Origin of the sequence: Nocardioides szechwanensis (assembly GCF_900103935.1) — a bacterium.
GTDB classification, from domain to species: domain Bacteria; phylum Actinomycetota; class Actinomycetes; order Propionibacteriales; family Nocardioidaceae; genus Nocardioides; species Nocardioides szechwanensis.
The window spans coordinates 227,510-282,289 of record NZ_FNIC01000006.1 but is presented as its reverse complement, the minus strand read 5'-3'; the positions used below and the strand labels follow the sequence as shown (position 1 = coordinate 282,289).

At 71.3% G+C, this 54,780-nt stretch carries 59 protein-coding genes and 1 other RNA gene (1 of these 60 running past the window's edge); 36 read left to right on the top strand and 24 right to left on the bottom strand.

The window, feature by feature from the left end:
• Window positions 1-212, top strand: partial view of an AMP-binding protein gene (locus tag BLR90_RS15580; RefSeq protein ID WP_091026138.1) — the final stretch only. 1,357 nt of this gene lie to the left of the window's left edge; only the last 212 of its 1,569 coding nucleotides appear in the window; the start codon falls outside the window, past its left edge; the stop codon is at window positions 210-212.
• A gap of 1 nt (window position 213) precedes the next feature.
• Here the strand turns inward: BLR90_RS15580 and BLR90_RS15575 are convergent, their stop codons facing one another.
• Complete coding sequence (locus BLR90_RS15575) at window positions 214-531, bottom strand: antibiotic biosynthesis monooxygenase family protein (RefSeq protein ID WP_091026137.1); 318 nt, start codon at window positions 529-531, stop codon at window positions 214-216.
• A 154-nt stretch (window positions 532-685) separates the two neighbouring features.
• Here BLR90_RS15575 and BLR90_RS15570 point away from each other — a divergent pair, with 154 nt between their 5' ends.
• From BLR90_RS15570 to BLR90_RS15560, 3 genes are read left to right on the top strand one after another with little or no spacing between them, the layout of a single operon-like run.
• Window positions 686-1,804 (top strand): Nif3-like dinuclear metal center hexameric protein, encoded by a 1,119-nt coding sequence (locus BLR90_RS15570; protein ID WP_091026136.1) that lies wholly within the window; start codon window positions 686-688, stop codon window positions 1,802-1,804.
• 10 nt (window positions 1,805-1,814) lie between these two features.
• Complete coding sequence (locus BLR90_RS15565; protein WP_170254300.1) at window positions 1,815-2,558, top strand: zinc ribbon domain-containing protein; 744 nt, start codon at window positions 1,815-1,817, stop codon at window positions 2,556-2,558.
• Window positions 2,559-2,568: 10 nt separating this feature from the next.
• Window positions 2,569-3,771: a bifunctional RNase H/acid phosphatase gene (locus BLR90_RS15560; RefSeq protein WP_091026134.1), complete on the top strand. Its 1,203-nt coding sequence runs from the start codon at window positions 2,569-2,571 to the stop codon at window positions 3,769-3,771.
• A 2-nt stretch (window positions 3,772-3,773) separates the two neighbouring features.
• On the opposite strand, the gene yaaA is transcribed toward BLR90_RS15560, so the two are convergent.
• Window positions 3,774-4,562, bottom strand: coding sequence for a peroxide stress protein YaaA (yaaA, locus tag BLR90_RS15555; protein ID WP_091026133.1), 789 nt, complete (start codon window positions 4,560-4,562; stop codon window positions 3,774-3,776).
• Between the two features lie 50 nt (window positions 4,563-4,612).
• Between yaaA and BLR90_RS15550 the strand changes: the two genes are divergently transcribed.
• Entirely contained in the window at window positions 4,613-6,061 is a 1,449-nt protein-coding gene (locus tag BLR90_RS15550; RefSeq protein ID WP_091026132.1) for an RNB domain-containing ribonuclease, read from the top strand.
• Window positions 6,062-6,074: 13 nt separating this feature from the next.
• Here the strand turns inward: BLR90_RS15550 and BLR90_RS15545 are convergent, their stop codons facing one another.
• The 6 genes from BLR90_RS15545 to BLR90_RS15525 are packed head-to-tail and all read right to left on the bottom strand — an operon-like array spanning window position 6,075 to window position 9,676.
• Entirely contained in the window at window positions 6,075-6,518 is a 444-nt protein-coding gene (locus BLR90_RS15545; RefSeq protein WP_091026131.1) for an NUDIX domain-containing protein, read from the bottom strand.
• On the bottom strand, window positions 6,515-7,849 hold the full coding sequence (locus BLR90_RS15540; RefSeq protein WP_143016233.1) for a sensor histidine kinase: 1,335 nt from the start codon (window positions 7,847-7,849) through the stop codon (window positions 6,515-6,517). The genes BLR90_RS15545 and BLR90_RS15540 overlap by 4 nt, the downstream gene beginning before the upstream one ends.
• A 1-nt stretch (window position 7,850) precedes the next feature.
• A complete protein-coding gene (locus BLR90_RS15535; RefSeq protein WP_091026129.1) occupies window positions 7,851-8,528 on the bottom strand; it encodes a response regulator transcription factor in 678 nt (225 codons plus the stop codon).
• A gap of 36 nt (window positions 8,529-8,564) precedes the next feature.
• Complete coding sequence (locus BLR90_RS15530) at window positions 8,565-8,909, bottom strand: PepSY domain-containing protein (RefSeq protein ID WP_091026128.1); 345 nt, start codon at window positions 8,907-8,909, stop codon at window positions 8,565-8,567.
• A gap of 40 nt (window positions 8,910-8,949) precedes the next feature.
• Window positions 8,950-9,075, bottom strand: coding sequence for a hypothetical protein (locus tag BLR90_RS21665; protein ID WP_281245410.1), 126 nt, complete (start codon window positions 9,073-9,075; stop codon window positions 8,950-8,952).
• Between the two features lie 16 nt (window positions 9,076-9,091).
• Window positions 9,092-9,676, bottom strand: coding sequence for a sugar O-acetyltransferase (locus tag BLR90_RS15525; RefSeq protein WP_091026127.1), 585 nt, complete (start codon window positions 9,674-9,676; stop codon window positions 9,092-9,094).
• 109 nt (window positions 9,677-9,785) lie between these two features.
• Here BLR90_RS15525 and BLR90_RS15520 point away from each other — a divergent pair, with 109 nt between their 5' ends.
• From BLR90_RS15520 to BLR90_RS15485, 9 genes are all read left to right on the top strand, one after another.
• The gene (locus BLR90_RS15520; protein WP_245715341.1) at window positions 9,786-10,292 is read left to right on the top strand and encodes a SigE family RNA polymerase sigma factor; all 507 of its coding nucleotides are present in this window, start codon (window positions 9,786-9,788) and stop codon (window positions 10,290-10,292) included.
• Window positions 10,285-11,505 carry a hypothetical protein gene (locus BLR90_RS15515; RefSeq protein WP_091026125.1) on the top strand — a complete coding sequence of 407 codons (1,221 nt, stop codon included), beginning with the start codon at window positions 10,285-10,287 and terminating at the stop codon, window positions 11,503-11,505. The genes BLR90_RS15520 and BLR90_RS15515 overlap by 8 nt, the downstream gene beginning before the upstream one ends.
• Window positions 11,506-11,563: 58 nt before the next feature.
• Window positions 11,564-11,737: a SigE family RNA polymerase sigma factor gene (locus BLR90_RS21085; protein ID WP_170254298.1), complete on the top strand. Its 174-nt coding sequence runs from the start codon at window positions 11,564-11,566 to the stop codon at window positions 11,735-11,737.
• A complete protein-coding gene (locus BLR90_RS15510) occupies window positions 11,734-12,090 on the top strand; it encodes a sigma-70 family RNA polymerase sigma factor (RefSeq protein WP_091026124.1) in 357 nt (118 codons plus the stop codon). The genes BLR90_RS21085 and BLR90_RS15510 overlap by 4 nt, the downstream gene beginning before the upstream one ends.
• A 1-nt stretch (window position 12,091) precedes the next feature.
• Entirely contained in the window at window positions 12,092-13,255 is a 1,164-nt protein-coding gene (locus BLR90_RS15505; protein ID WP_091026123.1) for a hypothetical protein, read from the top strand.
• A gap of 162 nt (window positions 13,256-13,417) precedes the next feature.
• Window positions 13,418-14,659 (top strand): ABC transporter substrate-binding protein, encoded by a 1,242-nt coding sequence (locus tag BLR90_RS15500; protein ID WP_091026122.1) that lies wholly within the window; start codon window positions 13,418-13,420, stop codon window positions 14,657-14,659.
• A 6-nt stretch (window positions 14,660-14,665) separates the two neighbouring features.
• Window positions 14,666-15,400: an ABC transporter ATP-binding protein gene (locus tag BLR90_RS15495; RefSeq protein WP_091026121.1), complete on the top strand. Its 735-nt coding sequence runs from the start codon at window positions 14,666-14,668 to the stop codon at window positions 15,398-15,400.
• 71 nt (window positions 15,401-15,471) lie between these two features.
• The gene (locus tag BLR90_RS15490; RefSeq protein ID WP_091026120.1) at window positions 15,472-18,213 is read left to right on the top strand and encodes a branched-chain amino acid ABC transporter permease/ATP-binding protein; all 2,742 of its coding nucleotides are present in this window, start codon (window positions 15,472-15,474) and stop codon (window positions 18,211-18,213) included.
• Window positions 18,214-18,285: 72 nt separating this feature from the next.
• Window positions 18,286-18,672: a VOC family protein gene (locus tag BLR90_RS15485; protein ID WP_091026119.1), complete on the top strand. Its 387-nt coding sequence runs from the start codon at window positions 18,286-18,288 to the stop codon at window positions 18,670-18,672.
• A 29-nt stretch (window positions 18,673-18,701) separates the two neighbouring features.
• Here the strand turns inward: BLR90_RS15485 and rnpB are convergent.
• Window positions 18,702-19,082: RNase P RNA component class A (rnpB, locus tag BLR90_RS15480), an RNA gene on the bottom strand.
• A 54-nt stretch (window positions 19,083-19,136) separates the two neighbouring features.
• Between rnpB and BLR90_RS15475 the strand changes: the two genes are divergently transcribed.
• From BLR90_RS15475 to BLR90_RS15465, 3 genes are all read left to right on the top strand, one after another.
• A complete protein-coding gene (locus tag BLR90_RS15475; RefSeq protein ID WP_091026118.1) occupies window positions 19,137-19,562 on the top strand; it encodes a tetratricopeptide repeat protein in 426 nt (141 codons plus the stop codon).
• 139 nt (window positions 19,563-19,701) lie between these two features.
• Window positions 19,702-19,890, top strand: a complete 189-nt coding sequence (locus BLR90_RS15470; protein ID WP_091026117.1) for a hypothetical protein — start codon at window positions 19,702-19,704, stop codon at window positions 19,888-19,890.
• Between the two features lie 6 nt (window positions 19,891-19,896).
• The gene (locus tag BLR90_RS15465; RefSeq protein WP_091026116.1) at window positions 19,897-20,184 is read left to right on the top strand and encodes a hypothetical protein; all 288 of its coding nucleotides are present in this window, start codon (window positions 19,897-19,899) and stop codon (window positions 20,182-20,184) included.
• 1 nt (window position 20,185) lies between these two features.
• On the opposite strand, the gene BLR90_RS15460 is transcribed toward BLR90_RS15465, so the two are convergent.
• A complete protein-coding gene (locus BLR90_RS15460) occupies window positions 20,186-21,361 on the bottom strand; it encodes a PQQ-dependent sugar dehydrogenase (RefSeq protein ID WP_091026115.1) in 1,176 nt (391 codons plus the stop codon).
• A gap of 80 nt (window positions 21,362-21,441) precedes the next feature.
• On the opposite strand from BLR90_RS15460, the gene BLR90_RS15455 reads away from it, so the two are divergent.
• A complete protein-coding gene (locus BLR90_RS15455) occupies window positions 21,442-22,935 on the top strand; it encodes an LVIVD repeat-containing protein (RefSeq protein ID WP_143016232.1) in 1,494 nt (497 codons plus the stop codon).
• Here BLR90_RS15455 and panB read toward each other — a convergent pair.
• Window positions 22,932-23,801: a 3-methyl-2-oxobutanoate hydroxymethyltransferase gene (gene panB, locus BLR90_RS15450; protein WP_091026113.1), complete on the bottom strand. Its 870-nt coding sequence runs from the start codon at window positions 23,799-23,801 to the stop codon at window positions 22,932-22,934. The two genes, BLR90_RS15455 and panB, sit on opposite strands and share 4 nt — an antisense overlap.
• 102 nt (window positions 23,802-23,903) lie before the next feature.
• Window positions 23,904-24,365, bottom strand: a complete 462-nt coding sequence (locus BLR90_RS15445) for a VOC family protein (RefSeq protein ID WP_091026112.1) — start codon at window positions 24,363-24,365, stop codon at window positions 23,904-23,906.
• A 105-nt stretch (window positions 24,366-24,470) separates the two neighbouring features.
• Between BLR90_RS15445 and BLR90_RS15440 the strand changes: the two genes are divergently transcribed.
• The 9 genes from BLR90_RS15440 (at window position 24,471) to BLR90_RS15400 (ending at window position 35,308) form a co-directional block, all read left to right on the top strand.
• The gene (locus tag BLR90_RS15440) at window positions 24,471-26,507 is read left to right on the top strand and encodes an NAD(+) synthase (protein WP_091026111.1); all 2,037 of its coding nucleotides are present in this window, start codon (window positions 24,471-24,473) and stop codon (window positions 26,505-26,507) included.
• 72 nt (window positions 26,508-26,579) lie between these two features.
• Window positions 26,580-26,861, top strand: coding sequence for a hypothetical protein (locus BLR90_RS15435; RefSeq protein WP_091026110.1), 282 nt, complete (start codon window positions 26,580-26,582; stop codon window positions 26,859-26,861).
• The gene (locus BLR90_RS15430; protein ID WP_091026109.1) at window positions 26,861-27,970 is read left to right on the top strand and encodes a hypothetical protein; all 1,110 of its coding nucleotides are present in this window, start codon (window positions 26,861-26,863) and stop codon (window positions 27,968-27,970) included. The genes BLR90_RS15435 and BLR90_RS15430 overlap by 1 nt, the downstream gene beginning before the upstream one ends.
• The gene (locus tag BLR90_RS15425) at window positions 27,970-28,629 is read left to right on the top strand and encodes a hypothetical protein (RefSeq protein ID WP_091026108.1); all 660 of its coding nucleotides are present in this window, start codon (window positions 27,970-27,972) and stop codon (window positions 28,627-28,629) included. The genes BLR90_RS15430 and BLR90_RS15425 overlap by 1 nt, the downstream gene beginning before the upstream one ends.
• 77 nt (window positions 28,630-28,706) lie before the next feature.
• Window positions 28,707-30,044 carry a glutamine synthetase family protein gene (locus BLR90_RS15420; protein ID WP_091026107.1) on the top strand — a complete coding sequence of 446 codons (1,338 nt, stop codon included), beginning with the start codon at window positions 28,707-28,709 and terminating at the stop codon, window positions 30,042-30,044.
• Window positions 30,045-30,062: 18 nt separating this feature from the next.
• A complete protein-coding gene (locus tag BLR90_RS15415; RefSeq protein ID WP_091026106.1) occupies window positions 30,063-30,773 on the top strand; it encodes a type 1 glutamine amidotransferase in 711 nt (236 codons plus the stop codon).
• Window positions 30,770-33,757 carry a bifunctional [glutamine synthetase] adenylyltransferase/[glutamine synthetase]-adenylyl-L-tyrosine phosphorylase gene (locus BLR90_RS15410; protein ID WP_091026105.1) on the top strand — a complete coding sequence of 996 codons (2,988 nt, stop codon included), beginning with the start codon at window positions 30,770-30,772 and terminating at the stop codon, window positions 33,755-33,757. The genes BLR90_RS15415 and BLR90_RS15410 overlap by 4 nt, the downstream gene beginning before the upstream one ends.
• Before the next feature lie 301 nt (window positions 33,758-34,058).
• Entirely contained in the window at window positions 34,059-34,811 is a 753-nt protein-coding gene (locus tag BLR90_RS15405) for an SGNH/GDSL hydrolase family protein (protein ID WP_091026104.1), read from the top strand.
• Between the two features lie 131 nt (window positions 34,812-34,942).
• Complete coding sequence (locus BLR90_RS15400; RefSeq protein WP_091026103.1) at window positions 34,943-35,308, top strand: hypothetical protein; 366 nt, start codon at window positions 34,943-34,945, stop codon at window positions 35,306-35,308.
• Here the strand turns inward: BLR90_RS15400 and BLR90_RS15395 are convergent.
• Complete coding sequence (locus tag BLR90_RS15395) at window positions 35,305-36,033, bottom strand: response regulator transcription factor (protein WP_174812365.1); 729 nt, start codon at window positions 36,031-36,033, stop codon at window positions 35,305-35,307. The genes BLR90_RS15400 and BLR90_RS15395 overlap by 4 nt on opposite strands.
• A gap of 242 nt (window positions 36,034-36,275) precedes the next feature.
• Here BLR90_RS15395 and BLR90_RS15390 point away from each other — a divergent pair, with 242 nt between their 5' ends.
• Window positions 36,276-37,154, top strand: a complete 879-nt coding sequence (locus BLR90_RS15390) for a DUF2510 domain-containing protein (RefSeq protein WP_170254297.1) — start codon at window positions 36,276-36,278, stop codon at window positions 37,152-37,154.
• 28 nt (window positions 37,155-37,182) lie between these two features.
• Window positions 37,183-37,464: an acylphosphatase gene (locus tag BLR90_RS15385; protein ID WP_091026100.1), complete on the top strand. Its 282-nt coding sequence runs from the start codon at window positions 37,183-37,185 to the stop codon at window positions 37,462-37,464.
• A 7-nt stretch (window positions 37,465-37,471) separates the two neighbouring features.
• Here the strand turns inward: BLR90_RS15385 and BLR90_RS15380 are convergent, their stop codons facing one another.
• Window positions 37,472-38,068, bottom strand: a complete 597-nt coding sequence (locus BLR90_RS15380; RefSeq protein WP_091026099.1) for a helix-turn-helix domain-containing protein — start codon at window positions 38,066-38,068, stop codon at window positions 37,472-37,474.
• 107 nt (window positions 38,069-38,175) lie between these two features.
• Here BLR90_RS15380 and BLR90_RS15375 point away from each other — a divergent pair, with 107 nt between their 5' ends.
• Together BLR90_RS15375 and BLR90_RS15370 are read left to right on the top strand one after the other, a co-directional pair.
• Window positions 38,176-38,832, top strand: a complete 657-nt coding sequence (locus tag BLR90_RS15375; protein WP_091026098.1) for a class I SAM-dependent methyltransferase — start codon at window positions 38,176-38,178, stop codon at window positions 38,830-38,832.
• A gap of 39 nt (window positions 38,833-38,871) precedes the next feature.
• Window positions 38,872-40,002: a nitronate monooxygenase gene (locus BLR90_RS15370; protein ID WP_091026097.1), complete on the top strand. Its 1,131-nt coding sequence runs from the start codon at window positions 38,872-38,874 to the stop codon at window positions 40,000-40,002.
• 18 nt (window positions 40,003-40,020) lie between these two features.
• Here the strand turns inward: BLR90_RS15370 and BLR90_RS15365 are convergent, their stop codons facing one another.
• From BLR90_RS15365 to BLR90_RS15320, 9 genes are all read right to left on the bottom strand, one after another.
• Window positions 40,021-40,416 (bottom strand): response regulator transcription factor, encoded by a 396-nt coding sequence (locus BLR90_RS15365; protein ID WP_170254296.1) that lies wholly within the window; start codon window positions 40,414-40,416, stop codon window positions 40,021-40,023.
• Between the two features lie 10 nt (window positions 40,417-40,426).
• On the bottom strand, window positions 40,427-42,049 hold the full coding sequence (locus BLR90_RS15360) for a sensor histidine kinase (RefSeq protein WP_143016231.1): 1,623 nt from the start codon (window positions 42,047-42,049) through the stop codon (window positions 40,427-40,429).
• On the bottom strand, window positions 42,036-43,898 hold the full coding sequence (locus tag BLR90_RS15355) for a sensor histidine kinase (protein ID WP_170254295.1): 1,863 nt from the start codon (window positions 43,896-43,898) through the stop codon (window positions 42,036-42,038). The genes BLR90_RS15360 and BLR90_RS15355 overlap by 14 nt, the downstream gene beginning before the upstream one ends.
• Window positions 43,895-44,242 (bottom strand): response regulator, encoded by a 348-nt coding sequence (locus BLR90_RS15345; RefSeq protein ID WP_170254294.1) that lies wholly within the window; start codon window positions 44,240-44,242, stop codon window positions 43,895-43,897. Before BLR90_RS15345 ends, BLR90_RS15355 begins: the two co-directional genes overlap by 4 nt.
• 111 nt (window positions 44,243-44,353) lie before the next feature.
• Window positions 44,354-44,764, bottom strand: coding sequence for a PT domain-containing protein (locus BLR90_RS15340; RefSeq protein WP_170254293.1), 411 nt, complete (start codon window positions 44,762-44,764; stop codon window positions 44,354-44,356).
• Window positions 44,765-44,790: 26 nt separating this feature from the next.
• Window positions 44,791-45,294 (bottom strand): hypothetical protein, encoded by a 504-nt coding sequence (locus tag BLR90_RS15335; RefSeq protein ID WP_091026090.1) that lies wholly within the window; start codon window positions 45,292-45,294, stop codon window positions 44,791-44,793.
• Window positions 45,295-45,304: 10 nt separating this feature from the next.
• On the bottom strand, window positions 45,305-46,609 hold the full coding sequence (locus BLR90_RS15330; protein ID WP_091026089.1) for an ABC transporter permease: 1,305 nt from the start codon (window positions 46,607-46,609) through the stop codon (window positions 45,305-45,307).
• A complete protein-coding gene (locus tag BLR90_RS15325) occupies window positions 46,606-47,355 on the bottom strand; it encodes an ABC transporter ATP-binding protein (RefSeq protein ID WP_091026088.1) in 750 nt (249 codons plus the stop codon). Before BLR90_RS15325 ends, BLR90_RS15330 begins: the two co-directional genes overlap by 4 nt.
• Window positions 47,352-48,923: an HlyD family efflux transporter periplasmic adaptor subunit gene (locus BLR90_RS15320; RefSeq protein WP_091026087.1), complete on the bottom strand. Its 1,572-nt coding sequence runs from the start codon at window positions 48,921-48,923 to the stop codon at window positions 47,352-47,354. Before BLR90_RS15320 ends, BLR90_RS15325 begins: the two co-directional genes overlap by 4 nt.
• Before the next feature lie 133 nt (window positions 48,924-49,056).
• Here BLR90_RS15320 and BLR90_RS15315 point away from each other — a divergent pair, with 133 nt between their 5' ends.
• The 4 genes from BLR90_RS15315 (at window position 49,057) to BLR90_RS15300 (ending at window position 52,647) form a co-directional block, all read left to right on the top strand.
• The gene (locus BLR90_RS15315; protein ID WP_091026086.1) at window positions 49,057-49,776 is read left to right on the top strand and encodes a response regulator transcription factor; all 720 of its coding nucleotides are present in this window, start codon (window positions 49,057-49,059) and stop codon (window positions 49,774-49,776) included.
• Window positions 49,776-51,191 (top strand): sensor histidine kinase, encoded by a 1,416-nt coding sequence (locus tag BLR90_RS15310; RefSeq protein ID WP_091026085.1) that lies wholly within the window; start codon window positions 49,776-49,778, stop codon window positions 51,189-51,191. Before BLR90_RS15315 ends, BLR90_RS15310 begins: the two co-directional genes overlap by 1 nt.
• Window positions 51,192-51,414: 223 nt before the next feature.
• Window positions 51,415-51,882, top strand: a complete 468-nt coding sequence (locus BLR90_RS15305) for a TetR/AcrR family transcriptional regulator (protein WP_091026084.1) — start codon at window positions 51,415-51,417, stop codon at window positions 51,880-51,882.
• A 180-nt stretch (window positions 51,883-52,062) separates the two neighbouring features.
• Entirely contained in the window at window positions 52,063-52,647 is a 585-nt protein-coding gene (locus tag BLR90_RS15300) for a GNAT family N-acetyltransferase (RefSeq protein ID WP_091026083.1), read from the top strand.
• 83 nt (window positions 52,648-52,730) lie between these two features.
• Here the strand turns inward: BLR90_RS15300 and glnA are convergent, their stop codons facing one another.
• Window positions 52,731-54,155, bottom strand: a complete 1,425-nt coding sequence (glnA, locus tag BLR90_RS15295) for a type I glutamate--ammonia ligase (protein ID WP_091026082.1) — start codon at window positions 54,153-54,155, stop codon at window positions 52,731-52,733.
• A 214-nt stretch (window positions 54,156-54,369) separates the two neighbouring features.
• On the opposite strand from glnA, the gene BLR90_RS15290 reads away from it, so the two are divergent.
• A complete protein-coding gene (locus BLR90_RS15290; protein WP_245715340.1) occupies window positions 54,370-54,777 on the top strand; it encodes an RDD family protein in 408 nt (135 codons plus the stop codon).
• Window positions 54,778-54,780 lie beyond the last annotated feature (3 nt).

The window sequence follows — 54,780 nt, the reverse complement described above, 5'->3', positions numbered from 1 at the left end:
GGGAGACGATCAAGGCACTCGTCGTGCTCGCCGAGGGCTCCGAGGTCACCGAGGCCGAGCTCATCGCCTGGTGCAAGGACAAGGCGGCCGGCTACAAGGCGCCGACCTCGATCGAGTTCCGCGAGGTGCTGGCGCGGACGGCGACCGGCAAGCTCCAGAAGTTCAAGCTGCGTGCGGAGTACTGGAAGGACCGCGACCGTCAGGTCAACTAGCTCAGGACGGCTTGACGTCCAGCACGACCTCGAACTCCAGCAGGTCGGCGCCGCTGGAGACGGGCTTGGGGCGCTCGGCCCCCTCCGGAGCGGCGTGCGCGGCTACGGCGTCGCCGTCACGCCAGGCGGCGAACGAGTCCTCGTCCTCCCACTGGGTCACGACGAAGTAGCGGTCCTCGCCCTTGACCGGGCGCAGCAGCTGGAAGCCGAGGAAGCCGGGCGTCCCGTCGACGGTGTGGGCCCGGTTGGCGAAGCGCTTCTCGAGCTCCTCGTGGGCCTGCGGCGGGACGGAGATGGCGTTGATCTTCACGACGGGCATGCTCCGATCGTAGGGCGCGGTGGTGACGCGTCGGATTTCACCATCTGCTGAGATCGCCGTCGTTCCGGGGAGTCGCAACCTCCCGGAAGAACGGCAAAGGGCCCGGAACCTCCCGCGTGGTGGAGCGTTGGCAGCCACCACTAGCCTGCTGGGCATGCCGACCCTCCAGGACGTCGTCGACCTGCTGCACGGCTGGTACCCGCCCGACACCGCCGACGACTGGGACGCCGTCGGTCTCGTGTACGGCGACCCCGCGTCGTCGGTGTCGAAGGTGATGTTCGCCGTCGACCCCACCCTCGAGGTGGCCCGCGAGGCGGCCGCGTGGAAGGCCGACCTGCTGGTCGTGCACCACCCGCTGTTCCTCAAGCCCGTGCACGGCTTCGCCGCGACCACGCCCAAGGGTCGCACCCTGGCGACGCTGGCCGGCGCCGGCTGCGCGCTGCTGACCGCCCACACCAACGCAGACCGGGCGGAGGCCGGAGTCTCCGACGCGCTCGCCGGTGCCCTCGGGCTCACGGACGTCCGGCCGCTGACCCACGCGGCCGGGCCGCCGCGCGACAAGCTGACCACCTTCGTGCCCGCCGACGCGGCGGCGCCGGTGCGCGCCGCGATCGCCGAGGCCGGGGCGGGACGGATCGGCGACTACGACTTCGCGTCGTTCAGCTCCCCGGGGCAGGGCAGGTTCCGCCCGCTCGTGGGGGCCCAGCCCACGATCGGCACGGTGGGCTCGATCGAGACCGTCGACGAGGTCCGGGTCGAGGTCGTGCTCGAGCGCGCCCTGCGCCCGGCCGTGGTCGCAGCGCTGCTCGCGTCACACCCCTACGAGGAGCCGGCGTACGACGTCGTCGAGCTCGCCGATCCCGGCCTCTCGTCCGCCGGCACCGCGCGGATCGGCTCGGTGCCGGCCACGACGCTGCGCGAGCTCGCCGAGCGGATCGGTGAGGCACTGCCCGACACCGCCCAGGGCGTGCGCGTCTCGGGTGACCCCGAGCGCGCCGTACGCCGGGTCGCGGTGTGTGGCGGCGCGGGCGACTTCCTGCTGGGCGAGGTGCTGCGCAGCGGGGCCGACGTCTACGTCACGAGCGACCTGCGGCACCACCCGGCGAGCGAGTTCGTGGAGCACGCGGGCCCGGCTCTGGTCGACGTCTCGCACTGGGCGGCGGAGTGGACCTGGCTGCCGGTGGTGGAGGCGCGGCTGCGTGAGTCGCTGGGCGATACGGTGGAGACGCGCGTGAGCACGACCGTCACCGATCCCTGGCACTTCCGCATCTGAGGAGCACCCGCTGAAAGCCGACCCGTTCGCCCAACTGAAGCTGCTCGACGTCCAGGCGCTGGACGCCCAGGCCGACCAGCTCCGGCACCAGCGCGCCCACCTGCCCGAGATCGCCGAGATCGCCACGCTCACCGCGCGCCGCGCCGAGCTGGTCGACCAGGTCCGGGACGCGCAGATCGTGGTCGACGACCTGGCCTCCGCGCAGGCCAAGGCCGACGCCGACGTCGAGCAGGTCAAGGCTCGGCGCACCCGCGACCGCAACCGGATGGACGCGGGGCAGATCACCAACCCCAAGGACCTCGAGCGGATGCAGCACGAGCTGACGTCGCTCGACCGCCGGATCTCGACCCTCGAGGACGAGGAGCTCGAGGTGATGGAGCAGCTCGAGGAGGCCCAGGCGTCGCTTGCCGAGCTGTCGGGCCAGGTGGCCGAGGGCGACGAGCGGCTGTCCGGGCTGGTCACCGGCCGCGACCTCAAGGCCGCCGAGATCGACGCCGAGCTCGACCGGCTCACCGGCGAGCGGGCGACCGCGGTCGACGGGATGCCCGACGACCTGCTGGCGCTCTACGAGAAGCTCCGGGCCAACAAGGACGGCGTCGGCGCGGCCGAGCTGCGGCAGCGCCGCTGCAACGGCTGCCAGCTGACCATCGACAACGCCGAGCTGGCGGTCATCCGCGCCCTGCCCAGCAACGAGGTCGTCCGGTGTGAGGAGTGCCAGCGGATCCTGGTGCGCACGGGCGAGTCCGGCCTGTGAGCTCGTCACTGTGACCAAGCGGGTCCTGATCGAGGTCGACGGCGGGTCGCGCGGCAACCCCGGCCCCGCGGCCTACGGCGCGGTGCTCAAGGACGCCGAGACGGGTGCGGTGATCGCCGAGGACGGCACCCGGATCGGGGTGGCCACCAACAACGTGGCGGAGTACTCCGGGCTGATCGCGGGGCTGCGGCTGGCGGAGGCGCACGCGCCGGGCGCCGAGATCGAGGTGCGGCTGGACTCCAAGCTCGTCGTCGAGCAGATGTCGGGCCGCTGGAAGATCAAGCACCCCGAGATGCGGTCGCTCGCGGCCGAGGCCACCCGGCTGGCGCCGGACGGCACGACGTACACATGGGTGCCGCGGGAGCGCAACCTGCACGCCGACCGGCTGGTCAACGAGGCCCTCGACGGCAAGCGCGACGGCGTGAGCGTGCCCGGCGACGAGGACTCGCTGATCGAGGAGATCGAGAGCCCGGCGGCGGCTGCCGAGGGCGACGCTCCGGCCTCGATCCAGAGCCAGGCACGGGGGTGGTCGGCCGGCAGCAGCACGCCGACGACGTTGGTCCTGGTCCGTCACGGCGTCACGGCGCACACGGTCGACAAGCGCTTCTCCGGCGGGCTCGCGAGCTCCAACCCGGGGTTGAGCGACGACGGCCGCGCCCAGGTGCGGGCGACCGCCGAGTGGCTGGCGCCGATCGCCGAGCGGGTCGAGGCCGTGATCGCGTCTCCCGTACGACGGACCCGCGAGTCGGCGGAGATCGTCGCGGAGGTCCTGGGTCGCCCGCTCACCGAGGAACCGGGCTTCGCGGAGATGGAGTTCGGGGTCTGGGACGGGATGACCTTCGGGGAGGTCGCGAAAGCGCACCCCGAGGGCCTCGACGCCTGGCTCGGGTCGCTGGACGTCGCGCCCGAGGGGGGCGAGTCGTTCCGGGTCGTGGAGGAGCGCGTGCTCGAGGGGCTGCAACGGGTGCTGGACGCCCACGCGGGCCGCACGGTCGTCGTGGTCAGCCACGTGACGCCGATCAAGACCCTCGTGGCCCACGCCGTCAACGCGCCGCTCGACTCGGTGTTCCGGATGGAGCTGTCGCCGGCGTCGGTCACCGTCGTGTCGTTCTTCAACGGTGGTGCCGACGGCTTGGAGCCGCGCACGTCGATGCGCCTCTACAACGCGCTGCCGCCCGCGCGTGACGCGTTCTCCGACCCCACGGCCTGGTAGCGCTAGATCTCGCTGACGACCACGTCGAGCTGGGTGCCCTTCGGGGTCGGCTCGCCGACCTCGACGACCCAGCCGAGGTCGCGCATCGTCTCGGCGAGGCGGGCGGGGGAGCGCGGGTCACGGCCGTCCTCGAGCAGCGCGCGGACGATGCGGCCCTTCGTGGCCTTGTTGAAGTGGCTGACGACCTGCCGCTTCCCGTCGGACTCGTGCAGCACCCGCACCGTGGCCACCCGCCGCGCGAGCTCGGCCGGCGGCCGCCAGAACGCGGCGTACGTGCCCGACCGGAGGTCGACCAGCAGCCCGCCGCCGAGCGCGTCGCTCACGGCCGGACCCAGGTGCTCGCGCCAGTGCGCCGCCACCCCGCCGACACCCGGGAGCCCTGGCAGCCTCGCGTCACCGGAGAGCCGGTACGCCGGGATCCGGTCGGTCGGCCGGACCATCCCGAAGACGCTGCTCATGACCGCGACCCGTGAGGTCGCACGGCGTCGAGCGGCCGACGACGCCTCGGCGAGGTCGAGGGCCTCGTAGAGGACGCCGCTGTAGACGCGGTCGGCGCGCGCTGTGGGCGCCTCACGCAGGGCGGCGTTGAGCTGCACGAGGTCGAGCTGGGTCTTGGGCACTCCCAGCGTCTTGGCGGCGACCATGGGGTCGCCCTCGCACAGCTCGACCAGGGCCGCGATCACCTGCTCGCGCGCCGGGGTCAGGACCGGGCTGGTGAGGGTGGCGAGGTCGAGTGGCTTGCCACGGCGCGGAGCGGTCTTGCCCTCGCTGGGCGGCAGCAGGATCAGCACCCGCCGAGCCTAGGGCTGCCGCATCAGGACGGGTCGTTAGGGTTCCTGACATGCCGAGCAGCCGTGTCGTCCACATCAAGACCGCCGACGACGACGCCGTCGTGGCCGTGCTCCGCGAGGGGATCTCGCGGATCCAGGCGGAGCTGGACGTGACCCCCGAGTTCCCGCCCGAGGTCGAGGCTGCGGCGGCGGCCGCAGCGGCGGCGCCCCGCCTGCCGGACCTCGACCGCACCGACATCCCGTTCGTCACGATCGACCCCGAGACGGCGATGGACCTCGACCAGGCGCTGCACATCGAACGCGCCGGCGACGGCTACGTCGTCCACTACGCGATCGCCGACCTGGCCGCGTTCGTCACGGCGGGCGACCCGATCGACCTCGAGTCGCACCGGCGGGGCGAGACCCTCTACGGCGCCGACTCGAAGGTGCCGCTGCACCCCAAGGTGATCTCCGAGGACGCCGGTTCGCTCCTGGCCGGCGAGGTGCGGCCGGCCCTGCTCTGGACGATCCAGGTCGACGAGACCGGTGAGGGCACCGACGTCCACGTCGAACGTGCCCGCGTCCGCTCGACCGCCAAGCTCTCCTACGAGAGCGCCCAGCGCTCCGTCGACGACGGTACGGCGAGCGAGGTGCTCCAGCTGCTCCAGGAGATCGGCGAGCTGCGGGTCGCCCGTGACGCCGTCCGCGGCGGGGTCTCGCTGCCGCTGCCCGAGCAGGAGATCGACATCCACGGCGACCGCTGGACACTGGAGTTCCGCTCCATGCTCCCCGTCGAGCTGTGGAACGCGCAGATCTCGCTGCTCACCGGCTTCGGCGCGGCCTCCCTCATGGTCTACGGCCGGGTCGGGCTGCTCCGCACCCTGCCGCCGCCGGACCCGCGCGACGTGCAGCGCCTGCACCGCACCGCGCGCGCCCTCGGCATCGATTGGCCGGCCGAGATCCTCTACCCCGACTTCATCCGCGCGCTGGACCCCGCCAAGCCCGAGCACGCCGCGATGGTCGTGGCGAGCGCCCGGCTGCTGCGCGGCAGCGGCTACGTCGCGTTCGACGGCGAGGTGCCCGCCGAGCCGCTGCACTCCGCCCTGGCCTCCGAGTACGCCCACGTCACCGCGCCGCTGCGGCGGCTGGCCGACCGCTACGCCGCCGAGGTGTGCGTGGCGCTGTGTGCCGGGGAGCCGGTCCCGGCGTGGGTGCTCGAGGCACTGCCGACGCTGCCCAAGACCATGCAGCAGTCGGGGCAGCGGGCCAAGGGCTACGAGCGGGCGGTGCTCGACCTGGTCGAGGCCGGGCTGCTGGCGGCCCGGGTCGGCGAGGAGCTCGACGGGGTGGTCGTCAGCACCGACGAGAAGAACCCCAGCCAGGGCGTGGTCGTGCTCAAGGAGCTCGGCGTCGAGGCCCGGGTCGTCGGCGACCAGGCACTGCCGCTCGGTACCGACGTACGAGTGCGCCTGGAGAAGGCCGACGTCGCCACCCGCAAGGTCGAGCTGCGCCTCGTCTAGTGGCGGGCTCTAGCTAGGCGCCGACGAACGCCACCAGCGGCGAGTCAGGCGCGGACCAGGCGAGCCGGAACGACGGGTGGAGCGGCAGGTCGGCCACCTCGTGGGCAGGCACCCAGGCGTGCCCGTCGCTCTCCGCGAGGTCGGCCAGGCTGAGGACGCCCGTGGGGACCCCGAGGACGGTCTCGTAGGTCCAGCCACCGCAGGTGGCGCGCGAGGACCCGCGTACGTCGACGTCGTGACGCGACAGCCCGAGCTCCTCGCGGGCCTCGCGCAGGGCGGCGTCGACCCAGCTCTCGCCACGCTCGCGGGCACCGCCCGGGATCGACCAGGTGCCGCCCTGGTGGGCCCAGCGGGCGCGCAGCTGGAGCAGCACCCGCCCGCGCTCGGCGAGCAGCAGTCCGGCGGCGCCGCGACGGCCCCAGTGGGCGTGGCCGTTGGTACAGGTCGCCCAGCTCATGCACCAAGCCTAGGCAGGCGGACCTCGAAGGTGGCGCCGCTTGACCCGGCCACCAGCACGACGTCGCCACCGTGCCGCCGGGTCAGGGCGCGGGCGATCGCCAGGCCGAGCCCGGTTCCCGTGTCGGCGCGAGAACGAGCGGCGTCCCCGCGATAGAACCGCTCGAAGATCCGGTCGGCCTGGTCGGGCGGGACACCGGGGCCGTCGTCGACGACCCGGACCAGGACCGAGTCGCCCTGCTCGGTCACGGTCACCGTGACCTGGGAGGCGGCGTGGGTCACGGCGTTCTCCAGCAGGTTGGCGACCACTCGCGCGAGCTGCCCGCGGTCGCCGCGCACCTGGGCGGGGAAGCCCGTCTCGCAGCCGACGCGCACACCCGGGCGGATGACGAGGCGCGCGACCTCCTCGTCGACCAGACCGGAGACGTCGACGGTCTCGTCGGACTCGGGTCGCGGGGTCTCGCCCACCGCGAGCAGCAGCAGGTCGTGCACCAGCTCCTCCATCCGGACGGTGTCCTCCAACAGGTCGGTGGTCAGCGCCGCCCAGTCCGCCGAGTCCGGGTGCGCCTGGGCCACCTCGAGCTGCGCGCGGAACGCCGTGATCGGGCTCTGCAGCTCGTGCGAGGCATCGGCGACGAAGTCGCGCTGTCGGTGCTGGAAGTCGTCGACGCGCGCGAGCAGCCGGTTCATGGTCTCGACCAGGCGGCCGACCTCGTCGGGGGAGCCGGGCTCGAGCCGGCGGGACAGGTCGTCCTCAGGGATCCGCTCGACCTCGGCGCGAACCCGGTCGACGCGGCTCAAGGCGCGGCCGACGACGTACCAGGTGCCGAGGCCCAGCAGGGCGAGCATGACCGGGATCCCGATGACGAGTGCCGTGCGCAGGCTGCGGGTGGCCTCGTCGGCGGACTCGAGGCTCGTCCCGACCAGGACCGTGACCGTGCCACCGTCGGTCTCCACGGCGGTCCGCCACGTCCGGTAGCGCTCCGTCTCCGCGTCGTCGGGCGCGGTGAGATCGAGTACGTGGACGTTCTCGGCGGCGGTCGCGGGTGCGTCGACCGGCTCGTCGGGCAGGTTCGGCGAGGAGGCGAGGACCGTTCCGTCGCCGTTCAGCACCTGCACGAAACCGTCGTCCGTGACCGGAGGCACCTGTTGCTCGAGGGAGCCGTCTGCGGCAGCCTCGACCAGCTCCGCGACGCGCGCCCGGGCGGCGGAGTCGCCCTGGCTGGTGAGCTCTGAGGCCAGGACGTGCAGCAGCGCGGCACCAGCGAGGACCAGCACCAGTGACGAGACGACCAACGCCAGGGCGGTGATCCTTGCCCGGACAGTCTTCACCTCAGCCGCCCACGGGGTCGAGGCGGTAGCCCACACCGCGCACCGTCACGATCGACGCGCGGCCGAACGGCTCGTCGATCCGTTTGCGGAGCGCTCGGATGTGGACCTCGATCACGTTGAGGTCGCCGTCGTAGGCGAAGTCCCAGAGCTGTTCCTTGAGCCGGACCTTGGACAGCGCGACCCCGGGCGAGCGCATCAGGCACTCCAGCAGCGCGAACTGCCGCGGGGTCAGGTCGATCGGCACGCCGCCGCGCCAGACCTCGTGCGAGGCCGGGTCGAGACGGAGGTCTCCAGACTCGAGCACGACGGGACGCTCCTGGCGCCCCCGGCGCAGCAACGCGCGGATCCGCGCCAGCAGCACCTGGTAGGAGAACGGCTTGGCGAGGAAGTCGTCGGCACCCGCGTCGAGCGCGGTGACCTCGGGAGCGCTGCCCACGCGGGCCGTGAGCATGAGGATCGGGGTCCAGTCCCGAGCGCGGCGGAGGGCACGGCAGAGATCCTCGCCGCCCATCCCCGGGAGCATCGAGTCGAGGACGATCAGGTCGTAGGCGTTCTCGGTGGCCATCCAGTGGCCGTCGGTGCCGTCGAGGGCCACGTCCACGGCGTACCCCTCCGCCTCGAGCCCGCGCTTCACGGCAGCGGCCACGTGCTCGTCGTCCTCCACCATCAGGATGCGCACGTGGTCAGGCTCCCACGACCCGCTCCCGACGCTCGGTCAGTCGTCGCCGTCCCCGTCGGAGTCGGGCTCCTCGGAGTCACCCTCGATCACCACGACCTCGTAGGACTCGTCGAGGCGTACGTCGACCGTCGTCCCGTCGGTCTTCGTCACCTCGACCTCCCAGGTCGCGCCGTTCTCGGAGTCGCGCTCGACGGAGTTGGCCGTGCCGCCTCCGGTCGCCTCCAGCGCGGCGTCGGTCGCGTCAGCGGCCTGCTGCTCGGTGAAGTCGGTGCTGCCGGCCTCGTCGTCGACGATCTGGGTCGCGACCGCGGTCCCTGCGCCCGCCACGACCCCGACGGCGAGCAGTCCGGCGACGATGGTGGTCCTCTTGGTGAGCTTCATGGTCCTACGTTCTCATCGCCTACCTGAAGCGATCCTGAAGTCAGGGCAGGACGGGCTCGGTGCCCGGCAGCGGCTCCGGCTGGAGCGGGTCGGGTGGGGTCTCACCGGGGCCCGGGCTGGGCACGACGTCGGGGTCGGGGAGCGGCTCGGTCGGGTTCGTAGTCATGCCGACCCGGTACCCGTCAGGCCAGGTGCTTGATCACCCGGGCCGGGTTGCCCACGGCCACGACGTCGGCGGGGAGGTCCTTGACCACCACGGAGCCGGCACCAACCACGGTGTTCGCGCCGATCGTGACGCCGGGGCACACCACGGTGCCGCCCCCCAGCCAGACGTTGTCGCCGATGGTGATCGGTTTGGCCGACTCCCACTTGTCGCGGCGCGGCCCGGGCTCGACCGGGTGCGTGGGCGTCAGCAGCTGCACGTTCGGGCCGATCTGGACGTCGTCGCCGATGCTGATCTCGGCCACGTCGAGCGCCATCAGGCCGTAGTTGGCGAAGCAACGCGCCCCGATCGTGACGTGGGACCCGTAGTCGACGTAGAGGGGTGGCCGAATCTCCGTGCCCTCACCGACCGAGCCGAGCAGCTGCTCCAGCAGCGCGCGCCGCAGCGGCTTCTGTCGCGACCTGGTCGCGTTGTAGGCCGTCATCAGGTCCTGGGCGACGTGGGACTCCTCGTCGAGCTCCGGGTCGTCGGCGAGGTACTGGTCGCCGGCCACCATCCGCTCGCGCATGGAGCGGCCGTCGGGTGCGTAGGGGTCGTCAGCCATGTCCTCACCCTACGAAGCGTGGCGTGGCGGGGGCCGAGAAGTCGCCCCAACCTGGGCGGCTGCCCCCGACGTTCATAGGGTGACAAGACTCTTTCTGGGAGGACGGCGCGTGGACGATCGGGAGTTCACCGAGTGGGCGGCCGGGTGCCAGCGTTCGTTGCTGCGCTCGGCCTACCTGCTGACCGGTGACCTGCACCGCGCCCAGGACCTGGTCCAGGAGGCACTGGTCAAGGTCGCGCTGCGCTGGCCGCGGCTGCGCGCCGGCAACCCCACGGCGTACGCCCGCAAGGTCGTCGTCAACGACAATGTGAGCTGGTGGCGCCGGCGTCGCGAGACGACCGGCCACTCCGGCACCGAGTCCGACGAGTCGGTTCCCGACGGCGTCAGCAGCGACCCCGTCACCGCGCTCGTCGTACGGCGTGCCCTGATGCGCCTGACGCCGTCGCAGCGGGCGGTGCTCGTGCTGCGGCACTTCGACGACCTCTCCGAGCGCGACACGGCCGAGGTGCTCGGAGTCAGCGTCGGCACCGTCAAGAGCCAGAACGCCGCCGCCCTCGCCCGGCTGCGTACGGGTGCGCCCGAGCTGCTCGACCTGATCGGAGGACCCCATGAGTGAGCTCCACGACCTGCTGGCCCAGGCCACCGACGGGATCGAGAGCCCCCGGCTGGAGCAGGCGGCCCTCCTGACCGCCCGACGCCGGCGCGCCCGGCGACGCGGCGCGGCCGCCGCCGTGGTGACCTCCGCCCTGGTGGTGGCGGTCGTCGTCGGCACCCGGATGGGTGCCGACCGCACCGGTGGGCTGCCGCCGGCCGCGCCGAGCCAGACGCCCTCGCCGTCCGTGACCAGCCCCCCGGAGCCGACCGCGAAGGTGTGGCCGCGCTGGGACCCGCGCGACGTCGACGACCTGCCCGCGGCCCCGGACCGGGTCGCGCCGGCGCTGCCCGACATGATCGACCCGCCGGCCTCGTCGCCGCCCCTGGCAGACGACCCGGTCGCGGCGGCCGTCCTCGCCGTCGAGCAGGACGGTCTCGCCCAGGTGCTCGGCACCGATGGGGGCTGGCGCACGGTGCCGATCGACGGCCGGTACCCCCTCGTCTCGCTCAGCCCGGACGGCACCCGGCTCGCCGTCTACTACTACTTCGACAACCGCACGCCGGAGCACGACTACGGCGTGACGGTGCACGACCTCGCCACCGGCGACAGCTCGACGCTGGCACCGCCCGCAGGTTTCGAGCCGTGGGACGACACCGGCTGGTCGTTCCTCGACGAGGAGACGCTGCTGTTCAACAGCGGCCCGAAGGCGTACGTCGTCGCGATCGAGTCCGGCGAGACCGAGGAGACCACGGCCCCGGCCGGGTTGTCGGCGACGCTCGACCCCGAGGGCAGCTGGCTGGTGAGCGGCGACTTCGACCAGCCGAACGTGCTCACGGACCACGCGGGCGGGACGCCTCGCAAGGTGAGCATGGACCGGACCGGGCGCCTCTCGCGGATCCAGGCCGACGAGGACACCGTCGTCGGCACGACGTACGACAACCAGCCGTTCAACGTCGTGGTCGCGGACCGCGAGACGCTGACCCCGCAGTTCCGGCTGCCGGTGCTCGACTTCGAGGGCAACTACAGCAACTGGGGACTCGGGCCAATGGCGCTGGCCGACGACGGGACCGTCCTGCTGCGGGTGGCGGCGATCGGGCGCCGGGTCGACGGCTTCCGGGTGGTGGCCTGGGACCCCACGACCGGTGAGCTGTCGATCGTCAGCCGCACCGCGCTGCCGGTGGAGGCGTCCGTAACCTTCGCCGTCACGTTCCTCCGTGAGGTCGGCCCCGACTGAGTGTCGGACGCAACCTTTGGCCCCCAGCCGTCGTCAGTGGGGTACGAAAGGGGTTCCGATGACCTTCCAGACCACGAGGCAAGCGCAGGACACGCCGGCGTTCGAGGAGTACGCCGCGTCCGCGTGGCCGTCGCTCTACCGGTCGTCGTACCTGCTCACCGGCAACCACGCGGATGCCGAGGACCTCGCCCAGCAGACGCTGCTGCAGGCCTACCGATCTGGGCCAAGGTGAGCCGGGCCGACCAGCCGGCGGCGTACGTGCGGCGGATGCAGACCAACCTCTACATCTCGCTGCGGCGCCCCAAGGCACGGCGGCTCGAGCTGCTCACCGACGCGCTCCCCGAGCCGCGCCCGGCGCCGACCAGAGGCCCGGAAGAGCACATGGTGCTCTGGCCGCACGTCGCGACCCTGCCGCCGCGGCAGCGGGCGGTGATCGTCCTGCGCTACTACGAACAGCTCAGCGAACGTGAGATCGCCGACGCCCTCGGCTGCTCCACCGGCAACGTCAAGTCCACGGCGCATCGTGCGCTCCAAGCCCTGCGAGCCGCCGTCGGCCCCGAGACAAACCACGCAGAGGAGGCCTGAGATGGCCACCGAGATCGAAGAGACCCTGGCCCGCGAGCTGAGCGAGGTCGCCGACGGCGTCCTGGTGCCGCCGATGCCCTCGCTCACGTCCGCCGACGAGCCACGCCGTGTCGTGCGGCCGTGGCAGCCGCTCCTGGCGGCCGCCGTCGTCGCGCTGGTCGTGGGCGTGGTGGCGGTGCTGGTCGGACGGAACGGTGGCGGCGAGCCCGAGCCCGCACCGTCGCCGAGCCCCTCGGTGACCGACCCGGCGGTCCCGGTCACGGCGCCGACGGTGCCCTACGTCATCGACAACCGGCTCTACGTCGACGGCACGCAGGTGCCGGGGGAGTGGTGGGGACTGGAGACGCGGCACGGGGTCTGGCTCGCGACACAGTTCGACGGGTCCTGGTGGTGGGGCGGTCCCGGCATCGAGGGGGCTGTGCGGATCGAGGCCCAGATCGACCAGGGGCCGGCGATCTCGCCCAACGGCCTCTACATCGCCCTGGTGGATCTGAGCAGCGGGGAGGCCCGCCTGACCGGCTTCGACACCCAACCTGCGGGGGAGGGCTTCGGTGAGGCGCCGATCCCCGACCTGCCCGCCAGGGAGGACGGCGTCGCGCTCCGGGTCGCCGCCGTCACCGACGAGGGTGACGTGATCGTCCAGGGCACGCGTACCCGGCTGATGTGGCGCGCTCAGTTCGAGGACCAGCGCACCGTCATCGACCTGACCGAGTCGGCTCCGGACCAGGTGGTCCTCGGGGCCACCCCCGCCGGGCTGGTCGTCGTCGACGGGGGCGACGGCGCCACCGACGCCACCAGCACCGCGCCCTACCTCGCCACGATCGACGGCGACGGCCGGCTGACGCCGGGGGCGACGCTGCCGACGTACGACGTGCTCGACCTCAGCCCCGGAGGCACCTGGCTGGTGCGGGCGCCGGCCGGCACCGTCGCCGGCGAGGTCACCGCCGTGGGGGCGCTGAGCGCGCAGGCGGTCGGGAGCGACGACGAGGTCGTGTTGGAGGCCCCGGAGGGCTGGGGCTTCGCGGTCAGCACCTGGACCTGGGAGGACGAGAAGACCCTGGTCGCGACCCTGGTTTCCGACGGCCAGGGCGGTGCGGCGCGGCTGGTCCGGTGCGACGTCCGTCGCGCTGACTGCGTGGCGTTCCCCGTCCCGGCGACTGAGTGACACCCCCGGCTGGATCCCGCTCCCCGAGATGGGGCAGATAAAACGCATCGATTAGCGCGTTTCGTCGACAGGAACACGTTCTAGTTGGCAGAGTGACGCCCAACACACCGGCTTTGGGAGGCCGGGGTGCGGCAAAGCGCCAGCTTGTGGGAGAGGGAACTGATGATGACCATGCGTAACCGCACCCGGGGACTCGCCGCGGCGAGTGCCGTGACCCTGCTGCTCGGCCTCGCGGCCTGTGGCGGGAGCGACGACTCCGAGGACAGCTCAGACGGGCCCACGCAGAACGCCGACGTGGAGTTCACCGGTGACCCGCTCACGGTGATGACGTGGACCGCCTACGACACCGACACGCTCAACGTGAAGGCAATTCTCGACATCGCGCAGGGCGCGGTCGTGGACATCAACAACGGCGGTGGCATCAACGGCCACGAGCTCAAGCTGATCACCTGCAACGAGGGCGCCGACCCCAACAAGGCGGCCGACTGCGCGCGGCAGGCCGTCGACGAGGGCGTGGCGGCGGTCGTGGGCGGCTTCACCGCCAACGGCGACGTGATGATGCCGATCCTCGAGGAGGCCGGGATCCCGTGGTTCGGCCCTCCGGGGATCTCCTCCGCGGAGCTCTCCAGCCCCAACAGCTTCATGCTGACGTCCGGTGTGCTGGGCCTGGCCGGGCTCGGCGCCAAGGCCGCGGCCGACGGCTGCGAGACCGTCGCGTCGGTCAACTACGACCTGCCGTCCGCGGGCGAGATCTCCCAGCTCGTCGACGTGGGGCTGTCCAGCGGGGGCGCTCCGGCGTCCGACCTGATCAAGGTCCCGCCGACGACCACCGACTTCAGCAGCATCGCGCAGGAGACCGTCGACTACGACTGCGCCATCTTCGGCACCCCGCCGCAGCCGTTCCTCGGGATCGTCACCGCAGCGAAGAGCCTCGGCAGCGACACCCGGTACTACCTGGTGCCCGGCGGTCTCACGACCTTCGTCACCGACACCGGTGGCGACGCGGTCGAGGGCACGGTGACCCTGTCCAGCTTCCCCACCGGCGACGACCCGGTCTGGGACGACGCCAAGGCGGTCGTCGGCGAGCTCGAGGACGACCCCAACGGTGGCTGGAGCGGCATGTACATGCAGAACACCTGGGTCGCCTACCAGGGCTTCGCCACGGTGCTGAAGAAGAACGAGGACTTCAGCGCGGCCGGGATCCAGGCCGCGCTTGACGCCACAGCGGCGGTCGACACCGCCGGCTTCACCCCGCCGTTCACCTTCGCGACGGAGTTCCCCTTTGACGGCCTCAACCGGATCGTCAACTCCCTGGCGATCTACATCAAGGTCGAGGGTGGCGAGCTGGTCCAGGAGGGCGACGACTACGTCGACCTCAAGTCGGCACTCGTCCCAGCCTCCTAGACCGGCATGACGCAGACAACCGCACCCGGGGCGGCGACGCCGTCCCGGGTGGGTGACGTGGTCATCGAGGCCCGAGGGCTGACCGCTGGGTACGGTGGGACGCCGGCCGTTCATGACCTCGACCTGGACGTCCGGGGCGGTGAGATCGTCGCCCTCCTGGGCGCCAACGGGGCAGGCAAGACCACCACGCTGCTGGCGCTGGCCGGTGAGGTGTCGCCGATCGCGGGCACTGTCTCGTTCCACGGCGACAGCCGCCGCCGGGCGCTCCACCAGCGCGCCCGCCGGGGGCTGGGGTTCCTGACCGAGGAGCGCTGCGTCTTCATGGAGCTCACCGGTTGGCAGAACCTCAAGCTCGGCCGGGGCAAGCCGGAGGCCGCGCTCGAGTTCTTCCCGGAGCTCGAGGAGCACCTCTCCAAGAGGGTCGGCCTGCTCTCCGGCGGCCAGCAGCAGATGCTGGCCCTCGGCCGGGTGCTGGCCGGCGAGCCCCGGGTGCTGCTCGCCGACGAGCTCTCGCTCGGGTTGGCTCCGCTCGTCGTGGAGCGGCTGCTGGCCGCCGTACGACGCGCCGCCGACGCCGGCGTGGCCGTCGTCCTGGTGGAGCAACACGTCCGTCAGGCACTCGCGGTCGCCGACCGGGTGAAGGTGATGCGGCGCGGTCGGGTCGTGATGTCCGGTGACGCTGCCGACCTGCGTGACGACCCCGAGAGGATCGCCGCGCACTACCTCAGCGGGGCCCAGTGAACGTCCCGCCACCTCATCCGTCGCCTCGCCCGGCTCCGCCCGGACAAACTCTTGAGGAATCCTGAGAACCCATGACTGACCTCGTCCGCTTCGGCTTGCTCGGACTCGGCACCGGCGGCATCTACGCTCTCCTCGGTCTCGGCCTCGTGGTGATCTACCGCGGCTCGGGCGTGATCAACTTCGCGCACGCAGGCTTCGCCCTGGTCGGCGCCTACCTCGTCTACGAGTTCCAGACCGTGCGCGGCAACGGGCTCGCCTTCTCCCTCGTCGCGGCCGTCCTGATCTGCGCGCTGATGGGGGTGCTGACCCACTTCCTGGTGATGCGCCCGCTGCGCGGTGCCAGCCCGCTGGCGAGGGTCATCGCGACGTTGGGCATCCTGACCCTGCTCACCCAGGCCGTGGTGCTGGAGTACACCGCCAAGCAGATCATCACCGCCTCGCCGGTGCCGACCGAGGCGGTCACCCTGCCCGGCGGCATCATCATCGGGCGGTACGCGTTCTGGCTTGTGGGCATCGCCGCGGTGTTCGCGCTGCTGCTCACCGTGACCAGCGTCCGCACCCGGTTCGGCTACGCGATCTCGGCGTCGGCCGACAACCCCCGCGGCGCGGCCGCCCTCGGATGGTCGCCCGACGTCCTGGCCAGCGTCACCTGGGGTGTCGGCGGAGGGCTGGCGGCCGTCGCCGGCGCCATGATGCCGGCGACCACCTCCGGCTTCCTCTCGCCGATCACCTTCAGCATCCTGATCATCGGGGCACTGGCCACAGCGCTCCTCGGCGGCTTCAAGTCCTACCCGATGGCGCTGGGCGGTGGCCTGTTCATCGGCGTCGCGCAGTCGTTGGTCGGCCACTGGGTCAACGACCACGTCGAGGCGACGCAGCGCCAGGGCATCCCCGACTCGCTGCCGTTCCTGATCATCATCATCGTGCTCGTGCTGCGCGGCCGCGGGCTCCCGCTGCGCGGCAGCATCAGCGACCGGCTCCCGCGGGTCGGCACCGGCCGCACCCGTCCGTTGGTCGTGGTCGTGACGACCGCCTTGGCCCTGCTCTGGGTCGGCCTCGGCGCCTCCAAGGACTGGTACGTCCCGGTCATCATCAGCGCGACCTTCGCGATCATCGGGCTCTCCATCGTGGTCCTGACCGGCTACACCGGCCAGCTCTCCCTCGCCCAGTTCGCCCTGGCCGGCATCGGAGCCTTCACGGCGGCGAAGCTGGCGGCAGTCCAGGGCTGGCGGTTCGAACCGGCGCTGCTCGCCGGTGTCCTCGTGGCGATGGCGGTCGGGTTCCTCTTCGGACTGCCGGCGCTGCGCACCCGCGGGGTCAACCTCGCGGTGATCACCTTCGGTCTCGGGTTCGCCGTCTCCCAGCTCGTCTTCGGCAACAGCGCCTACACCGAGAGCGCGCGGGTCATCCCACGCGACCTCACGCTGCTCGGCATCCCGATCGACCCCGTGTCCCACCCGCGCAACTACGCCCTGATGTGCATCGTCCTCCTGGTCGTCGCGGCGCTCGGCGTCGCCAACATCCGCCGGGGACGCAGCGGCCGCCGCCTGCTCGCCGTACGCACCAACGAACGCGCCGCCGCCGCGATCGGCGTCAACGTCTTCGAGGCCAAGCTCTACGGGTTCACCCTCTCGGCGGCCATCGCCGGGCTCGGCGGCGTACTCCTGGCCTTCTCCAACCCCGCAGTCCTCTACCAGTCCGTGTTCTCGTCCGGTTCGTCGATCAGCGTGCTGGTGCTGACCGTGATCGGCAGCGCCGGTTACCTCGCCGGCCCGATGGTCGGCTCGGTGCTCGCCTCCGGCGGTCTGGTCACGCTGACGGCCTCCAACGAGGCAACCAACGCAGCGGTGGAGGACGCCGCGAGCTGGCAGCAGTACCTGCCGCTGATCACCGGCGTCCTGCTCCTCGTGGTGCTGATCCTGAACCAGAACGGCATCTCCGAGCGGTTCGACGCCTTCACCCGCCCACTGCGTGCGCGGATCCCGGGGCTTCGTCCCGCCCCCTCGCAGCCGCTGCCGAAGACGGAGCGTACGACGGTGCAGCCGCGGCGGCTGGCCGTGAAGGGGCTGACCCAGCGCTTCGGCGGGTTCACCGCCCTCGAGGGCGTCGACCTGGAGGTCGGGCCCGGTGAGGTCGTCGGTCTCCTCGGGCCCAACGGCGCCGGCAAGACGACGCTGATCGACTGCGTGAGCGGCAACAACCGGCTGACCGCGGGCTCCATCACCTGGGACGGCCGCGACATCTCCCGCTGGGCTCCCTACCGCCGCTCCCGCGCCGGGCTGTCCCGCTCCTTCCAGTCCCTGGAGCTCTTCGACGACCTCACGGTCCGCGAGAACCTGCTGGCGGCCGCCGACCCGCGCGACCGCGCCGCCTACGTCACCGACCTCGTCTGGCCCGGCTACCCGCCGCTGCCGGCGACGGTCGTCGCCGCGGTGGAGGAGCTCGACCTCGAGCCGCTGCTGGACCGGCGTGCCGAGGACCTGTCCTACGGCCAGCGCCGCCTGGTCGCGATCGCGCGCGCCGTCGCCAGCAACCCGTCGGTGCTGCTGCTCGACGAGCCGGCCGCGGGCCTGGACGAGACCGAGAGCGCCGAGCTGGGCCACCTGATCCGGCGCCTGGCCGACGAGTGGGGCATGGGCGTGCTGCTCATCGAGCACGACGTCGCCCTGGTGCTCGCCAACGCCGACCGGGTGGTGGTCCTGGACTTCGGTCGCAAGATCGCCGAGGGCTCGCCGGCCGAGATCCGCAACGACCCCGCGGTGCGCAAGGCCTACCTCGGCGAGGAGACCGAGTCGACCGCGGCTCAGGCGTAGTCAGACCGCGGCAACGGGATTACCTTGGACAGCGAAGCGGCCCGGGACACTTCCTGACCCCAAGGAGCACCGATGCTGAACGACAGCAGAGTGACCGCCAACGTCCCGGCGTCCGACCTCGCCAGAGCGCGCAGCTTCTACGCCGATGTCCTCGGCCTCACTCCCGTCGAGGAGAACCCTGGCGGGCTCATGTTCAGGACCAACAGCGGGACCGCCTTCTTCCTGTACCAGACGGAGTACGCCGGTCAGGCCGGCCACACCATCGCCCAGTGGCACGTCGACAACGTCGCCGACGAGGTGCGCGCGCTGACGGCCAAGGGGCTGGAGTTCGAGCACTACGACATGCCCGGGGTCTCGTGGGACGGCCACGTCGCCTCGATCGAGGGCATGGGCAACGCCGCGTGGTTCAAGGACAGCGAGGGCAACATCATGTGCATCGACGACGCGTCGGCCGGCTGAACCCCTGACCGGCCAGTCAGGACCCGGTGCGGACGGGCTGGCCTGTAGGCCGGGTTCTGTCCTCGGTGCGAGCACCGAGGGGCGACCATCCATCTACGACTGCCGTTGCCGACAGCCTCCAGCGATCTACCCGCGCACTCGGGCGAGCAGCCCTCGAGCGTGCGCTGTCTGACCTTGCTCCAGGTGGGGTTTGCCGAGCCGACCCGGTCGCCCGGGTCGCTGGTGGTCTCTTACTCCACCGTTTCACCCTTACCTGCTCTCTCCCGGAGGCGAGAGCCGGCGGTCTGTTCTCTGTGGCACTGTCCCGCGGGTCACCCCGGGTGGGTGTTACCCACCACCTTGCTCTGTGGAGCCCGGACCTTCCTCGGTGACCGGATCTCTCCGGCCAACGCGGTCGCCCGGCCAGCCCGTCCGCAGGGACACAGTAGCGGGAATCCCGGGCGCAACACGGACGTTGACCAGGCATGAACGACGACCTGGTCAGGTACGCCCCGCCGCTGGTCTTGCCGGGCCAGCACCGGCCCGAGGCGGCCTTCCGCGTCGCGCACGACCTGCTCGTACGACGTGCGCCCCGCGAGGCCCTCGAGGTGCTGGCGCCCGCCCTCGAGGCCGAGCCCGACAACATCGGCCTGCGCACCCTGCGCGCCTGGGCCTACCTCAACCAGGCCCGGCTCCAGCGGGCCGAGGAGGAGCTCGCCTGGCTCGTCGAGGAGCAGCCCGACGACGTCTGGGCCCGCCACGCGCTCGGTCGCAGCCTGGAGCGTCAGTCGCGACACGACGAGGCGCTGCCGCACCTGCGCCTGGCCGCCGCCATGAGCGGAGACCCCGAGCACGAGCTCGCGGTCCTGCGTGTCGAGCGGCTGGCCGGCAGGATCACCTCGGCCGCCTGAGGCTCAGCAACCGCTGCCGGCGAGCTCATCGTACGCCACGCCTTTAGACCCGTAGCCCTCGAACATCGCGTTCACGCGCACAACCTTCAAAGTCCGTGTGTCCGCCGGATGACGACCCGGCGCGTGTAGTTTCGGCGCCATGAGCGAGTTCTGGTACTGCATCACGCACTCCCGGGTCGAGGGCGAGGACGGCTGTCCCAACAAGGACCGCCTCGGCCCCTACGAGACCGAGGCCGAGGCGTCCCGCGCTCTGGAGACAGCAGCCGAGCGCACCGAGGCGTGGGACCACGACCCCGCCTGGAACGACGACGAGCAGCTCGAGGACTAGTCGGCTGTGTTCCGACGACGCCGCCGGGCCACCAGGCCACGGCTGATCTCGCCCTGGCCGTTCGTGGGCATGGGGCTGATGGCCGCCTCGCTCTTCCTGTACGGCGCCAGCGGCCTGCTCGCCCCACCCTGGGCGGTGGTGGCGCTGCTGGTGGTCTGGCTCGTGCTGTTCGTCCTGTGCTGCCGGTGGTGGACGCCGCACCCGGATCGGTTGCCGTTCGTGGCGCTGTTCGCCGTCGTGTTCTGGTTCGCGGCGCTCAGCGCCGGCGGTGCCTTCCTCGGTTGGTCTGCCTAGCTCAGCTGGCGGGACGGACGCGCAGCACGCTGCCGCCGCCGGAGTCGGTGTCGGTGGTGACCAGCAGGTCACCGTTGGGCGCGAAGGTCACCGAGCGGAGCCGGCCGAAGCGCTGGAGGATCGGCGGGACGGTCTTGCGAACCAGCTTGCCCCTGGCGTCGAAGGTCAGGAACAGGATCCGCGTGGCCTTGAGCGCGGCCACGGCGAGCGCGCCGTTGAGCGAGCCCCACTTCTTGCCGTAGACGAACGACGCTCCGGAGGTGGCCAGGGTCGGGTCGCCGGAGCGCCACTTCGCGCCGTACTGCTTGCCCGGCAGGTCGAAGTCGGTCATCGGGACCGACTCGTTGTAGCCGGGGACCGGGTGCCAGCCGTAGTCGCCGCCGTTGACCAGCAGGTTGACCTCGTCGTCGCGGTAGGAGCCGTGCTCGACCGACCACAGGGTGCCGTTGGCGCGCTCGGCCAGGCCCTGCACGTTGCGGTGCCCGAAGGTCTGGACGTAGCGGCGCCGCGAGCTGGCGGAGTCGATGAAGGGGTTGGTCGGCCAGGGTGCGCCGGTGAGCCGGTTGAGCCGCAGCGTCTTGCCGCCGAGGGAGTCGAGGTTGCGCGGGTTGGTGCCGACCGCGGCGTCGCCGGTGCCGACGAGGAGCGAGCCGTTGCTGGTGATCAGCAGCCGGCAGCCGCCGTGGCGCCCGGTGGTGGTCGGGAAGCCGCCGATCAGCTTCTTCACCAGCGTGGCCTTCGTGAGGGTCTTGTTGAGCGTCCAGGCGTTGACGCGTACGTCGTGCCCGCCGCCGTCCGTGAACCCGCCCGAGCAGGTGTAGAAGCGCCGGTTCGTGGCGAAGGCCGGGTCGACCTCGAGCGACATCAGCCCCGTCTCGCCGGAGACCCAGACCGACCCGGAGGGGAACTGCACGGCCCGCTTGCCGCCCTTGCCGGCCACGATCAGCCGGGCGGTGTCGCGCTCGGTGATGAGCAGCCGCCCGTTGCCGATGGGCTGCACGTCCCACGGGTTGCTCAGCCCGGTGACGCGCTTGGTCACCACCAGGCGCGGTGTCGCCCGGCGTTCGGCCGTGGTGGACGTCTCGCCGGCGTCGGGTGACGCGGGCAGGGCCACCGCGGGCGGAGCGGTGAGTGCGAGGGTGAGCAGGACTCCGAGACCGAGACCGAGTGAGCGCATGAGGTCACGGTAACCCTTGGTCCTGCGGCTCGTTGGCCCGTGGAGACCCGATCCCGCCTGGAGGCACTGTGCCCGTCACCATGACCACCCGCGTCGCCCTTGCGCTCGCGGCCGCTGGCCTGAGCGTCGTCGCGGCGCCCTCGGCAACCGCCCACGAAGGAGCCGGCGACGTCGCCACCAACACCCGCGGCGAGCAGGTCGCGGAGCGTGGCGCCGGTGTGCGGATGAGCCATGTGGCCAACCTGCAGTACGACCGGTCGGGCGAGGCCCAGAACGGCTCGGACATCGAGTTCGTCCGGATCGACGGCCGCGACTACGCACTCGCCGGCACCCTCGACCTCGGGATGCAGATCATCGACATCACCCGGCCCACCGCGCCGCGGCGGGTCGCCGTCTACGACTGCAAGGTCTCCCAGGGCGACATCCAGGTCTGGAAGAAGAAGAACCGGGTGCTCGCCAGCTACACCGCCGACTCGACGCTGGGTGAGGAGGGCGCGGCCTCGCGCTGCGGGCGCGACCTCAAGCTCGGCCTCGACGACGCGGGCACGATCATCGTGGACCTCACCACGCCCAGCCGGCCGCAGTCGGTGAGCTTCCTGTCGGTGCCACGCGGCTCGCACAACATGACGGTCCACCCGAGCGGCAACTTTCTCTACAACTCCAACTCCGACCTGGCCACGAGCACGGCGCCGGCGGTCACGATCTACGACATCTCGCGCCCGAGCCTGCCCAAGAAGGTCCAGGACTACCGGATCCCCTACGTCCCGACCTCCCTCGGCTCGGAGTCGCACGACATCACGTTCAACGCGTCCGGCACCCGTGCCTTCGTCGCGGCGCTCTCGCAGACCCTGATCCTCGACACGCGCAACCCGCGCGCGCCGAAGCAGATCGGCCAGATCATCGACCCGTCGATCAACGTCGTCCACCAGTCCGACCCGGTCACCCTGCGTCGCAAGGACGGGTCGACCCGTTCGCTGCTGGTCATCACCGACGAGCGGGCCGGTGCCGCGGCGAGCGTCGAGTGCCCCGGAGGCGGGCTGCACGTCTACGACATCACCGGCAGCCGGGTCTCGGAGCCGGTCAAGATCGGCGCCTGGTTCATCGACGCCGTACGCCCGCAGGAGGGCACCACCTGCACCTCACACGTGCTGCGGATGTATCCGCGCCAGAAGCTGATGACCATCGCCTGGTACAGCCAGGGGGTCCGGGTGATCGACATCCGGGGCCTCGCCACCGCGACGGGGTCGCCGGAGACGGTCGCGATGGGCAGCGGGATCGGGATGCGGGAGGTCGGGCACTACGTGTTCCCCGACTCCGACACCTGGTCGTTCAAGACCAACAGGATCAGCCGCAACGGCTCGTTCTACGGCTACGGCAACGACCTCGTGCGCGGCTTCGACGTCTACCGGTTCCGCGGGCTCACCAACCGGACCGTCCCGCCGCTGGTCCCGCAGGACCTCGGCTCCGACCACCGCTCCACACCGTCGGGGCTGCTCGCCCCCGCCGCTGCCGTCGTACCTGCGGTGTGGGTGGCGCTGTTGCTGCACCGCCGGGGCCGGCGCCGCCCTTCCTAGAACGTGTGCTCCGGGCCGGGGAAGGTCCCGGCCTTGACGTCCGCGTCGTAGTCGCGCGCGGCCTGCAGCAGCGTGGCGTGCAGGTCGGCGTACTGCTTCACGAAGCGCGCCATCTTCCCCGTACGCAGCCCGAACGCGTCCTGCCAGACCAGGACCTGGCCGTCACAGTCGGCGCCCGCCCCGATGCCGATCGTCGGGATGGTGAGCTCCTTCGTGACCTGGCCGGCCACGTCGCCGGGCACCATCTCCATGACCACGGCGAAGGCGCCGGCGTCCTGGACGGCGTGGGCGTCGGTCAGGACTCGGTCGGCGGTGTCGCCGCGGCCCTGGACGCGGTAGCCGCCGAGGGCGTGCTCCGACTGGGGCGTGAAGCCGATGTGGGCCATGACCGGGATGCCGCCGCGGGTGAGCTTCTCGATCTGCGGCACCATCTCGACGCCGCCCTCGAGCTTGACGCAGTGGGCGCCGCCCTCCTTCATGAACCGGGCCGCGGTCAGGTAGGCCTGCTCGGGGGAGGCCTGGTAGGAGCCGAACGGCAGGTCGCCGACGACGAGCGCACGGCGTACGGATCGGCTGACCGCGCGGGTCAGCGGGATCAGCTCGTCGACCGTCACCGGGAGCGAGGTCTCGTTGCCGAAGACGTTGTTGCTCGCGGAGTCGCCGACCAGGAGCACCTCGATGCCGGCCTCGTCGAAGGTCTGCGCCGCGTACTGCTCGTAGGCGGTGAGCATCGAGAAGCGCTCGCCGCGCTCCTTCATCTCGCGCAGGTGATGGGTGCGCACCCGCTTGACGGGCGCGGCCGGCCTGTCCGGCGTGGCCGGGCCGCTGCCGTAGGGCGCGGTCTCCTCCGGGGTGGGAGTGCTCATCGTCGAGCTCCAATCAGCGTTCATCTCGCAGCTCCCTGATGGAGTCCACGGACCGTGAGCCAGGCTAGCCCGGGGCCGCGTCCGATGGCGCTGTGTCGCCGGTCACCCCACGGCGTCGGCGGCCGCCTCGAGGTCGGCGACCACGATCTTCTTCATACTGAGCATGGCCTGTGAGGCCGCCTGGGCGCGAACGGGATTCGGGTCGGACAGCAGCTCGAAGAGGCGGGTCGGCACGATCTGCCACGACAGGCCGAAGCGGTCCTTGAGCCAGCCGCACATCGACTCGCTGCCGCCGTCGGCCAGCGAGTTCCAGTAGTGGTCGACCTCGGCCTGGTCCTGGCAGGTGACGCTGAACGAGATGGCCTCCGTGAACTCGGCGTGCATCGGGCCGCCGTTGATGCCGCGGAACGTGAGGCCGTCCAGGTCGAACTCGCCGGCCATCGCGTCGCCGCTGGGCAGCCGGGCAAGGTCCCCGACCGACGAGTTGGGGAAGATCGCTGTGTAGAACGTCGCGGCCTCCTCCAGGTTGTCGTCGAACCACAGGCAGGGCGAGATGGTCGTCATGGTGTCTCCTCGGGTGTGCGGGTGTCTCCATGCAGACCGGGCCGCCCAGCCAGACTCATCGTTTCGGGTCACGGCGTCAGCGCGAGTTGTCCCTAGACTCACAGGGTGGACTTCTACTCGGCTTATGCGCACGGGTTCGCCCGCGTGGCGGCGTGCACGCTGCCGGTGGCGATCGTCGACCCCGTGACCAACGCGCAGCGGGTGCTCGAGCAGGCGCGGCTGTGCCACGACGACGGGGTGGCGGTGGCGCTGTTCCCCGAGCTGGCGCTGTCGGGCTACTCGATCGACGACCTGTTCCTCCAGGACACCCTGCTCGAGGAGGTGGAGGCGTCGATCGCGACGATCGTCGAGGCCTCCGCCGACCTGCTGCCCGTGATCGTGGTCGGTGCGCCGCTGGTCCACGGGACCCGGGTGACCAACTGCGCCGTCGTGATCCACCGCGGCGTCATCCTTGGCGTCAGCCCCAAGTCCTACCTGCCGACCTATCGCGAGTTCTACGAGCGCCGGTGGTTCGCGCCGGGCGACGACCGGCGGGCGAGCACGATCACGATCAACGGGACGACGGTGCCCTACGGCCCCGACCTGATCTTCGGCGCCACCGACGTACACGGGCTCGAGCTCCACGTGGAGATCTGCGAGGACATGTGGGTGCCGGTGCCGCCGAGCGCCGAGGCGTCGCTGGCCGGGGCCACCGTGCTCGCCAACCTCTCCGGCAGCCCGATCACCGTCGCCCGCGCCGAGGACCGCCGGCTGCTCGTGCGCAGCGCCAGCGCGCGCTGCTCCGCGGCATACCTCTACGCCGCCGCCGGCCAGGGGGAGTCGACCACCGACCTCTCGTGGGACGGGCAGACGATGATCTATGAGTGCGGTGACCTGCTCGCCGAGAGCGAGCGCTTCCCCGACGAGGCGCGCCGCTCCGTCGCGGACGTCGACCTCGACCGGATCCGCCAGGAGCGGCTGCGCCAGGGCACGTTCGACGACAACCGGCGCACCCACGACGAGCGCACCCGGGCCTTCCGGCGGATCGCGTTCGAGCTGCGCCCGCCCAGCGGCGACATCGGGCTGCGCCGCAAGGTCGACCGCTACCCGTTCGTCCCGGACGACCCGGCCCGGCTCGCGCTGGACTGCTACGAGGCCTACAACATCCAGGTCTCCGGCCTCGAGCAGCGGATCCAGGCGATCGGCAACACCTTGCCGGTCATCGGCATCAGCGGCGGGCTCGACTCCACGCACGCCCTGATCGTCATCGCGCGCGCCATGGACCGGCTGGGCCGCCCGCGCAGCGAGATCCAGGCGATCACGATGCCGGGCTTCGCGACCGGCGATGTCACCAAGTCCTACGCCACGCGTCTGGCCAAGAGCCTCGGCGTGACGTTCGAGGAGCTCGACATCCGCCCGGCGGCCGAGCAGATGCTGGCCGACATCGACCACCCCTACGCCGACGGCGAGCCCGTCTACGACGTCACGTTCGAGAACGTCCAGGCGGGTCTGCGCTACGACTACCTCTTCCGGATCGCCAACCACCGCAAGGGCATCGTGGTCGGCACCGGTGACCTGTCCGAGCTGGCGCTGGGCTGGTGCACCTACGGCGTCGGCGACCAGATGTCGCACTACAACGTCAACGCGGGCGTACCCAAGACCCTCGTGCAGCACCTGATCCGCTGGGTTGCCGACTCCGGCCAGTTCGACGAGGAGACCAACACGCTCCTGGGCGGGATCCTCGAGCAGGAGATCACCCCCGAGCTGGTCCCGACCGTCGAGGGCAAGAAGCCGCAGGCGACCGAGGACACCGTCGGGCCCTACGCCCTCCAGGACTTCACGCTGTTCCACACGCTGCGCTACGGCCAGCGGCCCAGCAAGATCGCGTTCCTGGCGTGGCACGCCTGGCGCGACGCCGCCGCGGGGGAGTGGCCGCCGGCCTTCCCCGAGGAGCGCCGGGTCGCCTACGACCTCGCCACCATCAAGGCGTGGCTGGTGGTCTTCACCAACCGGTTCTTCATGAGCCAGTTCAAGCGCTCCGCCCTGCCCAACGGCCCCAAGGTCAGCGCCGGCGGGACCATGTCGCCGCGCGGTGACTGGCGGATGCCCTCCGACGCCAAACCCACCGCCTGGCTGGCGGAGATCGAGCGCGACGTCCCGTGACCGCCGGCAGTTTGGCGGAGCTCCCCGCTGGGTAGTTTCTGCGGACCATCGAACGGGCGAGGGGTGACTGGCATGGGCGACATCAACGTTGACCGAGCGGCGCTGGCCGACGCCAGCGCCCGCCTCGTCGCTGCCGGCGAGGCTTTCGACTCGCAGGGCGCCTCCCACGTGGGTGGCGACTTCGGAGCCGCGGGAGCGCTCGTCAACCTGGTGCTCGCCGCCCACGCCGACGCGGCGTCGCGCGTGGCGGGCGAGGCCCAGGTCATCGCGTGGGCGATCTCCCTCGCCGTGTCGGACATGGAGATGACCGATGCCCAGCAGGCGATCGACATCGTCAACATCGGCCGGATCTGATGTATCTCGAGACCGACGTCCCCGGCAACCCGTCCGCCATCGAGGGCGCGGCGGCCTATCTCCGCGAGAGCCTCAAGAGCGGTGCCGACACGCTCGCCGACGAGGTCCACGCCCAGCGCGGACTGCTGGCGTCGGCGTGGGAGGGCGAAGGCGGCGAGGCCTTCCACTCCCGGGCCACCACGCTCGCGGAGCGCGCCGACTTCTACGTCACCATGGCCGAGGCAGCGGCCGGTGAGCTCGAGTACGTCGCGTCGGTCCTGTCGGTCGTGCAGCTCGGGATGGGCGCGGTGCGCACCCAGGCGGTCGTGGGTGGGCTCCAGCTCAGCGGGACGCGCGTCCTGGCGCCGGCGGAGACCGGCGAGGGCCCGGCCTACGAGACGGCCGTCGCGACCTGGAACACGGTGGTCACCGACCACGCCGAGCACCTGCAGAAGTGGTTCGACGCACTGGAGGAGGCGACGGGCTTCTTCAAGGACCACACCGCCGACCTGGTCCAGATGGTCGTCGGGCTGATGACGGCCGGCTACTCCTCCTACCTGATGAACCGGCTGACGAAGATCCTCGCCGGTGAGGCCGCCTTCCGTCGGGGCAACGTGACTGCGCTGGCCGGAGAGCTGGAGGACATGGTCGACCGAATGCGGTCCGGGAAGTTCTACGGCACGCTCGACAACTACGACCACCTCGTCGGGGAGTACAAGGGCGCCACCAGCGCAGCCGACGAGGCCGCCGAGGCAGCCAAGAACCCCAAGCTGCCCGGCGGCATCAGGGGCGGCCTGGGCGCTCTCGGGGTGCTCGCCACGGCGTACGGTGTCTATGACGATGTCCAGTCGGGGGAGTCGACCGAGCAGGCCGTGGTGTCGCAGGGGGGCGGGCTCCTGGCAGGCCTCCTGGCCGGAGGCGCCACCGGCGCGGCCGTGGGGTCCGTCGTACCCGGGCCCGGCAACGTGGTCGGTGCCGTCAGTGGCGCCATTGTCGGCGGCGTCACGGGGTACTTCGCCGACCAGGGGATCGATCACCTCTACGAGAACGGCGAGGAGCCGCCTCCCGAGCCGCTGTCCGAAGGCGAGCTCGGCGAGCTCCTCGACGACTACCAAGAGGGTTCCGGCTGATGAACGGTTCTGTGCTGGTCCTGGTGTGGGTGGTGCTCGTCGTCATTGCGGCGCCGGGAGTGATCGTCGCCGTGGTCGGGAGCTCGGCGGGCACGGACGGGCGGGTGCGTGCCGTCGACGGCGGGATCCGGATCGACTTCCGACCGCACGTCCCGGCCGCGGTCGCCGTCCTCTCGTTCCTGATGGCCGGGATGCTCGCGACGGCGGCGGTCCTGGACTTCGCCGTACCCAGGCTCCTCTCGGCGGTGCTCGCGGGCGCCTTCCTGCTGCTGCTGGTCGCAGCGGTGGGGACGCTTCGCCGCAAGCCGCGGGTGCTGCTCACGCTCGACGGCCTCGACTACCGCGGGTGGGGCGCCGACGCCCGGATCAGCTGGGACGACGTGGCCGGGACCGAGGCCGACTTCAGCAACGGGCTGCGGCCGATCATCGACGTGCTGGCCAAGGACGTGGCGCCTTCCTTCCGCTACGACACTGCCCTGGTGGCGCTGCCCGAGCCCATGGGGCCGCGCCCGGCGGTCCGGGTGCTGGCCCGCGGCCTGGACGAGCCCTACCGGCTCGAGGTCTTCGTCAACCAGATGCGGGCCGCCGCACCCGAGGAACGGGCCTTCCGGCTGGGCGAGGTCGGGCTCCGCTGGCTCGACGGCACGTTGTTGAGCTGAGTCCCGTCTGTGGCCAGCGCTGACCACGAGCGCTGGCCTGCCACCGCGACCGGATCGCCTGCCCCTACGCTGGGCGCATGGGCAAGCAGGAAGACTTCGTACTCCGCGCTCTCGAGGAGCGAGACGTCCGCTTCGTGCGGCTGTGGTTCACCGACGTGCTCGGCTTCTTGAAGTCGGTCGCGGTGGCTCCCGCCGAGCTGGAGGGAGCGTTCGCCGAGGGCATCGGCTTCGACGGCTCGGCGATCGAGGGCTTCGCCCGCGTCTACGAGGCCGACATGCTGGCCAAGCCCGATCCGGCGACGTTCCAGATCCTGCCGTGGCGCGGCGAGGGTCCGTCGACGGCCCGCATGTTCTGCGACATCGTGATGCCCGACGGCTCCCCGTCGTACGCCGACCCGCGCCACGTGCTCAAGCGCACGCTGAGCAAGGCGGCCGAGCGGGGGTTCACGTTCTACACCCACCCCGAGATCGAGTTCTACCTGTTCCAGGACACCCCGAAGGCGGGTGTCGACCCGGTCCCGGTCGACCGCAGCGGCTACTTCGACCACACCGCACAGTCGATGGGCGCCGACTTCCGTCGTGAGGCGATCACGATGCTCGAGTCGATGGGCATCTCCGTGGAGTTCAGCCACCACGAGGGCGGGCCGGGCCAGCAGGAGATCGACCTGCGCTACGCCGACGCGCTGTCGACCGCCGACAACATCATGACCTTCCGCACGGTGATCCGTGAGGTGGCGCTGGGCCAGGGCGTCTGGGCGAGCTTCATGCCCAAGCCGTTCACCACCCACCCCGGCTCGGGCATGCACACCCACGTGTCGCTGTTCGAGGGCGACCAGAACGCCTTCTACGAGGCCGGTGCCGAGTACCAGCTCTCCAAGACCGGTCGCCAGTTCATCGCCGGCGTGCTCACGCACGCGCAGGAGATCAGCGTCGTCACCAACCAGTGGGTCAACAGCTACAAGCGGATGATGTGGGGCGGCGAGGCGCCGTCCTACGTCTGCTGGGGCCACAACAACCGCTCGGCGATGGTCCGCGTCCCGATGTACAAGCCGCTCAAGGGCCAGTCGACCCGGGTCGAGGTGCGCACCCTGGACGCGGCCTGCAACCCCTACCTGGCGTTCGCGGTGATCCTCGCGGCCGGCATGAAGGGCATCGAGGAGGGCTACGAGCTGCCGCGCGAGGCCGAGGACGACGTGTGGTCGCTGAGCGAGCGCGAGCGCACCAGCCTCGGGATCGAGCCGCTGCCCAAGAGCCTCCACGACGCCATCAAGATCGCGGAGAGCTCCGAGCTCCTCGCGGACACGCTCGGGGAGCACGTCTTCGACTACTTCCTGCGCAACAAGCGCGCCGAGTGGGACGAGTACCGCGGCCAGGTCTCGGCCTTCGAGCGCGACCGGATGCTCCCGGTCATCTGACCGGGGCTCTGGTCAGCCATGCCGTCGGTCCTGGTCGTCCAGCACGAGGACGAGTGCCCGCCAGCCCTCTTCGGGGACTGGCTGACCGACGCGGGCTGCGCGCTGGAGATCAGCCGGCCCTACGCCGGCGACGACCTCCCCGGCCTCACGTCGTACGACGGGGTGCTGGTGCTGGGCGGGCCCCAGCAGGCCGAGGACGACACCGTCGCGTGGTTCGGCCCGCTCAAGCACGGCCTGCGCGAGGCGCACGAGGCGGGCGTGCCCACGCTCGGGATCTGCCTCGGCCACCAGCTCATCGCCTCGGCCCTCGGCGGTCGGGTGGAGCCCAACCCCCGGGGCCAGCAGCTGGGCCTGCTCCCCATCGGCTGGACCGCCGCGGCGGCGGCCGACGAGCTGACGGCAGCGGTCGCCTCCTTCCGGCGTGGCGTGCACTGGAACGACGACGTCGTGACCCGTCTGCCCGAGGGCGCCACGGTCCTGGCCGAGACGCCGGCCAGGGAGCTCCAGGCGGCCCGTTTCGGGGCCCGCACCTGGGGCGTCCAGCTGCACCCCGAGGTCGACGAGGCGGTGTTGCGCCCGTGGGCGGAGTCCGACCTCGAGGCGCACCGGCTGCGCGGGGTCGACCAGGAGACCCTGCTGCGCTCGGTCGCCGAGGCGGCCGGCGAGCTCACGGCCGCGTGGCGACCGCTGGCCACCGCGTGGGCCCAGATCGTGCGGAGCGCGGCGTGAACCGGGCGAGCACCTCCAAGGGCACCCTGCTGCGGCTCGGCTTCGCGGACACCGACGCGGCGCTCGCCGCCCTGGCCGAGCTCGGCCCCGCCGTCGATCCGCCGCTGCTCGCGATCATCGGCCGCACCGCCGACCCCGACAGCGCGCTGCACGAGCTGGCGCGGCTCGTCGAGGCCACCGGTGACGCACCCGGGCTGCTCGACGCCCTCGCCGACGACGAAGGCACGGCCATGCGCCTGCTCTCCGTGCTCGGCGCCAGCACCGCCCTCGCCGACCACCTGGTGCGCCACCCCGCCCAGTGGCGCGAGCTGACCGACCCCACCATGGGCACCACCCGGCCCGCGGGCTTCGCCGTGCGCGAAGGACTGCTGGCTGCCGTCGGCGCCGACCCCCGCGCCGAGCACCCGGTCGCCACGCTGCCCGACGCCGAGGCGGTCGACGCGCTGCGCGTCGAGTACCGCCGCGTGCTCCTGCGTCTCGCGGCCCGCGACCTCGCGCACGACATGCCGGTCGACGACGCCGCGGCGGAGCTGTCCGACCTCGCCGCCGGCACGCTCGAGGCCGGTCTGGCGATCGCCCGCCAGCGGGTGGGGGAGTCGCACGCAGCGGCACGCCTGGCCGTGATCGCCATGGGCAAGCTCGGTGGGCACGAGCTCAACTACGTCTCCGACGTCGACGTCATCTTCGTCTACGAGCCGGCTGAGGGAGCTGCCGGCGCCGACGAGCAGGCCACGCTCCGGGCTGCCACCCAGCTGGCCAGCCAGCTGATTCGGGTCTGCTCCGACCACACCGGCGAAGGCACGATCTGGCCCGTCGACGCGGCGCTGCGCCCGGAGGGCAAGGCCGGGCCGCTGGTGCGCACGATCGCCAGCCACCGCGGCTACTACGAGCGCTGGGCCAAGACCTGGGAGTTCCAGGCGCTGCTCAAGGCGCGGCCGGTCGCCGGCGACCTCGCGCTGGGTCGGGAGTACGTCGAGATGGTCGCGCCGATGGTGTGGAGCGCCGCCGAGCGCGACGGGTTCGTCGAGGACACCCAGGCGATGCGGCGCCGGGTCATCGAGCACATCCCGGCCCGCGAGGCCGACCGGCAGCTCAAGCTCGGCTCCGGCGGGCTGCGCGACGTCGAGTTCGCGGTCCAGCTGCTCCAGCTGGTCCACGGGCGCATGGACGAGCGGATCCGCCCGCCCACGACGCTGAGCGCGCTCGCCCGGCTCACCGACGGCGGCTACGTCGGACGCGAGGACGGCGAGGCCCTCCACGAGGCCTACTCCTTCCTGCGCACGCTCGAGCACCGCATCCAGCTCTTCCAGCTGCGCCGCACGCACGTCGTACCCGCTGAGGAGGCGGCGCTGCGCCGGCTCGGACGCAGCATGCGCCTCTACCGCGAGCCGGTCGCAGCCCTCGACCGTGCCTGGGAGCACCACCGGCGCGAGGTGCGGCGGCTGCACGAGAAGCTGTTCTACCGGCCGCTGCTCGGCGCGGTGGCGAGCATCCCGGGGCCTGAGGCCCGGCTCTCGTCGGAGGCCGCCGGGGCCCGGCTCGCCGCGCTCGGCTACGCCGACCCGCAGGCCGCGCTGCGCCACCTCGAGGCCCTGACCAACGGGGTCTCCCGCACGGCGACCATCCAGCGGGCGCTCCTGCCGGCGATGCTCCAGTGGTTCGCCGAGGGGCCGGACCCCGACGCCGGCCTCTTCGGCTTCCGCCGGATCAGCGAGAACCTCGGCCGCACCCCGTGGTACCTCAAGACCCTGCGCGACGAGGGCCAGGTCGCCGAGCGGTTGGCCCACCTGCTCTCCTCCTCGCGCTACGTGACCAGCCTGCTGGAGCGTGAGCCCCAGGGCGTGCAGATGCTGGGGGAGGATCTCTCGCCGCTGGCGGCCGAGCCGATCGTCGAGGAGATGCTGTCCGCTGCCGGACGGCACGACGACCCGGAGAAGGCGGTGCGCGCGATCCGCGCCGTACGCCGGCGCGAGCTGTTCCGCATCGCTGCCGGTGACGCGCTGCGTACCACCGACGTCGCCGAGGTCGGCAAGGGCCTGACCCGGCTCACCGACGCCACGCTGGAGGCGACCCTCCAGGTCGCTGGCCGCGCGGCACGCGCCCAGCGCTCCCTCGACGAGGCGCCCACCCGGATCGCCGTGATCGCCATGGGCCGCTACGGCGGCTTCGAGCTGTCCTACTCCAGCGACGCAGACGTGCTGTTCGTCCACGAGCCTGTCGAGGGCGCCGACCTGCACCAGGCGACGTCGTACGCCCAGGCGGTCGCCAACGACATCCGCCGCCTCCTCGCCCTGCCCGGCGTCGACCCGCCGCTCCAGGTCGACGCCGACCTGCGGCCCGAGGGCAAGCAGGGCCCGCTCGTGCGCACGCTGGAGTCCTACGCGGCCTACTACGCGAAGTGGTCGAAGGTGTGGGAGGCGCAGGCGTTGCTCCGGGCCGACGCCGTGGTGGGTGACGCCGACGTGCGCCGGCGCTTCGTCGAGCTGATCGACCCGCTCCGCTTCCCGCCCGACGGCCTCTCCGACGACGACGTCATCGAGGTGCGCCGGATCAAGGCCCGCGTCGACAAGGAGCGGCTACCGCGAGGCGCCGACCCGCAGCTGCACCTCAAGCTGGGCCGCGGTGGCCTGGCCGACATCGAGTGGACCGTCCAGCTGCTCCAGATGCGCCATGCCGGCCGAGTGCCGGAGCTGCGTACGCCGCAGACCCTGGCCGCCCTCGACGCCGCGGGCCACGCCGGGTTGGTCTCGCTCGAGGACGCGGCGCTGCTGGCCGAGGCCTGGCGGACCGTGAGCCGGGTCCGCAACGCCGTCACCCTGGCCCGGGGCAAGCCCGGTGACGAGCTGCCGCGCGACCCCCGGGAGCGGGCAGCCGTGGCGCGGATCCTGGGCTATCCGCCCGGTGCGACCGACGAGATGGTCAACGACTACCTGCGCCGGATGCGGTTGGCTCGCGGCGTGGTTGAACGGGTGTTCTGGGGCTGACCAGACCGGCCGCGCCGTTCGCCGTCGATTCGACCGAGTCCGGACGCTCTGTGCGAGAATGGTGTCGAGCCAGGCCGCGATCGACTGCCCCCCAGAGGTCGCGTCCTGGCTCGCTCCATGTCATGAGGGCAGAACGCACGCGCACCCCGCTGCGTGACCCTCGTGAGGCAGCCCACGCCCGGGATGCGGGCTGGCGTGCAAGATGTCCGAGACGGGGTCGAGCGGTGGTGCGCGTGCCCCCTGAGGGTGCCCACTGCCTGTTGCCGCCAAACCTCGCGGGCACCGCGTAGGCTCCGGCGTTGTGTCAACGGCAGGCAGTGGCTTCGCGCGACGGGCCCGGCTCGCCGGCCTGGTACTGCTGACCCTCGCCACCATCGCCGTGATCGCGTTCGAGTTCTCGCGCTCCACAGGCGTGGATGACGCCCCGGTCGAGGGGGTGCTGCCGACGACCGAGCCCACCGCCGTCACCACCAGCGAGCCACCGCTGTCCGTGCCGTCCGACGCCGAGGTGCTCTTCATCGGCGACGACTGGACCTCGGGGGTGGGAGCGTCGGCGCCCAGCGGCGGCTTCGCCCACCGCACGGCCAAGCTGCTCGGCTGGGACTACCAGGTCGACGCGGTCCCCGGCTCCGGCTGGGCCCACAGCGCCCCGGACGTGCCCGGCAGCATGTTCCTCGACCGAGTGATCAGGATGCCGTCCGGAACGGCATTCGCCCCGGACCTCGTGGTGATCTCGGCGCAGATGGTCTCGCCCGCGACACCCGCGGAGATCCGCCGGCTGATGCGCCAGACCGTGAGCGTGCTGCTCGACCGGACGCCGGACTCGGTGGTCGCGGTGGTGCTGCCCTACGGCAACGCCCGCGCGCTCGGCTGGTGCGAGCCGCTCGAGTCCGACCGCGTGCTGTGCGTCGACACCCAGGGCGAGCAGTGGCTCCCCGAGGCCGACCGGGCGTCGTACCTCGCGGAGGACGGGCTGGTCCCCAACAACGCCGGTCACGAGCGGTTCGCGGAGCTTCTCGCGGCCGACCTGCGGCGGGACCTGACGATCCTGTGATTCCTTGAGACTTGCTTGAGGAAACCCAGGGCTTTCGCCGTCCTCTGCCTTGATCTGGCTACATCAATCTTGGTCGCAACAGGACGGCCCCGGACCGACGCCGAGCCCAACCAGGACAAGGACGCACCAGCATGAGCATCTTCGACCCCCGCGACCTCGACCAGCTGGCCATGGACATCGCGAACTGGCCGTTCATGGTGTCCTTCGCGGAGAACTACCGTCGGCTCCTTCCTGCTCGTGTGGAGCGGATCGTCGCCGCCATGGATTCGGGGGACCTCGACCAAGCGATGGATGCGACGCTCAGCCTGCGGGTGGCCTCCAGCTTCGTCGGCACCCACGAGCTCGCCGAGATGACGCGATACGTAGAGGGCCGACTGCGCAAGGGTGACGTCGTCGGGGCGCTGGCTCGCGCTCGGCTCCTCGCCGACGCCGCCGAGCGCGCCGAGCTCGCCCTCGCGGCGTACCTCGTCGAGTACGCCGGCGCCATCCGCTCCTAGAGCGAGTCCATCCGGTAGCCGACGCCACGTACCGTGCGCACGAGCTTGCCCGCCTCGCCGAGCTTGCGACGCAGGTTGCCGACGTGGACTTCGACGAGGTGGGTGTCGGTGGCCCAGTCGGTGCCCCAGACCGATCGCAGCAGCGCCTCCCGGGTCCAGACCCGGGCGGGTGTGCGCATCAGCTCGGTCAGCAGGTCGAACTCGGTGCGGGTCAGCGAGAGCTCGGTCTCGTCGTGGAACGCGCGACGCCCGTCGACGTCGATCTTGAGCGGTCCGTGGTCGAGTACCTCGTTGGCGAGCTCGGCGAGCGGCTCCGGGGCGGCCTTCACCGCCGGCGTCGTGTGCCGAGGCCGCCTGAACAAGGCGTTGACCCGAGCCTGCAGCTCGCGCGTGCTGAACGGCTTGGACAAGAAGTCGTCGGCGCCGGTCTCGAGCCCGATCAGCCGGTCGATCTCCTCGTCCCGCGCAGTGATCATCACGATGTAGACGTCGCTGGTCTCGCGGATCCGTCGGCAGGTCTCGATGCCGTCGATGCCGGGCAGGCCGAGGTCGAGGGTCACCAGGTCGGGGTCGAAGGTATGGACGGCCTCGACACCGGCGAGGCCGGTCTCGACCGAGCGCACGTCGAAGCCTTGGCTGGTCAAGGTGAACTCGATCAGTGACCGGATGTCTTCGTCGTCCTCGACCACCACGGCGCGGCGTTCTCCACCGGGGGCATCGGTCATGTACTGGACTATGCCAGACCATGCGTGCTTCTCGAGCCAGCGCCGCGGCCGTCTCGAGCCCGGCCACGCGGACCGGACCCGGTCGCACCCACCCAGCGAGGCGTTGGGCGGTGCCGGCGCGCCCGGTTCTTCACCTGCGGCGGGGCTCCGGCCCGGCTCGGCCCGGCTCTGACCTTCGGGGGGCTTCCCGTGTGATGATTCGGCGGAAACCCCCCGTCGAGGCATCAGTCCGAGGAGACCCCATGAGCGACCCGAACCAGCCCAGCACCCCCGCGGGGTGGTACCCCGACGGCCAAGGCGGCCAGCGTTGGTGGGACGGCACCCAGTGGACCGAGCACACGCAGCCCGCCCAGGGCGCCGCTCCGGCCGCTCCAGCAGCTCCGGCGCAGCCGACTCCGCCGGCCGAGCCCACTCCGGTCGACCCGATGCAGACCGTGGTCGCTCCTCCCCGCACTCCCGCCCAGGGCCTGCCGCCCCAGGCCGGCGCCGGCCAGCCGCCGTCCGGCCCGCCGCCGGCCCAGCAGGGCTTCCAGCCGGGGTACCAGCAGCCGGGTCAGCCCGGTCAGCCCGGCGTCCCGCCGTGGCAGGGGCAGACCCCGACCTCCGGTGGCGGCGGCAAGGGCAAGCTGATCGCGATCATCGCCGGCGTCGTGGCGCTCGTGGTGATCGCCGCCGTCGTGCTCTTCGTCTTCGTCCTCGGCGGCGGCGGCCCGAAGGACGTGGCCGAGGACTACCTCGAGGCCGGCCTGGACGCCGATCTCGAGCAGGTGTGCGAGCTCTCCTCCGAGCGCAGCCAGAAGGAGGAGTTCGAGTCCTACGAGGTCGACAACTGCGCCGACTACGCGGACAAGCTCGAGGGTGAGGAAGCCGCGGAGTTCGACAAGATCAAGGCGTTCCTCGACGACCTCGACGTGGACACCGAGCTCGGCGACGTGAGCGAGAAGGACGACACGGCCGAGGTGAAGTACACCCAGAAGGTCGAGTACACCGGCGACGACGACGAGGGCTTCTCCGAGTACTTCGGCGAGGAGACCAAGTTCACGAGCAAGGGCACCATCCGCCTGGTCAAGGAGGACGGTGACTGGAAGGTCGACGAGGACGAGAGCGAGACCGTCGAGTGACCGCAGCCCTCGGGGGCAGCGCGAGCTGATGGTCGGCTCGGAGGTGGTGGCCCGGGAGGTCGTCGTGCACGGCCGCGTGCAGGGCGTCTTCTTCCGGGCCAGCTGCCAGCGCGAGGCGCAACAGCGGGGCCTCGCCGGCTGGGTCACCAACGAGCCGGACGGAAGCGTGCGGGCCTGGTTCGAAGGCCCGCACGCGGAGGTCGGCGCGATCTGCGCGTGGTGCCGGCACGGTCCGGTCGGCGCTCTCGTGGAACGGGTCAGCGTGGTCGAGCGCGAGCCGGGCGGCCTGCGCGGGTTCGTCGTCCGCTGACCGCTCTTCAGGCGGTCGGTTCGGCCCTGGGTGAGGCGCGCACGTGGGCGCGTTCGCCCTGCTTGCCGACCAGGCTGAGGAACTCGACGGGTCCGGCGCTCGTGGCGCCGAACCAGTGAGGGGTGCGGGTGTCGAACTCCACGGCCTCGCCCGGGCCCAGGGTGAGGTCGTGCTCGCCCAGCACCACGCGCAGTGTGCCGTCGAGGACATAGGCCCAGTCGTAGCCCTCGTGCGTGCGCAGCTCCGGCTGGGCGTCGTCGACCCCGGGCGGAAGGATGAACTTGTAGGCCTGGATGCCTCCTGGCCTGCGTGTCAGCGGCAGGATCGTCGCGCCTCCGCGGCCGGAGATCGGGCGCAGGTTGATGCGGGGGTCGCCGGTCGGCGGCGCGTCGACGAGCTCGTCAAGCGTGACCCCGTGAGCGCGCGCGAGCGGGAGCAGCTGCTCGAGGGTCGGGCGGCGCAGGCCCGACTCGAGCCGGGACAACGTGCTCGTGGAGATCCCCGTCTGCGCGCCGAGCGCGGCGAGCGTGACCTCCCGGCGCAGCCGCAGGTGCTTGAGCCTTGGGCCGACGGCGTCGAGGGTGCGGTCCAGGTTCTCGTCCATGACCGCAGTTTGCCATTTGGCAACAATGTTTGCGGATCGGCCGGATGACTCGGCACTCTCGTGGCGGGCGAGAAGCCGCCCGGCATCTGGACAACACAGGGGGACCGATGGAGCACGACTTCGACAAGGACTACTGGGAGCAGCACTGGCGCACGCACGACGGGGGTGGGCCCCGGGGCGGCAGCCAGCCGAACCCCTACCTCGCCGCCGAGACCGGCCACCTGACCCCGGGCACGGCCCTCGATGCCGGGTCCGGGGGTGGCGCCGAGGCGATCTGGCTGGCCCAGAACGGCTGGCAGGTCACCGCTGTCGACATCTCCTCCGAGGCGCTGGCCGCTGCCGCCGAGCGCGCGCGGTCCGTGGGGCTGGACGAGCGTGTGGAGTGGGTGGAGGCGGACCTCGGCACCTGGGAGCCGGACCGTCGCTACGACCTGGTCATGACGCACTACGCCCACCCGTCGATACCCCAGCTGGAGCTCTACGACCGCCTCGCGCGGTGGGTGGCCCCCGGCGGCACCCTGCTGATCGTCGGGCACCTGCACACCGGTCACGCCGGCCACCACGGGGATGACGATGATGACTCTCCTCCGGCGGAGGCGTCCGTCACCGCCGCACGCGTCACGGCCCGCCTGGACGACGACCAGTGGGTGGTCGCCACCGCCGACGAGCGGCACCGCACAGTCGTCGGGCACCCTGGCCCCGGGGCCACCCTCCACGACGTCGTCGTCCGCGCGACCCGGCGTACGGCATTGGGCGTAGACTAGAACGCGTTCTAGTTCTCGTCCGCCCTCAGGAGGCCCCCCGTGCGCACCAAGATCTGTGACGACCTCGGCATCGAGTTCCCGATCTTCGCGTTCACCCACTGCCGCGACGTGGTCGTGGCCGTCAGCAAGGCGGGCGGCTTCGGCGTGCTCGGCGCGGTCGGCTTCACGCCCGAGCAGCTCGAGGTCGAGCTCAAGTGGATCGACGACAACATCGGCGACCGGCCCTATGGCGTGGACATCGTGATCCCCAACAAGTACGAGGGCATGGACGCGGGCATGTCGGGCGAGGACCTGGCGGAGATGCTCCGCAAGATGGTCCCGCAGGCGCACCTCGACTTCGGCCGCAAGGTGCTCGCCGACCACGGCGTCCCGGTGGACGAGAGCACGGACGACGACTCGCTGCAGCTGCTCGGCTGGACCGAGGCGACCGCCACGCCGCAGGTCGAGGTGGCCCTGCGCCACCCGAAGATGACCCTGATCGCCAACGCGCTCGGCACCCCGCCGGCGGACATGATCGAGCACATCCACGCCAGCGGTCGGAAGGTGGCCGCGCTGTGCGGGTCGGCGCACCAGGCGCGCAAGCACGCCGACGCCGGCGTCGACATCATCATCGCCCAGGGGGGCGAGGCCGGCGGTCACTGCGGCGAGGTGGGGTCGATCGTGCTGTGGCCGGAGGTCGTCAAGGAGGTCGCTCCGGTCCCCGTGCTGGCCGCCGGCGGGATCGGCAGCGGCGCTCAGATCGCGGCCGCGCTGGCCATGGGCTGCGAGGGCGCCTGGACCGGTTCCCAGTGGCTGATGGTCGAGGAGGCGGAGAACACCGCCGTCCAGCAGCAGGCCTACGCCGACGCGTCGAGCCGCGACACCGTGCGCAGCCGCTCGTTCACCGGGAAGCCGGCTCGGATGCTGAAGAACGACTGGACCGAGGCCTGGGAGACGCCCGGCAACCCCGAGCCGCTGGGGATGCCGCTGCAGTACATGGTGTCGGGCATGGCGGTGAAGGCGACCCACAAGTATCCCGACCAGACCGTCGACGTCGCCTTCAACCCGGTCGGCCAGGTCGTCGGGCAGATGACCAAGGTCGAGAAGACCGCGACCGTGATCGAGCGGTGGGTCCAGGAGTACCTCGACGCCGCGACCCGGCTCGAGGAGCTGAACGCGGCGGCCCAGTAGGTGCTGCTATGAGCCAGGTCAGCCGTGGGCCGGGAGGAGTCCCCGGATGATCGGCGCGAGTCGGCTGACGTCCATCTTGGAGACACAGGCGGTGACTCCCGCCTCACGTGCCGCGACCACCACGTTCGCGTCGAGGTAGGCCGAGAACAGCACGATCACCTGGTCGGGGTTGTGGGCGAGCATCTTCTCGGCCACCTGGAGCCCGGTGAGACCGGGCATCCGGTGGTCGAGCAGCACCGCCGACGGGATCGGGGGCGGGTCGAGCTCGAAGTAGCGCTCCAGCGCCTGGACCCCGTCGACCGCCTCGTCGACGACGTTGATGCCGTCGCTCTCGAGCACTACCCGGGCTAGGTCGCGCATGTCAGGCTCGTCGTCGACGATCAAGACGGTGAGGGCCTGCAGGCTCGTGGTCATGTCCGCCACCCTAGTGGGCGACCGGTGCGCTGAGGGGGAGCTCCACGATGAACCGCGTCGCTTCGCCCGGGCGGCTCTCCGCCCAGATGCGACCGTCATGGGCGGTGACGATGCGACGGCAGATGTAGAGCCCGAGCCCCGTTCCGGCCACCGTGCCTGACCGTCCGCGGACGAACTTGTCGAAGATCCGCTCCATCTGGTCGGGGTCGATGCCCGCGCCGTGGTCCTCCACGGTGATCCGGGCCGCCGCTCCGGCCCGCTCCAGCGAGACGGTGATCTGGCCGGTGTCGGCCGAGCTCTTGAGCGCGTTGTCGAGGAGGTTCGAGAGGACCTGCTGGATCCGGTCGGGGTCGGCGTCGACGATGACCGGCTCGGTGGGCAGGTTGACGGTCATGGCAGGGGCGGACCCGATGTCGCAGGCGTCGACAGCGGTGCTGATCTCGTCCGCGAGGTCGATCGGGTGCCGGTCGTAGCCGTAGCCTCCGGACTCGATGCTCTCGGTGTCGAGGACGTCGCGAGTGAGGGCCTGCAGGCGACGCGCGTTGGCGAAGGCCCGGCGTACGGCGTGGTGACGGTCGTCGTTGCTCATGACGTCCCAGTGGTCGAGGCTGGTCTGGAGGAAGCCGAGGACGCCCGACACAGGCGTGCGCAGCTCGTGGGAGACGACGGAGATGAACTCTTCCTGGGAACGGTTCAGCTCGAGCAGCCGCTGCTCCTGCTCGCGCGACTGGCGCAGGCGCCTGGCCAGCAGGATCGTCAGCGTGAGGCCGACCGTCAGCATCAGGATCACGAGGATCAGACCGACCGACTGAAGAGGGGCCGCCAGCGGCTCGGCGAACTCCTCCTCGTCCTGGGTGAAGACGACCCGCCAGCCGACGGCCGGGACGTCAGCGCTGACGACGAGGTCGTCGCCGATGGTGTGCAGCCCCGGCTCGAGGCTGCGCAGTCGCGCGTCCGGGATCTGTGACCCGAGCCCGGTGGACAGGGTGGACGCCACCACCGTGTCGTCGCTGTCCAGGAACCGCCAGGTGGCGGTGGTGGCACCGTCGTCACCCAGTCCGCGGATCTCCTGGTTGAAGGCGGAGTCGGTCGTGAGCGCCTGCTCGAAGATGAAGGCGCCGCGCACACTGGTGGGGCTCGCCCCCCGGATCGCCACCGCGAAGGCGTAGGTCGGCAGCTCCGTGGTGACCCCGGACGGGGCCACCGGCAGTACGACGGCAGGGGCGGAGGCCAGCGCGGCCTTCGCCGCGGCCCACCCGGGCGCGTCGAACGTGGAGCCGAGGCTTCCCTCGCTCAGGAGCACACCGCTGGTGATGGTGTCGGACCCGTCGACGAGGAAGAAGCCGGACGTGGCCTCGGGGTCGATCGCGAACGCCTGGAGAGCGGCAGCGTCGTTCGTGCTGCCGGTCGTCAGCTCCCAGGGGCGCGCACCGAGCCCGCCTAGGGAGCCGATGCTCGACTCGACGCGCGCGTTGAACGCGCCGGCAGTGGTCCGCACCTGGGCCACCTTCGCGTCCTGCAGCGCACGGGTGCCGCCGTCGACGGCGGAGTTGAGCAGGCTGACCACCGTGACGGCCACCGCCACCACGGCCAGACCTGCGACGGCAGGGATCAGTCGGTCACGTGTCGGCATCTGTCGCTCCTCGGGAAGGCTCGGCTCGGCTCGCTGCGAGTGGGTAGGAGACGACGAAACGCGCGCCGCCGCCGTCGGCATCGGCCACGGACACCTGGCCGCCCATGGAGGCGGCGAACTCGGAGACGATCGCCAGGCCCAGGCCGGCACCGCTGGTGCGGACCACCACGTCGCCGTGCCCGCGGAAGAACCGGCTGAAGATCTGCTCGCGTTCGTCATGGGGAACACCCGAGCCCTCGTCGTCGACGATCAGCTCGGCGCGACCGTGGGCAGCTTGGACCCGGACCCGGATCGCGCTCCCGGCGGGGGAGTACTTCGCCGCGTTGCCGACCAGGTTCGACACGACGCGGTCCACCGCCAGGCGTGACCCGATGACGCCGAGTCCACGGACCGTGCTGTGGGAGACCAGGTGGTCAGGGGCCAGGTCAGGCTGCTCTTCGAGGATGCGACTCACGACCTCGCCGAGGTCGAGGGGAGCGTGGTCCTCCACGTCGGTGCCGCGCTCGAGCTTGGAGAAGTCCAGCAGGTCCTCGACCAGCGCCCCGAGCCTCTGGGCGTTGGCGTCCACCCGCTCGACGTACATGCGCGTCTGTTCGGGGGTGAGCTCGTCGAGACGCATGGTGAGCACCTGCGCGTACCCGGTGATCGCGACGACAGGAGTCCTCAGCTCGTGCGAGGCGGTGGCCAGGAAGACGGTCTTGAGCTCGTCGACCGACCGCATCCGCTTCAACAGCTCACTCTGCTGGGAGTACATCTCGGCATTGGCCAGCGCCGAGGTCAGCACGTCACCCGCCGCGAACAGGGTGCGGAGGTCCGGTCCGGTCAGCCGGCGGCCTGCCACCACGAGGAGGCGGGCCGCGAGACGGCCACCGCGCGAGAGCACGAGGGCGATCGTGTCCCCGGCCCCCACCTCGTCCCGGGGGTGGTGGTCCGCGGGGACGTTGTCGGGCCGCTCGCCCCACACGAACAGCAGCCGTTCGCCATCGGCGGACGGGACCCCCACGGACAGCCCGCGCAGCCCGAGCGCAGCGCCGAGCTCCGCCGACACGGCTGGAAGCACCTCGGCCAGGTCGAGACTGTGCTGGGCCACCGTGGCCAGCTCCGCCACGGTGGCGCTGGCCTCCTGCAGCCGGAGCAGGTCGTCCCGGCTGCGCCGGTCCCGCTCCCGGCGTAGGGCCATCCAGCCGGCCGCGGCGGTCCCGGTGAGCCCGAGGCCGAGGGCGATGAGCCAGGCGACAGCAGGCGTCTGCGGCGGCGTCGTCCAGACCGTCAACGTCCAGCCGGACGTGGTTCCGGAGCCCAGGTCGACCGTCTGGAACGCCGCGTCCGAGGGACGGTGGTCCGGGACCGACATCACCTGTCGGTCCGGCCCCGCGACCGCGATGCCGCCCTCGGAGGGCTTCATTGTCAGCAGCGTCCCGGCCAGGTCCAGCGGCACGACCGCGTAGGCGACGACGTGGTCACGGCGCTCCTGCACCGTGGCCGGCGTGACCGCGGTGTCGTAGGACGCCACTACGACGACCCCCTCGCCGGAGTCGTCCAGCACCGGCTGCGCGGAGTCCCGTGCGCGAACGGCGCTGCTGTCCGCCACGCCCTCGGGAAAGGCAGCGCCGACCTCGGAGGCCCGGACCCCGGCCGACGCCTCAGCCGTGGCGGAGTCGGCTGTCGTCCGCACGTCCTCGGCCACGGCCGCGAGGATGTCGGCGGCCGCGGTCGAGGCGTCGCGCTCGGCCTCCAGGCGGTTGAGCTGCCGACCGATGAGGACCGTGGCCGTCGCCGCCAGGATGGTCAGCACGATCACCGTGGTCGACGCCCAGGTCATCGGGAGGCGGCGCCGGTCCGTGCTCACCTGCGCGTCACCGCCGACCGGAGAGCCTGCAGGTTGCCCTTGGCGAGGAACGGAATGCCCAACGCGGCAGCGCGGGCCCTCAGCGCGGTCGCCTGGTAGTTGCTGTAGATGACGACGCGCAGCCCGGCGTGGGTCGCCACCAGCCGCTCGGCGAGGTCTAGACCGTTCTCGCCCGGTGGCATGCGGTAGTCGAGGACGACGACGTCGGGCGAGACGGACTCGACCAACACCTCCGCGCTCGCTGCGTCGGGCGCGCCGTAGACCTCGTGTCCTTCAAGACCCAGGTCGGTGAGGGCGAGGTCCAGGGCATCGGGGTCGTTGTCGGCTACGACGATTCGAGCCATTCCCATCCCTCACAGCCCGGTCGACCGACGATCGCCGACGTCACCGGACATCTAACACTCGATCACCCCCGTCGGCTTGGAAACGACCAAGCCTTCGCGCGGGGGCCGAGGTCAGCCCTGGCCCGGTGCCTGTGGCAGCTCGATCCCGCACGCCTCGAGGGCTTCTAGGACCTCGGGGTCCTGGAGGGCGCCCATCCCACCGCCCGGCCCCCCGGAGCCGAAGTCGCTGGGCATGTCCGTCGGCATGTCAGTGGGCAGGTCGGTCGGGAAGTCCGACGGCAGGTCGGTGGGCATCCCGCTCGGCTGGCCGGTGGGCATCTTGTCCTCCAGCCCGGCTGCCTCGAGGCAGGCCTGGATCTCCTCGAGCTGCCCGGTGTCGAAGCCGCCGGGACGGCCCGAGACCTCGCTGGTGGGATCGGTGGCGGTCTCGTCGCCGCCGTCCGAGTCATCGCCACCACACGCGGTGAGGGCGAGCAGGGCGGCGAGGCTGACGGCGCCGATCGCCGTACGAATCTTGTTCACTGAGGTTGCTTCCTTCTGTCGGGTGCTCATCGCAGGGTGACGTCGTCGGCCTGGAGGCGGCCGTCGCTCTCGGTGCCGGTGATGTCGACGGGGTCGCCGACCTTGACCTGGGAGGACCTGATGCTCGACTCACGGACCACGTCCGTGTTGTCGCCGACCTGGACCTCGTGGCGCTTGCCGCCGAGGTCCTCCACGATCCACACGTCGCCGCGGACCTCGACCAGCTCGCCGATGACCGACTGTGTGTCGTCGTCGGTGGTCCCGGTGTCGGCCGGGAAGCCGCCCTGGGCCAGGCCCTCGGGCATCCCTGTGGGCATCCCCTCCGGGAGCTGTCCACCGGTGAAGCCTCCCGGGCCGGCAGCGGCGGACGTGGACGCGGTGCCGAAGTGCTTCTGGACCAGGGCGCCGCCGAGGAAGCAGACGGTGGCGGCGAGGGCGACCACGAGCAGAGCCCTCAGCCGTGACCGCTTCACGGGCGCGGCGAGCCATTCCTCGTCCAGCATCGGGTCGTCGATGACGGTGTCGGTCATGCGGAGGTCCTCACTCATAGCGCAGGGCTTCGATCGGCCGCAGTGCTGCGGCCCGGTTGGCGGGGTAGAGGCCGAAGAACAGCCCGATCAGGACGGCGACACCGAAGGCCAGGAAGACCGAGTACGGCGCCACCACGGGCTCCACACCGACGATCGTGAACTGGGAGCCGATCAGTCCGGCTGCGACGCCGACCACGCCCCCGAAGAGGGACAGCAGCACCGCCTCGGCGAGGAACTGGCCGATGATGTCCGCCCGGCTAGCGCCGATCGCCTTGCGGATGCCGATCTCCCGGGTCCGCTCGGTCACCGTGACCAGCATGATGTTCATGACTCCGATGCCGCCGACCAGGAGCGAGATCGCGGCGACCGCGCCGAGCAGCACCGTGAACGTCTGGTTGGACGACGTCGCGGCCTCGAGGATCGAGGAGGCGCTGCTGACGCTGTAGTCCCGGTCCGACGAGCTCACGCCGTGACGGGCGTCGAGGATCGCCTGGATCTCGTTCTGGGCGACAGTGACGTCGTCCGCGGAGGTGGCCTTGACCGAGATCGAGCTGAGCGCGCCGTACCCGGACAGAGTGTCCTGGACCGAGGTCGCCGGGGCGATCACCCGGTCGTCGGAGTCGGTCGGGCCGGTGCTGCCCTTCTCGGAGAGCACACCGAGGACCTCGAACTGGAACCCGTTGAACGAGACCATCGTGCCCACGATCTCGGTCAGGTCGGATCCGACCAGCTCCTCCGCGACCGTCTGCCCGACCAGGGCCACCCGCCGCCGTGAGGTGTAGTCGTCGTCGGTGAACGCGGTGCCGTACTGGACCGAGGAGTTGTCGATGAGCAGGTAGGACGCGGTGGTGCCCGTGAACGTGCTGACGTCGTGCGAGGCGCCTTCGAAGGTCGCGGTCACCGACGACGCACTCACGACCGGCGCCAACCCGAGCACGTGGTCGGCCTCCTCGCTGGTCGCCACCGCCTCCGCGTCGTCCATGGTCAGCTCCGCGGTCCGGGTGGAGGTCGCGTTCTGGCTCGTGGTCGCCTCCTCGCCGCCGAACAGCCCACCCCCGGGGAGTCCACCGCCGGGGAACCCGCCACCGCCGCCGGGCCCACCGCCTCCGCCGCCGGAGTCCGCGGTGATCGTGAGGGTGTTGCTGCCGAGAGCGCTGATCGAGTCCTGGACCGCCTTGCTGGATCCGGTCCCGACCGCGACCAGGATGATGACGGCGGCCACTCCGATCAGCACCCCGAGCGTGGTCAGCGCGGAGCGGGTCTTGTTGGCAGTCACGCCCTGCCAGGCGAAGTGGCCGGTCTCTCGGACGTTCATCGGGCACCGACTGCCTGGGCACGAGGGGGTGGTTCGTCCACGCCGACCTGGCGGTCGTCGGACACGATCCGGCCGTCGTTCATCCGGATGATCCGTTTGGCGTGCCGCGCCACCTCGTCCTCGTGCGTGATCACCACCACCGTGCGGCCGCTGGCCGCGAGGTCGTCGAAGAGCCCGAGCACGTCAGCGGTGCTGTGACTGTCCAGGGCGCCGGTCGGCTCGTCCGCCAGCAGGAGGACCGGCTCGGTGACGATGGCGCGCGCGACCGCGACCCGCTGCTGCTGACCGCCGGACAGCTCCGAGGGGACGTGGGAGCCGCGATCGGCGAGCCCGACCCGGCGCAGGGCAGCGGAGGCGCGCCGGGTGCGCTCCGACGTGCGTACGCCGGCGTACGCCAGCGGCAGCTCGACGTTGCGCTGCGCCGTCGTCCGCGCGATCAGGTTGAAGCTCTGGAAGACGAACCCGATCTTGCGGTTCCGCACGAGTGACAGCCGGTTCTCGTCGAGGCGCCGTACGTCGATCCCGTCCAGCAGGTAGCGACCGGCGGTGCCGACATCGAGGCAGCCGATGATGTTCATCAGGGTGGACTTGCCGGACCCGGAGGCGCCCATGATGGCCACGTAGTCGCCGTGCTCCACGCGCAGGTCCACTCCGTCGAGGGCATGGACCGCGGCCTCTCCCTGCCCGTAGACCTTGGTGATCCCGGTCAGCTCGATGACGGCACGACGGGCGGTGACCCGGGTCATCCGAGGCCACCCATCCCGCCGCCGGCGGGGAACGTGAACCCGGTCGGTGACTCGGCCTGGTCGGGGAGCAGGACGGTGTCGCCGTCCTCGAGGCCGCTGAGCACCTCGGTGTAGCCGTCGCCCTCCAGGCCGGTGACGACCTGCACGGTGCTGGTGGTCCCGTCGGAGGTCTGGACGGTCGCGGTGGTGTTCTGCCCGACAGTCGTGAGCGCGCTAGCCGAGACTCGGACGACGTCCTGCTTGCTGCCGGTGGTGACGACGACCTGGGTGCTCTGGCCGAGCTTGACCCCCTGGGACTCGCCGAGGGTGACCGTGACGCCGTACTCCACCACGTTGTTGGTCACGGTCTCGATCGCGTCGACCGCGGTGACGGTGGCGGTGATCTCCTTGCCGCTCGCCGACAGGGTGACGGTCGCTTCCTGGCCCACGTGGACGTCGGCGATGTCGGCCTCGGCCACGTCCGCGGTCACCTCGAGCGCGTCGGTGTCGGTCAGCGTCACGAAGCCCGTCGCCTCGGTCGTCGCGGTGCCGGAGCTGGTGCTCGTGGACGAGCTCGACGTGCTCGAGGTGGCCGAAGCCGGCTCGCCGACGGTGCCGTTGACCTGGGCGACGGTGCCGGCGACGGGTGCCTGCAGCACCGTCTGCTCCAGGGTGGTCTCGGCCTGGGCGAACGCGACCTCGGCGCTGGTGACCTGGGCCTGTGCTGAGGCGATCTCGCTGTCCCGGGGGCCCTGCCGGCTGACGGCCACGCCGGCCTTGCTCGAGGCGAGACCGGTCTGGGCGGAGGTGAGCTGGTCCTGGGCGCTGGCCACCTGCTGGCGCGACTGGAGCAGGGTCGAGTCGCGGGACGCGCGGGCCGATGCCAGCGACGACTGGGCGGTCCTGACGGCCGCCTGGGCGGCAGCGACGGCGTTCTGGTTCTGCGGGGTGCGGTTGGCCTGGTACGCCTCGCGGGCGTCCTGGAGGTCGTCCTGGGCCGAGGCCAGGGAGACCTCGGCGCGCCGGACCGAGGCGTTCTGCTGGGACCGGGCCAGGCTCAGGCTCTGCTGCGCCGAGCGCAGGCTGGTGCGGGCGCTCTCCACCGACACCTCGGCCTGGTCGATCGAGGTGGCGTCGGCCGCCTGCTCCTGCGGCGTCTGGCCCTGGAGGACCCCGTCGTACGCCGCCTGCGCGGAGCGCAGCTGGGCCTGCGCCGAGGCCAGCGACTGCTGCGCCGAGGTCTGGTCGACCCTGGCGAGGACCTGGCCCTTGCGCACCTTCTGGCCCGCCTTGACCACGATCGCGGTGACGATCCCGCCCGAGCCCTGGAAGTCCACGTTGACGGCGTTCCCGGAGGCGATGTTGCCGTTCGCGGACACCGCGGCCGTCACGGCGCCGGTGTCCACAGCCGCGGTCTGGGCCTCTGTCTCCTGCTCGCCGCCGGTCCCGCGGACCGTCCACAAGATGAGCCCGATCACGACCAGCACGGCGACCGCGATGACGAGGTTGAGGATCAGCCCGCGGCGCCCGGGCAGCCGCCGGTCGCTCAGCGGTTCGGGGAGGACGTCGGTCGAGTCCGGGGTGCTCATGGGAGGGGACACTGGCCGAACAACCTCCGAGGCTGCTTCGACGACCCTGGGAGTTTGCTGGGAGCCCTTCGCTCACAGGCAACTGCCAGGAACCTGCCAGCAAACGGTCAGCCGGACGGCCCACGCTCACTGCATGGCAGCGATCACCCCCGACTCCGTCGTTCCCGGCACTCGGCTGCTGGTGGTCGAGGACGAGCCGGCGATCCAGGACATGCTCGCGATGTGCCTGGCCTTCGTCGGGTACGACGTCCTGCGCGCCGGAAGCGGCTCCGAGGCGCTGGCACACGCCGACAGGTCACGCATCGACCTCGCGCTCCTCGACGTGATGCTGCCCGACACCGATGGCGTCGACCTGCTGCGACAGCTGCGCAAGGTGCACCCGGACATGGCGGCCGTCTTCGTCACCGCACGCGACGCCCTGGAGGACCGCCTCGCTGGGCTGACCCTCGGCGGCGACGACTACGTGACCAAGCCGTTCTCGCTGGAGGAGGTCGTGGCCCGGGTCGGGGTGGTGCTGCGCCGTACCCGACCTGCTGCCCGGACCGAGACCACCCGGCTGACCTACGCCGACCTGGAGCTCGACGAGGACCGCCACGAGGTCCGCCGGGCCGGTCAGCTGGTGGTCCTGTCGCCCACCGAGTTCGCTCTCCTGCGGTTCCTGATGCGCAACGCCGAGCTGGTGATGAGCCGCGCCCAGATCCTCGACCACGTCTGGCACTACGACTTCAACGGCAATTCCGGCGTGGTCGAGTCCTACATCAGCTATCTGCGGCGCAAGGTCGACACCGTCGAGCCGGCGCTCATCCACACGATCCGCGGGGTCGGCTACGTGCTCAGGGTGCCGGGGGAGTGATGCGGCTCCCGTCCCTGGGGCTCTCCATCCGAGCCCGTCTGGTGCTCGGCATGGTCCTGCTGATCTCGGCGGGCCTCGCCGCCGCGAACGTCTCGGGCATCCTGCTACTGCGGTCCTACCTGCTCGACCGGCTCGACTCGCAGGTCGGGTCGGTCGCACCCGAGGGCCAGGAGGAGCCTCCGCCGGGCGCCCCGGGCGTCCTGTGCGCCAACCCCCGCGACCCCCAGGGCCTGCGCAGCGACTTCCTGCTCCTGGTCCTCGACGCCGACGGCAACGTGACGTGCTCGTTGGGACCCGATCTCGGTGACGCGGCGCCCCTGCTGGACCAGGCGGACCTCGGGGCGACGGACGAGCTGGTCACCGTGCCGTCGGTCGACGGCGAGAGCCGGTGGCGGGTGCGCGCCGAGTCCGACAACAGCTCCGGCCAGACTGTCGTCTTCGCCGTCTCCCTCGCGGACGCCGACGCGACCGTCTCCCGGCTGACGTGGTTCTCACTGCTGGTCAGCGCCCTCGTGCTGATGTTCACCGCCGCGGCCGCGTGGGCGATCGCCAGGATCGGGCTCCAGCCTCTGGAGCGGATCGAGGAAACCGCCGAGCACATAGCCGCCGGCGACCTGAGCGAGCGGGTCCCGACGTACCGGCGCAACACGGAGGTCGGGCGCCTCGCCCACGCGCTCAACGGCATGCTCGGCCAGATAGAGAGGGCGTTCTCGGCCAGCACGACCTCCGAGGCCCGGCTGCGCACCTTCATCTCGGACGCCAGCCACGAGCTTCGTACGCCGGTCGCGGCCATCCGCGGCCACGCTGAGATGTGGCGTACCGGCATCAGCACCGACCTCGACACCGTCATGACACGCATCGAGTCGGAGTCCAAGCGCATGGGCGACCTCGTCGACGACATGCTGCTCCTGGCCCACCTCGACCAGTCCCGACCCCTGGAGCGGACCCCGGTCGACCTGCTCAGCCTCGCCACCGACGCCGTGGTCGACACCCAGGCGTTGCAGCCCGAGCGACAGATCGCGATCGACGCCCAGCCCGGCGCCGATCCACCGGTCGTGGTCGGGGACCAGTCCCGGCTGCGCCAGGTCCTGGCCAACCTGCTCACCAACGCCCTGGCCCACACCCCGGCCTCCTCGCCGATCGAGGTCGGCGTACGGACCCGGGACCGTCAGGTCGAGGTCACCGTCCGCGACGCCGGCCCCGGCATGGCACCTGAGGTGCTCGCGAAGGTCTTCGACCGCTTCTACCGGGCCGACCCCGGACGGACCCGCAGCCACGGTGGCTCCGGCCTCGGCCTGGCGATCGTCAAGTCGCTGACCGAGGCGCACGGCGGCACCGTGACCTGCTCGAGCGACCTAGCGACGGGAAGCACGTTCGTGGTGAGCCTGCCGCTCCTGCGAGGGGACTCCGCGTGAGGGACCTTCCGTCCCATCTGCGGTGCGATCGGGCTCTCGGCTGCCCAGGTACAGGTGGCAGTGCAGACAGACGGGGCGACCGGCGGCGGGGCTGGCTCCGGCGCGGGGCTGGCTCCGGCGCGGGGCCCGGTCGTCCGCGCCGGGTCACGACGGACCGCAGCATCCACGCGGCATCGCTCCGGCTGCTCCGCCGGGCCGGGCCGTCCGCGGTCACGGTCAGGCTGTGGCCGCCGAGTCCGGGGTGGCCAAGACGACCAGCTACCGCCGGTACGCCGACCGGGAGGCGGTGCTGCGTGCGGCCCTAGCCGACGCGATCGGGCACCCCGACGCGACGGTCGCGGCCACGCCGCGGGAGAGGGCCCGGGAGGCCCTGGACCAGACCTGGCGCCAGATGACCGAGGTGCTCGGAGCCGGGGGACTGGCCGCGATCATCGGCGACACGGACCCGCGGTTCACCGAGCTGTTCCGAAGCGTGCTGCATCCCTATCGCCAGGCGTTGGTCGACCTGATCCGCGCCGACATGGGCGCGGGCGACCTGCGTCCCGACCTGCACCCCGACGCCGTGGCGAGCGTGCTGGTCGGCGCCTACCTGGGCGAGCTGGTTAGGCGCGGGCGGGTCGACCCGGGGTTCAGCGAGACATGCGTGGACCTGATCTGGGCCGCCATCGCCGCCAAGCCAGTGGGCCGCTGACGCGAGTAGGGCGAAGGTTAGGAGCCGTGCTGAGGGTCGATCCGTCCGACTCCGAGGTCAGGGGGCGTCGACTGCCCGTCGCGATCCGTTCAAGCATGAGGACGCACCGACGCAGGTCGAGGTCAACTCGAGTTTGTAACCGGTGGTCGGGCTGGGTGGGGCTGCGAGACACTGCGGGACATGCAACTGTCAGTGCGGCCTCTCGCCGAAGAGCAATGGTCTGCAGCCCGGGCCTTGCTCCACCGCGCCTTCGTCGATGAGCCGTTCACCGTAGAGATGTACGGCCAACCGCTTCTTGATCGCTGGGGCGGGTCCTGGGACCTGTACTCCTCTGTGCGGGGTGAGGAGTCCACGGTCGTGCTGGGGGCCCACGCGGGCGAGGTGCTTGTCGGGGTAGTGATGGGAAGCGCGGCGGGAAACTGTCGGCTATGTCGGGTGCTGGCGCGCGAGCCGCGGCCTGAGGATCATCACCTTGCCATCGACTGGCAGTTCCACCAGAACGTCGCGCAGGTGCATGGGCTGCTCGATACGCACGCCTGGGTCGAGAAGGCGGCGGTGGAGCCGGCGCTCCACGGCTTTGGCATCGGGCGTCGGCTGCTGGAGTCTGTTGCGGCGGCGTTGGAGACGGAGGAGCCAGCGGAACTAGTCCTCGAGTGTGCACCCGACCGGGTCGGTTTCTACACGGGGTTGGGCTACGAGACGGTCAGCAGCATCGAGGATCCCGCCGGTCCCGACGCGTACCTGATGCAACGTCGAATCAACTGAGTCGACGAACGCGATGAGGGCCCCGGCGAAGCCGGAGCCCTCATCGTCTCAAACGCCGAGTGCGAGCACTAAGCGCACAATTTCTAGATGTCGTAGTAGAGCTCGAACTCGTGCGGGTGCGGGCGCATCTGCACGGGCAGGATCTCCTGGGTGCGCTTGTAGTCGATCCAGGTCTCGATCAGGTCGGGGGTGAAGACGTTGCCGGCCGTCAGGAACTCGTGGTCGGCCTCGAGCGAGTCGAGGACGGCGTTGAGCGAGGTCGGGACCTGGGCGATGTCGGCCATCTCGTCGGGCGGGAGCTCGTAGATGTCCTTGTCGATCGGGGCGGGGGGCTCGGTCTTGTTCTTGATGCCGTCGAGGCCGGCCAGCAGCAGCGCCGAGAAGGCGAGGTACGGGTTGGCGGACGGGTCGGGGCACCGGAACTCGATGCGCTTGGCCTTCGGGTTGGAGCCCGTGATCGGGATCCGGACGCAGGCCGAGCGGTTGCGCTGGGAGTAGACCAGCGAGATCGGGGCCTCGAAGCCGGGGACCAGGCGGTGGTAGGAGTTGACCGTCGGGTTGGTGAAGGCCAGCAGCGACGGGGCGTGCTTCAGGATGCCGCCGATGTAGTAGCGGGCCATGTCGGACAGGCCGCCGTAGCCGGTCTCGTCGTAGAACAGCGGCTCGCCGTTGTTCCAGATCGACTGGTGCACGTGCATGCCGGAGCCGTTGTCGCCGAAGATCGGCTTGGGCATGAAGGTCGCGGTCTTGCCGTTGCGCCACGCGGTGTTCTTGATGATGTACTTGAACTTCATCACGTCGTCGGCGGCCTTGAGCAGCTCGTCGAAGCGGTAGTTGATCTCCGCCTGGCCGGCGGTGCCGACCTCGTGGTGCGCGCGCTCCACCAGCAGGCCCGACTTCTCGAGCTCGATGACCATCTCGTCGCGCAGCTCACCGAAGTGGTCGGTCGGTGCGACGGGGAAGTAGCCGCCCTTGTACTTGACCTTGTAGCCGCGGTTGTCGTTCTCGAACGCGGCGCCGGTGTTCCAGGCGCCGGCCGCGGACTCGATCTCGTAGTAGCCGGCGTTCGCCTTGGTCTCGAAGCGCACGTTGTCGAAGACGTAGAACTCGGCCTCGGGGGCGAAGTACGCCGTGTCGCCGATGCCCGTGGTGCCGAGGTAGGCCATGGCCTTCTTGGCGATGTTGCGCGGGTCGCGTGAGTAGGGCTCACCGGTCAGCGGGTCGTGGATGAAGAAGTTGACCACGAGCGTCTTGGCGGTACGGAACGGGTCGATGTAGGCGGTGGTCGGGTCCGGGAACAGCGACATGTCGGACTCATGGATGGCCTGGAAGCCACGGATCGAGGACCCGTCGAAGTTCAGACCGTCCTCGAACACGGACTGGTCGAACGACGAGACGGGGACCGTGAAGTGCTGCATGACGCCGGGCAGGTCACAGAACCGGACGTCGACCATCTCGACGCCCTGGTCCTTGATGTAGGCGAGCAGCTCGTCGCTGTTCTGGAACATTCGTCCTCCTTGGCTGCGACCCACGTGGGGCAGCCGACAAAAGCAAGCGAAGTGGGGCTCCCGGTGCGACGTTGCGCCGGGGGATGGCCTGCAAACTACGAACCGGCCATTTCTCGACCGTATCGGTTTTGTTTCTGGGATGTAACAGGTGGGTCAGGCGCGAGAAGATCGTGGTCCTGGCCCGTGGCCACTAGCCTGGAGGGGTGATGAGCCCGTGCTGACCCCGGCCCTCGAGTCGGCGTCGTGGGCACGGCGCGTGCTCGCCCTGTTCGTCGACTGGATCGCCTCCACCCTGACCGTGATCGCGATCGTGGGACTCGAGGACTACAGCGAGCCGGGCAGCAGCGCCCAGCTCTTCGTGCTCGTCGTGTACGTCGTCGAGTCGGCCGCGTTCACCTGGCTGCTCGGTGGCTCCTTCGGCAAGCTCGTGACCCGCCTGCGCGTCGTACCGGCCGACGGGCGGCTCCGTCCGCTCAACCCCCTCAAGGCTCTGCTGCGTCAGGTGATGGTCGCGCTCGTCATCCCGCCACTGGTCTACCGGGCGGACGGCCGGGGGCTGCACGACCTGGTCGCGGGAACCGTCACCGTCTCACTGGAGACGTTCCGCACCCTGCGGCGCTAGCCT

Excerpts from the sequence above, each read along its gene's own strand:
- BLR90_RS15435 (WP_091026110.1), top strand. The coding sequence starts at position 26,580 with ATGGGCGACATCAACGTTGACCGAGCGGCGCTGGCCGACGCCAGCGCC.
- BLR90_RS15575 (WP_091026137.1), bottom strand. The coding sequence starts at position 531 with ATGCCCGTCGTGAAGATCAACGCCATCTCCGTCCCGCCGCAGGCCCAC.
- BLR90_RS15365 (WP_170254296.1), bottom strand. The coding sequence starts at position 40,416 with ATGACCACGAGCCTGCAGGCCCTCACCGTCTTGATCGTCGACGACGAG.
- BLR90_RS15395 (WP_174812365.1), bottom strand. The coding sequence starts at position 36,033 with ATGACCGATGCCCCCGGTGGAGAACGCCGCGCCGTGGTGGTCGAGGAC.
- BLR90_RS15470 (WP_091026117.1), top strand. The coding sequence starts at position 19,702 with ATGAGCGAGTTCTGGTACTGCATCACGCACTCCCGGGTCGAGGGCGAG.
- BLR90_RS15360 (WP_143016231.1), bottom strand. The coding sequence starts at position 42,049 with ATGCCGACACGTGACCGACTGATCCCTGCCGTCGCAGGTCTGGCCGTG.
- BLR90_RS15475 (WP_091026118.1), top strand. The coding sequence starts at position 19,137 with ATGAACGACGACCTGGTCAGGTACGCCCCGCCGCTGGTCTTGCCGGGC.
- BLR90_RS21085 (WP_170254298.1), top strand. The coding sequence starts at position 11,564 with ATGACCTTCCAGACCACGAGGCAAGCGCAGGACACGCCGGCGTTCGAG.
- BLR90_RS15515 (WP_091026125.1), top strand. The coding sequence starts at position 10,285 with ATGAGTGAGCTCCACGACCTGCTGGCCCAGGCCACCGACGGGATCGAG.
- BLR90_RS15380 (WP_091026099.1), bottom strand. The coding sequence starts at position 38,068 with ATGGACGAGAACCTGGACCGCACCCTCGACGCCGTCGGCCCAAGGCTC.
- BLR90_RS15320 (WP_091026087.1), bottom strand. The coding sequence starts at position 48,923 with ATGAGCACCCCGGACTCGACCGACGTCCTCCCCGAACCGCTGAGCGAC.
- BLR90_RS15335 (WP_091026090.1), bottom strand. The coding sequence starts at position 45,294 with ATGACCGACACCGTCATCGACGACCCGATGCTGGACGAGGAATGGCTC.
- BLR90_RS15315 (WP_091026086.1), top strand. The coding sequence starts at position 49,057 with ATGGCAGCGATCACCCCCGACTCCGTCGTTCCCGGCACTCGGCTGCTG.
- BLR90_RS15425 (WP_091026108.1), top strand. The coding sequence starts at position 27,970 with ATGAACGGTTCTGTGCTGGTCCTGGTGTGGGTGGTGCTCGTCGTCATT.
- glnA (WP_091026082.1), bottom strand. The coding sequence starts at position 54,155 with ATGTTCCAGAACAGCGACGAGCTGCTCGCCTACATCAAGGACCAGGGC.
- BLR90_RS15485 (WP_091026119.1), top strand. The coding sequence starts at position 18,286 with ATGCTGAACGACAGCAGAGTGACCGCCAACGTCCCGGCGTCCGACCTC.
- BLR90_RS15430 (WP_091026109.1), top strand. The coding sequence starts at position 26,861 with ATGTATCTCGAGACCGACGTCCCCGGCAACCCGTCCGCCATCGAGGGC.
- BLR90_RS15385 (WP_091026100.1), top strand. The coding sequence starts at position 37,183 with ATGGTCGGCTCGGAGGTGGTGGCCCGGGAGGTCGTCGTGCACGGCCGC.
- BLR90_RS15530 (WP_091026128.1), bottom strand. The coding sequence starts at position 8,909 with ATGAAGCTCACCAAGAGGACCACCATCGTCGCCGGACTGCTCGCCGTC.
- BLR90_RS15545 (WP_091026131.1), bottom strand. The coding sequence starts at position 6,518 with ATGAGCTGGGCGACCTGTACCAACGGCCACGCCCACTGGGGCCGTCGC.
- BLR90_RS15420 (WP_091026107.1), top strand. The coding sequence starts at position 28,707 with ATGGGCAAGCAGGAAGACTTCGTACTCCGCGCTCTCGAGGAGCGAGAC.
- panB (WP_091026113.1), bottom strand. The coding sequence starts at position 23,801 with ATGAGCACTCCCACCCCGGAGGAGACCGCGCCCTACGGCAGCGGCCCG.
- BLR90_RS15570 (WP_091026136.1), top strand. The coding sequence starts at position 686 with ATGCCGACCCTCCAGGACGTCGTCGACCTGCTGCACGGCTGGTACCCG.
- BLR90_RS15375 (WP_091026098.1), top strand. The coding sequence starts at position 38,176 with ATGGAGCACGACTTCGACAAGGACTACTGGGAGCAGCACTGGCGCACG.
- BLR90_RS15525 (WP_091026127.1), bottom strand. The coding sequence starts at position 9,676 with ATGGCTGACGACCCCTACGCACCCGACGGCCGCTCCATGCGCGAGCGG.
- BLR90_RS15495 (WP_091026121.1), top strand. The coding sequence starts at position 14,666 with ATGACGCAGACAACCGCACCCGGGGCGGCGACGCCGTCCCGGGTGGGT.
- BLR90_RS15505 (WP_091026123.1), top strand. The coding sequence starts at position 12,092 with ATGGCCACCGAGATCGAAGAGACCCTGGCCCGCGAGCTGAGCGAGGTC.
- BLR90_RS15310 (WP_091026085.1), top strand. The coding sequence starts at position 49,776 with ATGCGGCTCCCGTCCCTGGGGCTCTCCATCCGAGCCCGTCTGGTGCTC.
- BLR90_RS15325 (WP_091026088.1), bottom strand. The coding sequence starts at position 47,355 with ATGACCCGGGTCACCGCCCGTCGTGCCGTCATCGAGCTGACCGGGATC.
- BLR90_RS15445 (WP_091026112.1), bottom strand. The coding sequence starts at position 24,365 with ATGACGACCATCTCGCCCTGCCTGTGGTTCGACGACAACCTGGAGGAG.
- BLR90_RS15490 (WP_091026120.1), top strand. The coding sequence starts at position 15,472 with ATGACTGACCTCGTCCGCTTCGGCTTGCTCGGACTCGGCACCGGCGGC.
- BLR90_RS21665 (WP_281245410.1), bottom strand. The coding sequence starts at position 9,075 with ATGACTACGAACCCGACCGAGCCGCTCCCCGACCCCGACGTCGTGCCC.
- BLR90_RS15330 (WP_091026089.1), bottom strand. The coding sequence starts at position 46,609 with ATGAACGTCCGAGAGACCGGCCACTTCGCCTGGCAGGGCGTGACTGCC.
- BLR90_RS15400 (WP_091026103.1), top strand. The coding sequence starts at position 34,943 with ATGAGCATCTTCGACCCCCGCGACCTCGACCAGCTGGCCATGGACATC.
- BLR90_RS15300 (WP_091026083.1), top strand. The coding sequence starts at position 52,063 with ATGCAACTGTCAGTGCGGCCTCTCGCCGAAGAGCAATGGTCTGCAGCC.
- BLR90_RS15415 (WP_091026106.1), top strand. The coding sequence starts at position 30,063 with ATGCCGTCGGTCCTGGTCGTCCAGCACGAGGACGAGTGCCCGCCAGCC.
- BLR90_RS15500 (WP_091026122.1), top strand. The coding sequence starts at position 13,418 with ATGATGACCATGCGTAACCGCACCCGGGGACTCGCCGCGGCGAGTGCC.
- BLR90_RS15460 (WP_091026115.1), bottom strand. The coding sequence starts at position 21,361 with ATGCGCTCACTCGGTCTCGGTCTCGGAGTCCTGCTCACCCTCGCACTC.
- BLR90_RS15390 (WP_170254297.1), top strand. The coding sequence starts at position 36,276 with ATGAGCGACCCGAACCAGCCCAGCACCCCCGCGGGGTGGTACCCCGAC.
- BLR90_RS15455 (WP_143016232.1), top strand. The coding sequence starts at position 21,442 with ATGACCACCCGCGTCGCCCTTGCGCTCGCGGCCGCTGGCCTGAGCGTC.
- BLR90_RS15345 (WP_170254294.1), bottom strand. The coding sequence starts at position 44,242 with ATGGCTCGAATCGTCGTAGCCGACAACGACCCCGATGCCCTGGACCTC.
- BLR90_RS15550 (WP_091026132.1), top strand. The coding sequence starts at position 4,613 with ATGCCGAGCAGCCGTGTCGTCCACATCAAGACCGCCGACGACGACGCC.